Origin of the sequence: Vitreoscilla massiliensis (assembly GCF_001457815.1) — a bacterium.
GTDB classification, from domain to species: domain Bacteria; phylum Pseudomonadota; class Gammaproteobacteria; order Burkholderiales; family Neisseriaceae; genus Vitreoscilla; species Vitreoscilla massiliensis.
The window spans coordinates 112,875-168,186 of record NZ_LN898221.1; the positions used below are offsets into that span (position 1 = coordinate 112,875).

The following is a 55,312-nucleotide window of genomic DNA, read 5'->3' on the forward strand; positions in this document are numbered from 1 at the left end:
CGATGTGCTGCTGAACGACCCTCGTATCTTGAGCGCTTATTTGGGTGGTTAAACCACATTAACGCAGCAAGTGAATTAAAGCGGCCTGTAATGATTTACAGGCCGCTTTTTGATATTTGGCTGCTACAGATTAAAAGATTCTCTTCATTGTTAGGCATAGCATCGCGGAGCAAAAGAATGAGTGTATCTCTAACATGATTAGCTATGATTACTGTTGACAGAACAATTGCTTAGATTATGATGAAACCAGTACTCTAAGAACGATGGATGAAAATAACGCTGAAATGCTGAGGTAAGCAATGGAAAAAGTGCATTTTGAATTGGAAGTGGATGAAGAGGGTTATCCGCCAGTCAATTGTGAGCAAATAGACTGCGAGCGTGTTGAGGGCGATGTGTTTGTGGTCAAATACATGCCGTTTTACAGCAAGGAGGTTGCACTTGGTGACCTTATTTTCACTGAGTTAATTCAACATGAAAGGCTGTTTAAAAAAGTAAAAAGTCACAGCGATAACAGCACCATCAGAATTGTATTTTATGAAAATAAGCCTCATCAAATCAGTGCAATTCTAAATGAATTATCAGAAAAAGGCCTTGTGCATGAAAAATTTTCTGAACAGTTTTACGCACTCAATCTTCCCAAAGGCATAGACATTGTCAAAATATTACGCTATCTGGAATCATTAGAAAACGAAGACATATTAAGCTATGAAGCTATGAAGCTGGTTATTTGGTGCCATCATTTGGTTTGCAGAATTACATTTTACAAAAATTGGGATTGAAACAAGAGAATTAGTTTGCTCAGCTTACAGGCCGCATTTTATGTTGATACTGACTCCAAAAAAACTGTTTAGATAGAATCTCACCATGAAAAACCCCTTACACTGTCTGCTGGTTCTGAGTTTGGCCACAACCATCACAGCGTGTGACAGTGGCAGTGCTGGCAAGGCCAAAAAAGACGCGGAAGAGGTGTATGACTATCGCAACGAGCGTTATCAAGATTTTTATTCACGGTATATGCGCAAAACCAAAATAGACTATCTGATAATTACACCTCAAGTCATACGTAAAAAATTAGGTTTAGACCCAACGCCCGATGATGTGTTTGCGAGGGTGGATATTGAACGCGTTAAGCCATCCGAGCAAAAAACATTAATAATCAATAATTTGAATAATCAAGAGGAGATTTTGGCGTATTACAATCGCAACGGGACGACGTTTGCACCATGTAATGTAATAGACCAAGTGGAACACTTTTTTGTATCGAAAATACACAATCGCCCAAATGGAGTCAAAGATACTTTTATGTTCCCACTGAATCCATCCAATTTAAGCACATGAATCAGGTCATTTCCATGTCTTGCAGTGAAGTTCACCATGAAAAGAATTGCAATGTCTACAACCACCTCAATGCGCCTTACAATGTCAGTCTTTCGATACATTTCACCGACCCACAAAACTTTTTCTATATCATGCCGTATGTGGAGCAGCATTTTTATGAAGTCACTGGCGAGCACATTTGGCAAACTTTGCCCAAACCGGATTAAGCATCCGCAATAAAGCATGCTCTGTTTGGCTGAGCTTAGGTCTAGATTCATCGCTTTAATTAAATCTTTAAATTGACGCAAATTGTGTGATAGCAATGCTTACAGGCCGCATCGCTGTGTTTATAATGCTGCAATATTGATGTGATGCACACCTGCAATACTCTCCTGATCTAGCTGCGCTTCTGGCAGCAAGATTTTTCAACAGCGAAACAATGAATGGCGGTTTTACGATGTTAGGGCAAGCGCATGAGCAATACGCGGCCGGATTGATTGGGCCTGGCGATAATGAAATCAACACTTACGAAGCAATCATTGCGGCCTTGGCGGCGCAAGATTATTGCATCTCGGATGCGTTTTTTTCGCACAGCGAGGTGGCGCAATTGCGCCAGAATATGTTGCTGCAATACCAGCAGCAAGATTTTCACCAAGCCGCGATAGGCAATTTAGACCATGAGCAAGTGGTGCGTTCGATACGCGGTGATCAGATACACTGGTTGGATGAACGCACACACAATGCCGTGGAAGCGATTTTTTTTAATAAGGTCGGTCAATTCATCCAATACCTGAACCAAACCTGTTACATGGGCATAGAAGAAAGCGAATTTCATTATGCGGTGTATACCGAGGGCACGTTTTACCAAAAACACGTCGATGCCTTCCAAAATGATGACAGACGCACGCTGTCCATGGTGTTGTACTTGAATGAAGAGGATTGGCAAGACGATTTTGGCGGGCAGTTGACACTGTATTTGCCAGATGGCAATGGGGCCGAACAAGAGTTGAATGTGTTGCCCTTGGTCGGGCGCTTGGCGATTTTCAACAGCAAGACCATTCCACACGAGGTCAAACCGGTGAAGCACACCCGTTACAGCATTACCGGTTGGCTGAAAACTCGGCCTATGTCGCTACACATTTGAAACCACGCTGAGCGTGGTTTTTTTTGGACTGTATTTTAAGCGAGGATAAATCATAGGTGTGGATGACTGGCGTTTTTAATTTGTCGTTTGAAACAGATAAATGCGGCCTGTAAAGGTTTACAGGCCGCATCTGCGGTTTAAAATCACATATCAGCACTTCATATTTGTTCGCAAGTTTCTAAACTTGCACCAGCGGGCAATAGCACAGCGGCCATATTCAAGTAGGTGCCACTAGGTTAAACTGCCTAAACACTTTTTTGGAGGAGTCACACATGATGCGCACCTTGTTCACCGCCATATTGGCCTTGAGTTTGAGTCTGTTTTCTTGGAGTACACTGGCGCAAGAAAAACCTTCTTGCGCCAGCAAAATTCAAAAAATGCGACTGAAGTTGGAACAAGCCAAAAAAGACAACAATCACTACCGCATTACTGGCTTGGAAAAAGCCATTGCCAAAACCACCGAGTATTGCCGCAAAAACGGCAAATTGTGATGCCGCATTCCTGCGGCAATGTTTCACAGTCATGATGCAGAGGCAATAAAAAACGCTTAATCCTAAGATTAAGCGTTTGCTTGCTGTTTATGCGGCCTGTAATTAATTCAAGCCATCCAAATAGCGTTCTGCATCCAAAGCCGCTTGGCAACCGCTGGCGGCGCTGGTAATGGCTTGACGGTAAGTGTGGTCTTTCACATCGCCTGCAGCCCACACGCCGGCGATATTGGTCAAACCCACGTTGTCGGCAGTGCCGCCTTGGGTTTTCAAATAACCGGTTTCGTCCATGTCCAATTGGCCTTTGAAGATGTCGGTATTCGGTTTGTGACCGATGGCGATGAACACGCCAGCCACAGCCAAATCTTCGGTGCTGCCATCATTGAATTTCAAACGCGCGCCGTTCACGCCTTTGGCATCGCCCAAAATTTCATCCAAATTGGCATTCAATTTCAAGGTGATTTTGCCTTCTTCCACACGTTTCATCAATTTGTCTATCATGATTTTTTCAGCACGGAAGGTTTCGCGGCGGTGTATCAAAGTCACGTGCTCAGCGATGTTGGCCAAGTACAAGGCTTCTTCGACTGCGGTATTGCCGCCGCCGACGATGGCAACGTGTTGGTTTTTGTAGAAGAAACCATCGCAAGTGGCGCAAGCAGACACGCCTTTGCCGGCAAAGGTTTCTTCGCTAGGTATGCCCAAATACTTGGCAGAAGCGCCGGTACAAATGATCAAGGCATCACAAGTGTAAGTACCCATGTCACCGGTCAAGGTGAACGGACGGTTTTGCAAATCCACTTGGTTGATTTGGTCGAAAATCATTTCGGTACCAAAGCGTTCTGCATGGGCTTGGAAGCGCACCATCAAGTCTGGGCCTTGCACACCCTCAGCATCTGCGGGCCAGTTGTCCACATCGGTCGTGGTCATCAATTGACCGCCTTGGGCAATACCGGTAATCAAAGTGGGCGCCAAATTGGCACGCGCCGCGTACACGGCAGCGGTGTAACCGGCTGGACCTGAACCCAAAATAATCAAACGGCTGTGTTTGCTATCAGACATTCCAAACTCCTTGGTAATAAAGTAATGAATTGATTTTGGCTATTGTCGAAAAAAAAGCCCGTGCTGTCTAATTTATTAAAATTATCTGGCAATAGTTACCGATGTCAGCAAAGTTTGTGCTGCATCATAGACACGGTCTGGCCACAGCTGGGTCAGACAATGTGTGTGGCCCAAAGGGCAGATGCGTTCAAAACAAGGACTGCAATCCAAATTCAGGCTTAAAATCTTGGCCTTGTCGCTCAAAGGCGGGGTGTGGTCGGGGCTGGAAGAACCAAACACACTGACCAAAGGCGTGCCCACGGCTGCGGCCACATGCATCAAACCAGAATCATTGCACACCACCAAACCTGCAGTGGCAATCAAATCGATGGCTTGGTCAATTTGGGTTTTGCCACACAAATTGATGCACTGACCACCGCTTAATTGCTTGATTTCCTCGGCCACTTCGTGGTCTTTATTCGAGCCTATCAGCCAAATTTGTTTGCCATCTTGAATAAAACGCTTGGCCAAGGCGGCATAGTGTTGGCTGGGCCAGCGCTTGGCAGGGCCGTATTCGGCACCAGGGCAAAACACCACTGCCGCTTGCTGGGTCAAGCCCAAAGCGGCCAAAGTCGCGTGTTGCTGCGCCACATCGATGTCCAAATGTGGATGGCTTACAGGCCGCTTTAAAGTTTCTGCCGGCGCTTGTGCCAGTTTGGCATAGCGCTCCACCATCAAAGGCAAGGCGACTTCATCCAATTCATGGATGTTGTTAAGCAAACCGCGGCGCGATTCGCCCAAAAAGCCGGTGCGGATTTTGATGCGGGCAAAAAACGGCACCAATGCCGATTTGAGCGAGCCGGGCAACACCACCACCTCATCGTAATGGCGTTTGGCCAAAGCCCGACCTTCACGATAACGCAAACCCAGTTTCAGCACGCCGTGTCCGAAGGGGTTGGTCAACACCTCATGCACTTCAGGCATGCGGCTGAACACCGCTTTGGACCAATTGGCCGCGTACACATCGATGGTGGTATCGGCCTGACGGTGTTTGAGGCGGTTGAGCAAAGGCTGTGTCATCACGCAATCGCCTATCCACGAAGGCGCGATGATGAGGATACGGTAAGCCATGCGATCAGTGGTGACCGCCAGCTTCGCCTTCTAAACGGTAAACCGTGCCGCAATAAGGGCAACGGATGGTGCTGTTAGATTGAATTGGCAAAAACACTTTAGGATGGTTGTTCCACAAAGCCACATCAGCAGTCGGGCAGTGCAAAGGCAAATCATGAGGGGTAATGGTGATGACTTTTTCGTTATTGCTCATAAAAGGTGTTTCCTGTTTTTAGGTTTTCATTACATACACCCACTTGGGGTGGTAGTTCACACAGTCGGATGCTAATCACACACGCCCGACTGTGTTGGGGATACTGAGGGTAAAACGGCATCGTTGGCGATGCTTACAGGCCGCTATTTTACTGCGATACGGCCATTTTGGCATCAAGCCTGATTGATGTATGTTAACCAATGTTGGTATTGCGGGTTTTTGCCCTGTACCACATCAAAATATGCCTGTTGCAATACGGTGGTGATGTCACCGCGTTTGCCACTGCCTATGCTGCGACCATCAACTTCGCGTATCGGCGTGACTTCGGCAGCCGTGCCAGTGAAAAACAATTCATCGGCGGTGTACAACTCATCGCGGGTAATGCGTTTTTCAATCACCTTATAGCCCAAGTCTTGTGCCAAGGTGATGATGGTGGCGCGGGTAATGCCGGCCAAGGCCACGCTCAAGTCGGGAGTATAAAGCACGCCGTCGCGCACCACGAAAATGTTTTCACCCGAGCCTTCGGCCACATAGCCGTCGGTGTCCAATAAGATTGCTTCATCGTAGCCATCGTTCAAGGCTTCTTGGTTGGCCATGATGGAATTCATGTAATTGCCATTGGCCTTGGCTTTGACCATGATCACATTGACATGGTGGCGCGCAAACGAGGAGATTTTCACGCGTATGCCTTGCGCCATGCCTTCTTCACCCAAATACGCACCCCAAGGCCAAGCAGCGACGATGACATTCACATCGTCTTTGGCAGGCGACACACCCAATTTTTTCGAGCCATAAAACGCCATCGGGCGGAAATAACACGATTGCAATTGGTTTTGCTTGACCACCTCAATATGCGCTTGGTTGATTTGTTCGGCCGTATACGGCAAAGCAATGCCAACGATTTTGGCCGAGTTGAACAAGCGCTTGGTGTGGTCGTGCAAACGGAAAATGGCAGGGCCTTGTGCAGTTTCATACGCCCGCACGCCTTCAAACACGCCCATGCCGTAATGCAAAGTATGGGTCAAAACATGGGTGGTGGCAGCGCGCCATTCCACCATTTCATTGTTGTACCAAATACTGCCATCGCGTTCGGCCATGCTCATACTCGTTACTCCTCAATTCTCATAATATTGTGTTTTTATTGCGGGCAAAGACCATACCCAGCGCGCCATTATACATGCAGGCAGCGCGCAAGACAGGGCAGAGCGCATGCGCGTGTATTTTAGGGCATAATCCGGCGCACTCAAAGCGTTTGGTGATACCTTAAACCATGAAAATCGTATAAACTGCAGGGCAAATTGCATACAAAAAAGGATTAGACGCATGATGAAGTGGCTATCTATCGTCATTATGTTCATCGTATTCATTGCCTTATTGGCAGTGACTTTGGGCAATACCCACAGCGTGGACTTTAATTTGATTGGCTTTCCTACCACCAAATGGCCTTTGGTTGCGTATTTGTGGATCGCCTTTGTGCTGGGCGCTGTTGTCGGGGTGTTGTCCATGTTTGGTCGCTTATTGCGTTTGCGCAATGAGGCCGCCCGCTTGCAAAAAGAAGTCAAAAAATTGCGTTTGCACAACGACGATTTGAGCAAACAACTGTCGGCTTACCCACAACCTGCTGCTAACACCCTCAGCACCGCTGATGTGATTGTTCCAGTTCAACCGTAACGAACGGAAGCCGTAGATGGATACAGTAGTGTGGTGGTGGATCATACCGGTGTGTTTCTTGCCGGTATTTTTTGCCATGGGTTGGTTCGCTGCCCGCGTGGACATGCGTGCCGTGTTGAAACAGGCCAAAACCGTGCCCACAGATTTTTACGCCGGCGTCGATGCCTTGGTGGACAAAAATACCGATGTGGCGGTGCGCGCGTTTGGTGATGTGCTGGCCAAACAAGAAGACACACCCGATGCGTATGAATTGGCCGTGAGCATGGGCAAGTTGTACCGCAACCGCGGTGAAAACGACAAAGCGATTGCTTTACACCAAAAATTGCTCGATTCGCCTGACATCATCGGCGAAAAGCGCCAACGGGTGTTGTACGAATTGGGGCAAGATTTTCAAAATGCCGGCTTGGTTGACCGCGCTGAGCAAATTTTCCAAGGTTTAAAAGAAGGCAATGCCGGCAAGTTGGCGCGCGAAGTCTTGCTCAATATTTACCAACAAGACCGCGACTGGGAAAAAGCAATTGAAATTGCGCAAGAGCTGAGCCACGATGCGCAGACTTACCAATTTGAGATTGCGCAGTTTTATTGCGAATTGGCACAAACCTCCTTGTTCCGTAGCCAATTTGCCGCCGCCCAAGATTACATTGCGCTGGCCTTGGGCTATAACCGCAAATGCACGCGCGCAAATATGTTGCGTGGCGATGTGGCGATGGCCGAACAGCGCTACCAAGATGCGATAGACGCTTATGCAGCCATAGAGCAGCAAAACCATGTGTATTTGAGCATGGTCGGTGAAAAACTGTTTGATGCTTACCAAGCCTTAGACCAAGCCGAGCAAGGCCTGAATGTGTTGATTGGCTACATCCGCACCTTCCCGCAATTGGACTTAATCGACGTTATCTACGAAAAAGCCTTGGTCTTGCGCGGCGAAGAGGCGGCAGCCGCATTGACGGCCGAATTGGTGCGCATCCAACCCGATTTGCGCGGTGCTTACCGTTTGTTGGGCATGCAATTGTCGAATTTAGACCCCACTTGGCGCGCCGATGCCGACATGATGCGCGGTATTGTTGGCCGTTATGCCCGCAAAGCCTTGATGTACCGTTGCCGCCATTGCCATTTTAAATCGCAAGTGTTTTTCTGGCATTGCCCCGCTTGTAATAAGTGGGAAACCTTTACCCCGAATAAAATTGAAGTTTGAACATGAATCCATTGATTTTACCTGAACACAGCTCTGCCCACCCAACACCTGTCATCGTCGCTTTGGATTTTGACAATGCCGAAGCCACGCTGCAATTTGTGCGCCAATTGAACCCTGAACAATGCCAAGTGAAAATTGGCAAGGAATTGTTCACCGCTACAGGCCGCTCTTTGGCCGAAAGCCTGATACACCAAGGCTTTAAATTGTTTTTGGATTTGAAATACCACGACATTCCCAATACTGTGGCATCGGCCTGTAAAGTGGCTGCCGACATGGGCGTGTGGATGGTGGACATGCATGCCTCAGGTGGCCGTCGCATGATGGAAGCGGCAGTAGAAGCCGTGGCTGGCTATGCGCACAAACCTTTGCTCATCGGTGTGACCGTGCTCACCAGCATGGATGAAGCCGATGCGCGCGAAGTGGGCATAGTCAAACCCATCGCCGAGCAAGTGGTCGATTTGGCGACTTTGGCCAAAAGCTCAGGCTTGGACGGCGTGGTGTGTTCGGCGATGGAAGCCGCGCCTTTGCGCGCCGCTTTGGGACAAGAATTTTTGTTGGTGACCCCAGGCATCCGTTTGCCTAACGCACAAAACAACGACGACCAACGCCGCATCATGACGCCGCAAGACGCGTTAACAGCTGGCTCGAGCTATTTGGTGATGGGTCGCCCTGTGACCCAAGCCGCCGACCCAGTGGCGGTGATACGCGATGTCAATGCAGTGGCAGCGCAATTGCAAGGCACAAGCGGCCTGTAAGCCATTGATAAGAAGGACGACGATGAAATTACTGCAACAATTGTCCATGCCGGCTGCAGACTTGAGTCAGCGTTTTGCGGCGGCCAAAGTGTTGGTGGTTGGTGATGTGATGCTAGACCGCTATTGGTTTGGCGATACCCACCGCATTTCGCCTGAAGCGCCGGTGCCGGTGGCGAAAATTGAAAAAATAGACCAACGTGCCGGTGGCGCTGCCAATGTGGCGCGCAACATTGCCTGTTTGGGCGGCCAAGCCAGTTTGTTGTCGATTACCGGCGACGATGAGGCGGCCGATGCGCTGCAAGGCTTGATGAATGATTGCGGCGTGGTGTCACATTTAATCCGCGATGCCAACATTGCCACCACCATTAAATTGCGTGTGGTGGCGCGCAATCAGCAATTGATCCGCTTGGATTTTGAAGACGAGCCAACCGACAGCGTTCTGCACGACAAATTGCAACAGTATCGCCGCTTATTGAACGATTTTGATGTGGTGGTTTTGAGCGATTACGGTAAAGGCGGTTTGGCGCATGTGCGCGACATGATTTTGGCGGCGCGCGAATTGAACAAGCCAGTGCTCGTTGACCCTAAGGGTTCGGACTACATGAAATACGAATCGGCCAGCTTGATTACGCCTAACCGTGCCGAACTCAAACAAGTGATTGGCGAGTGGAAAAACGAGGCCGAATTGGAAGAAAAAGCGCAGCGCTTGCGTGAAAAACTCGAGCTCGATGGCTTGCTGCTTACCCGTTCGGAAGAAGGCATGACGCTGTTTCGCCATGACAACATCGAAACCCAAGGCACGCGTGCACAAGAGGTGTTTGATGTGTCAGGCGCGGGCGATACCGTCATTGCCAGCATGGCGCTGAGCTTGGCCGCCGGACTCAATCACAGCCAAGCCATGCACATTGCCAATGCCGCCGCCGGTGTGGTGGTGGCAAAACTGGGCACCGCCGTGTGTACCCAACAAGAATTGTTTAACGCTTGAAACCGACGTTTTCAAGCGGTGTGAAAGGATAAACCATGACCATCATCGTCACTGGCGCTGCCGGCTTTATCGGCAGCAATTTGGTATTGGCACTGAATAAATTGGGCCGTACCGACATCGTTGCCGTCGACAACTTAAGCCGCGGCGACAAATTCCGCAATATGGTCGATGCCGAATTGGTTCATTACATGGACAAATTGGAATTCATCGACTTGGTGCGCAGCCACAAGCTGCCATTCAATGACATCAATGCGGTATTCCACCAAGGCGCGTGTTCCGACACCATGAACCACGACGGCCTCTACATGATGGACAACAATTACCAATACACTTTGGATTTGTTTGACTGGTGCCAAGACAAAGGCATTCCGTTTATTTATGCCTCCAGCGCCGCCGTGTACGGCAAGGGCGAGGTCTTCCGTGAAGAACGCGAATTGGAAGGGCCATTGAATGTGTATGGCTATTCCAAATTCTTGTTCGACCAAGTGTTGCGCCAGCGCATGCAAAGCGGTTTGCGCGCACAAGTGGCCGGTTTCCGCTACTTCAATGTGTATGGCATCCACGAACAACACAAAGGCCGCATGGCGTCGGTGCCGTTCCACCATTTCAACCAATACCATGAACGTGGCTTTGTGGAATTGTTTGGTGCATACAATGGCTATGGCAATGGCGAACAACGCCGCGACTTTGTCAGCGTGGAAAACGTGGTGGAAGTGTTGTTGCACTTCTTTGAGCATCCTGAAAAATCAGGCATCTTTAATTTGGGCACTGGCCGCAGCCAAACCTACAATGAATTGGCCGCCGCTACCGTCAACGCCTGTCGCGTCAGCGAAGGCAAAGAAGCCTTGTCTTTGGCCGAATTGGTAAAACAAGAATTGATACGCTATATCCCATTCCCAGACAGCTTAAAAGGCAAATACCAAAGCTTTACCGAGGCCGACATCAGCCGCTTGCGCGAAGCCGGTTACCAAGGTGAGTTTTACAATGTCGAACAAGGCGTGGCGCGCTATGTGCACGGCTTAATCCAACAAGCACAAGCATGATTTAGCTTAAAAAAGCGGCCTGTAACCCTTTACAGGCCGCTTTTCTATGGTTTAATAGCCTGAATCACATATTTTTATATAACTCGGTAATGTTTGTCACATTGACAAAGCCATTGCCGCTATCGGAAACCAGACTCAACAGAAAGGCCGCAACATGTCGCACACTCGCTTACAGCCAGTGACAGACCGTCCAGGTGAAAATGCATTGTTTATCGTATTGGGTTTGAATCAAGGCGCTGAGGTCGCCGCCGCGGTGGTGGATTTTGCCGCTGGCTTCTCCGCTTTAACCCGCAGCTTGGTCAACCGTTTTCCCAACAGCCATTTCAACGCCACCATCGGTTTTGGCGCCGACGCTTGGGACAGACTGTTTCCCGATGCGGCCAAACCGCGCGAATTAAGCCCATTTCAAGCGATTAAAGGCCCGAAATACACCGCAGTTTCCACGCCTGGTGATGTGTTTTTCCACATCCGTGCCGACAAACCGGCGCTGTGCTACGAATTGGCCGACATCATCAACAGCCAATTGAAAGACGCCACCCACACCATAGACGCGGTGCAAGGCTTTCGCTATTTTGATGGCCGCGCCATCATCGGCTTTGTCGATGGCACCGAAAATCCTGAGCCAGAAATCGCCGCCGAATACGCATTGGTCGGCGACGAAGACCCAGCATTCACTGGCGGCAGCTATGCCTTTATCCAAAAATACACCCACGACATGGACAAATGGCGCGATTTGAGCGATGCCGAACAAGAAAAAGTCATCGGCCGCAAAAAATTCAACGATGTCGAATTGTCTGACGAAGAAAAACCGGCCACCGCGCACACCACCGTCAGCAAAGCCCGTGATGCCGACGGCAATGAAGTCAAAATCATGCGCGCCAATATGCCGTTTGCCAATCCGGCCAAAAACGAATACGGTACCTTCTTCATCGGCTATGCGCGCAGCTTCAGCATCACCCAACAAATGCTCACGCACATGTTCCAAGGCGATGCCGACGGCAACCTCGACAGCTTGCTCGACTATTGCACCGCCCAAACCGGCTGTTTGTTCTTTGTGCCTACCGTCGACTTTTTAGATGATTTGGGTGATGAATAACACGGTTTAAGCCTTGAACTGTAATTGAAGCGGCCTGTAAATGGTTTACAGGCCGCTTTTTTGTCTTTCTTGAGACACACTACTGACAAGCTGACCCCATTCATGGCAACATAAAATACATCTGGCTAACATTCAATTGACGAGGTTTTTATGAGCAATACCATCCAAGACATCAGTGTGAACGACATCAGCGGCCAGCCCGTTACTTTGAGCGATTTTGCCGGCAAGGTTTTGCTGATTGTCAACGTAGCCTCTAAGTGCGGTTTAACGCCACAATACGAGGGTTTGGAAGCCTTGTATGAGCAATACCGCGAACAAGGTTTTGCCGTATTGGGGTTTCCAGCCAATGAGTTTTTGGCACAAGAGCCGGGCAGCAATGATGAGATTGCCGCGTTTTGTCGTGGCACCTTTGGGGTGCAATTTCCGATGTTTGCCAAAATCGTGGTCAAAGGCGAGGGCCAACATCCACTGTACCAACGCTTAACCGCCGCGATTCCTACGGCGCAAGCCTTGCCAGACGGCAAACTCAAAGCACGTTTGAGCGAAAAAGGCTTGATAGATGGCAAAGACAGCGACATCACCTGGAATTTTGAAAAATTCTTGGTAAACAAAACCGGCGAAGTGGTGGCACGCTTTATGCCCGATGTGCCACCGCAAGACGCGCTGATTGTGCGTGCGATAGAGGCAGAATTGGCCAAGTAAGCCTTGCTGCTGTGCATAGCTATACAAGCGGCCTGTAACATCGTTTACAGGCCGCTTGTACCTGTCTAAGTGTGCCAAAATGCTTATCACTATCGTGTTAAGGCACAGATTTGATGGATGATGGCTGCTCGCCGAAGTTATTTTTTAGCATAGGCAGAAACACACGCTGTTCTTGTATGCGTCTTGCTAATGCGCTGTGCCGGCCATTCTGTAGCGATAAGCATTAAGCATGGAGCAAAGGATGGCGCAAAGGTTTGAAAGCGCTTACTACTGCATGAACTGGCAAGCTGCACCAACCAATCTGCATCCGCTTTCGATGTGGGGTGAACAATTTGCGTTTACAGCGGTCAAGCACACATCAAAAAAATTTAATTTTCATATCCAATCAGCATTGGTACAGAAAAAGCTAGTTTCAAAAACACGGCCACGCCAACGAGCTGGCTTTCAAAAAACAGGATTGCAGCGAGTTTAAAGGAGACGACATGACTGCATATGCTTACGCTTTGGCTGAGATGTTGATACGCCGACCCACCGCAGAAGTGTTTGAAGCCTTTATCGATCCTGCCATTACCAGCAAATTTTGGTTTACCCATTCTACCGGCCGCTTAGACCAGCACAAAGACGTGGTGTGGACTTGGGAAATGTACAATCACAGCACCGAGGTCAAGGTGATGTCGATTACCACCAATCAGCGCATCGAGATTTTATGGGGCGAGGCACACGAGCACAGCCATGTGGTGTGGACGTTTACCGACCATCCGTTGGGCACGTTTGTGTCGATTACCAACGATGGTTTAAAAGGCGAGGGTGAGGATTTGATGGCTTTGGTGCGCGATGCGACTGAGGGTTTCACGCTGGTGCTCGCCGGCGTCAAAGCCTTGTTGGAACACGGCATACATTTGAATTTGGTGGCCGATCGCTATCCCAAATAAGATGTGTATAAACAAGATACTGTATTGATAAAGTCAACATTATTATTAAAATTCGTTGGTTTTTGTAGTCAATATTGCAGAAATTGTTAGGTTTCTATGCCTACGGCGTGTCTCACTTGCGACGCCGCAAGGGCAGGCAGTTGAAAAGCCAACTACCTACCCTTGGGCTGAGTGTTTTTTGGTTGGTAAAGTGTCAAGGGTGAAATGCACGGCTTTGCCGCCCTTGACACTTAATTTCACGATTGTTGGTTTAGGATGGTTTTTGGGTCAAACTGATTACCTGTTTTCAGAACGGTGAAGCAGTAAACCAAGAGCTTGCGCATCATTGCACAAATAATCTGCTTGTTGGTCTTTCCCTTGTCTTTTAGACGTCTGATGAATGGCTGATATACCGCCATTCTGAACGCTACAACGGCTGGCATGTACAGTGCTGACCTGATGTACTTGTCGCCCATCTTTGAGATTGCTAAATGCCTTGTGGACTTGTTGCCTGACTGCTTGATGATGGGATTAAGACCAACGTACTTTGTGGCTTGTTTGGCGGTTTTGAATTGCTTATCTGCAAACAAAGTGAGGATGTGCGGTATGGTGCCATCGCTGATTGCTGTGATTGATTTTAGAAGCTTTGCCTGTTTATCCAAATCATCATCGGATTTGATGCGCGACTGGATAACTTTCTCAATGACTTTGATTTCTGCTTTTGTGTTTTTAATACTGGTCTCTATATAAGGTTTTACAGAATGATGTGCGACCAGGAAACGATTGTTGTGTGATGTGAGCAAGTCTTTCAAACCGTCTAAATATCGTGTGAGGGCTTTTAATTCTCTTTCAGATGGTGAAGCAGGTTTATACAACTCTGGTTGATTTCGTTGGCAGTAGATCGCAATGCTTTTTGCGTCTTGTTTGTCTGTTTTGACATTTTGTAATTCACTGGTAACGAATGCTTTAATGCGTAATGGATTGACTACTGAAATCTTGTGGCCTGTATCGTGTAGATAGTCGGCTATGGCTTCACTGTATGACCCAGTAGCTTCACAACAGGCGTAAACCTTGTTTGCGGTGTGTTTTTCTAACCAGTTTGTCAGCTTGATGAAACCCTCTTGATTGTTTTCGAATGTACGGTGCAGGTATTTTGTATCGTGCATTAAACAACAATCAATCTTTGCCTTGGCAATGTCTAAACCTAAATACATGCAACTCCCCTTATATGCAAGCTGGCTTATTCCCTTTGCCGCTTTTGATACTGTTCAGATTTTTAGACAATAGAAAGCCCCAGTTACCAATCTTGTTTCCAAGCTCGAGGCTTAGCGGCTAGTGCGGTATATCTGGGGCTGGTACAACTTAATTTTTCTTTTGGCCAAATAGCATCCAACCAAAAAAAACAGATGTATAAAAAACAAGTTCTTCAATTGTGAATGTTAGCTCACCAACACGAAAAACATTAATAACTTTAAGAATGACTATTACAACAAATAAAATTACTAAAAAACGTTTCATCACTGAGCATCAAGTTTTACAGATGGCCTCATTGTGTCTTTTGTAGTGCTATCAGTCAATGACAGTACATTGGCATTGTTTTGTTGCTGGGCTTGTTGCTGGCCTTGCTGTACTGGCGGTATTGGGTCACGGTACGGGTCAAACGGTAAACCTTCCTTTGCCCACTTTTTACAGAACACATCGGAGACATTAACGACCGTGCCTTGTTGGCTGTAAGCAGTGCATTTGCCTTTGCTAATCATCACCCCTTTAACCTGTTCAAATGTCTTGGGCTGGCGTATACCGTCGTAGAGTGGTTTTGATTCAGGTTTCTCAGGAATCGTGGGTACAAAGTCGGTAGGCTTTAAAGACTGTCCAGCTTGCGGAGTATCGTTATTTGATACTGCTCGATTATCCTGGACACCTTGTTTAGTAGCATTTGGTAATACGTCGCTTGCCATTTGCGCATCTAACTCTGTTTTTGGGCTTGTATCAATGCCACCAATATCTTGTTTGGCTCGATTACTTAAATGATAGAAACTGTATGCAATAAATAAAATGCCTACCATAAGAACGTAAATAACTGGGCTTACACGTCTTTTATGTTTAATGTGTATTGAGCTGGATTTGTAATATTTGAATGCGTTTTTAGGGGGCTTATAAAGCCTCTGTGTGGCATCAGCAAGCGATTGCTTGCTGAGGTTGACCATGCATTCATTCCATTCATACAGCCGCGTTGTGGCTTGTTTACGGGCAACATGGATGTGTCTTGAGACGAGATTGCGAACATAGATGTCTATGTTCGCCGGGTGTTGCGTCATGATAATGAGTGTGTGGCCTTGATGGCGTAATTCTGTCAGTTTTGATACGTACTCTGGAACAGCTCTGGCACTGGAACGAACGGGGTAAACATAGTGACATTCATCAACGACTATCAAAGAACCATCGGGAAACAATTCAGCCAGTGGTGCAGATGACATGGTTTCATGGGAGACACGGGATGCGCCAAGCTTTGTAACTTTCAGACCGTCGATGTGTGAGATGTAATAAGGGCGTTTTATCCACTCGTAATCGGATGCTTTAGCTGCGGTTTCATCATCTTCATCGGATTCATTTTCATAATTGTAGTCAGGGTATTTCCACTCTTCTTTGCCATCAATTCGGGCAGGCATCTGGCCCAATTTGTCTTTGTTGTTGGCAATGGCATCGATGACGTAAGAAGTCTTGCCTGTACCCATATTACCTGTAATCAGGATAATCATATACCGACACCTGTCACACCCATCATGATGCGTTTGCCGACGTTTAGGGCGATTTTAAAGGCAATGGCACCGAAGATAATCGACAAGGCATAACCTAAACCTGCAATCATCATAATGTTATAAGCCTCGGGCTGTGTTCTACTGAACTGAGTCAATATGATGTCTTTAAACTGCGTAAGAAGGTATGCAGAAACACCGCCAGTAACGAACGCTATACCAAAGGCAGCAATCAGCTTAATGACTAAATAACGTGCAATATACGCAAGAACAGCTGCTAAAACGGCTGGCATCAGTCTTTACTCCTTATGATGAGATACAAACCTACGAGTGATGAAATAATGATGATGAATGGGCGCAACATTTCAGCCGCTTCACAGTGTTTTTCATAACTTTGAACGATGGTTCCCATGCTAAGCGTGATGGTTTTAGGAGCAGGGCAAGTACCTGTCGATGGTAAAAAGCTATCTAATTTAAATTCTGCAGGATTGGCAATTTCAGGGATTTTGATTTTGTCAAAGATTGATTCGGCTTCCTCACCTGTTCCAGATTGCAAACATGCACCCGCAGTGGGATTTTGTTGACAGAACTCGGCAATATCAGTGAACTCAGGAAATTCGATGTTGATGTCAGGTACGGATGGATTAACAACCTGTGGTTTTGTGCCAGTTTGCTCGTTTGGCTTAGCCACTGGAGCAGTATCTGTGTTGGTTAAGTCAGGACGAGCAACTGGAGTCACTTGCGTGGGATTTAATGTGCCACTTTGACCGAGAGACGGATTGTATGTCCAAGCGTCATTTGTGCCTGAATTCACGCCTATGCCTGAGCTACCACCACCAATAATGACCTGGTCTTGTTGAGCGGTTCCTGTGATTGGATTCGTGTAAGGAGGGCCGATAACGCTAACTGGAGAGCCAACAACGCCCCCAGTAAGCTGAACGTCTTTGATATTTTTGCCTTGAGTGGGTTCGTTAACGCACTCGCTTGGAAATTTTGCACACACTTCATCGAAATACTTTAATAAATCACGGTCTTGCATCAATCTTTCTTCAGTGAGAGTTGGTGATAAAGTAGACCACGAAAAAGAATAACCATCATAACCTGTCTGCGGAGCCGGTCTTTTGTAATAACAATTGACATGAACATTGACATTGCAATATTCAAGCGTTGAGCCATTAGGATTAACAGGCTTTAATTTTGACTGAACAACGGCAATAAGCTTGTCATGACTGACATATTCATCACGTGTTGCATAAATCGTATTTGTAGTCACAACTTGTTGCGTAGCAGGATTGACAACTTTTGAGACGTACATGTATTCGACTTTTTGTTTGCAATCCACTTCATCACAATTAATACCATCTGTTCTAGCAGCCTCCAAAAAATACGCTAAAGCACCACCCATAACAGCATTTTTAGCAGCATTTTTAAGAGCGAAGTTTTTAAAAGTATTCCAAGCCACAGTTCGCCCAATAAAGCCACCCACACTTGGTGCCAAACGAGCCAACCAAAACCATGTGTGTTGGTATTGACCTTTGTTTTGGTAATTGAATGGTTGCTTGATGTAATTCGCGTACATGATGCCATCAGATTTTTTGTTTGCTACAACTTGCTCTAACCAATCATCAGATGTGTACTTGGTTTTCAAATCCATGTTGACTTTGATTTCTGCGCTGAATCCTGTGGTTTTGTCATACGTCCAAGCCCTATTATCAAAAACGTAAGGGTCAAGATTGAAGTACAAATTACCCTGTTCAGCATAGACATAGTTGCCGCCACCAAAGCCAAGGTAATTGATTGCGTGTGAGAATGTCGGAAGCATCAAAATGATGGCAATGAGGATACGGTACATATCAACGCCCCATCGTCAGTATGCCCATCGCAACGATGACGCAAGCAGCTAATCCGAGAAGTGTGTAGATAGACATAACGAACCTCACAAACCACGTCTAAGAATGGCAACACCAACCATTGATACTGCTACTACAATCAAAGCCCAACCCATTTCGATACCGTCTAGAACCTGCTGTAATGGGCTGCATTGGGGGAATGAATCAACGATTTGTATGCCGTTTAATTGCCATTGTTGGCCAACTTGCTCGGGCTGAACCAGTTGGCCGTTTTGATTGATAACAGGGGCAACAGAGCTGTATTTATAGTTCTGCGCTTCTTGAAGCGTTTCAAAGCACTGGAAACCTACTTGATAACCCATGTTGCCCCCTGTTAATTACAATGCGCGACGCAAGTATTTAACAACCATGATGGCAACCAATCCTGCAAAGATTGCCCATGCTACCAAGGCACCATCGGTACCAATATTGGTAATCACATTGGTTACGTCCGCTGGAACCTCAGCGTGTGCTGCTACTGCCAATGCTGCCAATGATGCGCCAGCGCCATACTTCACTACCTGGTTAATGCGTTTCATAATGAAACTCCTTGATTAAATGTGTGGCCATGAAAGCGTGACCCCTTCGCTTAAAAACTCTTCAAAATCATCTAAATTCAGACTGAACTCTTCTTGCGGCTCTAATTCCCAACCATCGTCGCCAAGGTGTTCGATGTCGCCATCGGGATTCATGCGGTAATCTGAATTTCGGTACTCGTTGCCTTCATCGTCGATTTCACCGCTCATATCGTCGATGTCCCAATAGCCTGTCATTTGTTAGGCTTCATCGGCTGAGCGATGGATTTCATATGGGTTAAGCTGACTTGTGCGTTACCTGATTTGTCGATGTAGGCTGATACAAAGATGGGTAAGCGCAACAAGTCACCTGATTGGAAGTTTTCATCTACAAACTGACAGGTTTCTGCACTGACACGGATGGATGTGCGACCGTCATTGTTGCGGGGTAAACCTGAACACTCTTCCAAATCCATGAAGTACATGGATTCTTTCTTTTCACCGTATTCATGACGGCGAAAGCCTGCGAATACACCAGTGGCCACCAACGGATGGCCGCCAGTACCTGCTGATTTTTGTTTGGGTTCATAAACTTGGCTCATTTCGATACCTCTCATATTTCTTGTGATAAAACGATGTCGCGGCACTTGTAACCCCAAGAGCTGCCGACCATGAAACACATCATTTCGCTGTAATTGTCAGCGTTTAATGTGATTGTGTTGACCATGCCAAATGCTTGTTGCACGCGGTTCCATTGGTCTTGGTTCGTTTCGATGTAAGCTTGGAGCTTCTTGCGCCACAGTGTTGAGCCGTAGCTGAAGAAGGAGAAATTGCTGTTAGCCACTTTCCAGCTATGGCCTGAATCTTGGGAGCATTGGACGAGGCGAACGCCTTTGTCTTTTGCTATGCGTGATTGAACGTGTTTGCTGATGTATTTGCCGACGTACTTGGCAAGACGTGCAGAGCAGGTGCGAATCGGCAGTAATTCGTGACGGCCAAAGCCATATTTTTCCATCGAATCACGGAGCAATTTCCAAATCGCTTTTAAAGCCTTGTTTGCTGACTTGTAACGGCCGTAACGTGGCAATTTTTTGTTGTAAAACTGTTTGAAATCAAAGCCTGTCAGGATGTCTACTTTGCAATCTAAAATCAGGTGGTAATGAATACGGCCATTTTCTTGGCGTTCGTAACAGCGGATGTAATCACCGAAATATTTGTGTAAGCAGTATTTGTAGAATGATTTGAAGCGTTTTTGGGCTTCTTTTGGGCATTGGATGTCATCGGCAAAAGTCAGGGTCAGGAAGCCAATGTTATTAATCGGGTAATAATTGCAAAACGCTTCTACATTCATCTCAAGTGCTGCGGTGGATTTCTTGCCTTGAGAGGACAATTCAAACTTCTCAGATTCAACAATTGCACCTTCGGCGCAGTTGTTACTATTTTGACAAGGAACGTCCAAAACCTTGCGGTTTTGAACGTCTCCAGCAGCAGAATTGCGTGAATTTTGAACGCATGCAGAACACAAAGCACCTTCGGTCAACATGAATTTGAACGTGAAAACGCCACAGCCTTTGCACTGATGCTGTAACTTGAGCGGAACACCATGCATGAACTTAGCCATGATGTACCTCACTGGATGCAGAAGCAGGGGCGGACTCGTCAGCTCGTCCATCCCCTTGCTTCTGTTCTGTTTTGTTTGATTGTTTTATGCGGCGTTTACGCTTTGGACGTGAATCAAAATCAATAAGAAATTTTGAGATTAGGAGGAACAAATAGCAGGCAAGCATGAGCATAACGCCCAAACTTAGACCCTCAGTAACACCTTTAACATAAGCAGAACTTACATCAGGGGATGCATTGGCAATAATTTCTTGGCAAAGTTGTAAAACTTCAGGCTGTGCAGTGATATTGGAATTCATACCGCACTCCCCACACGAATCAGGGGCAAATTGTTCCAATGAGCAAAGAGGATGCAGCGGAATAGGAAATTGTATTGACGAACTGGGGAGCGTTTACCACCATCGACAAGCGTCACAATGTATTTGCGGCTTGGAGTACGTGAAACCTCAAAATATGCGGTTTCAATATCAAACTCTGGTAATGGTCTTTGCATGTAAAACGCCCCTATGAATGAAATCACAGGGGCGTTTTCGCTTATGGATGCAGGTTTTTTAGCAAAATTTCAGCTAACACCTAAGATACTGTTCAAACTAATGATTTTGTCATGCCCGAGTGATGGGCAAAATATAAGCGGCCTGTAAACCGATTATATGGGTTTACAGGCCGCTTAATGATTGAAACACAGCTTATTTGGCGATGGAGTCTGCCGTATCGGTCTTGCTGATGGTCAAACCGCTGAAACCAAACAGCAGCGTCAACAGCAAAGACAAATAACAGAAAAACGCAAACGGCAAATACGCCCACACCGACACATGCATGGTGTGGCTGATGAACACGCCGCATACGCTCCACGGCACCAAGGGATTGATGACCGTGCCCGCGTCTTCCAAGGTACGTGACAAATTGCGCGGATGCAGGTGCAAGCGTTGGTACACCGGTTTGAAGGTATTACCGGCCAGCAACAAACTCAAATACTGCTCACCAATCAACACATTCACGCCGACGGCGGTGGCGGCCACGGAGAAAGTCGCGCGCGCGGCATTGCGCAAAAAGTGTTGCATGCCAGCGAGCAAGGCCGGTATCACGCCCAAGGCAAACAGCAAACCACCCAAACTCAGCGCCAAAATCACCACGGTTTGCACGAAAAACATCGATTCCAAGCCACCGCGCGCCACCAAAGCATTGATGCTGCCCAAGTCTTGTTCCAATTTAAAGCCGCTGAAAAAATACTGCCCCAATTGCGCCATGCTGGGGCTGCTGTGCACATAGGTCACGGCGATGGCCACGACGATGGTGCAGAACATGGTCGGTATCGCGTCCATTTTCTTCAGCGCCAGCAACACCAATACCACAAACGGCAACAAGCTGTAGCCATGTACCAAACCTGTCGCCTGCAATTGCTGTTGGTACATGTCTATGGCCGACACATCGGTGGCAACGCTGTGGCCAGACAAATACGCGTACAAACCCATGCTGATGATAAAGGCGGGGATGGTGGTAAAGGCCATATTGCGGATGTGTTCAAACAAGTCTATGCCAACGATGGAAGCGGCAATGCCAGTGGTATCGGAAATGGGCGACATTTTGTCACCAAAAAACGCACCTGAAACAATCGCGCCGGCGGTAATGGCAGGATTGGCGCCAAACACATCGGTCATGCCCATAAAGGCCACGCCCAAAGTGGCGCAAGTGGTGAGGCTGGAGCCGATGGCAATGCCGATGATGGCAGTAATCACAAAAGCAACCAAGTAAAAATAATCCGGCGCAATCAGATTCAAACTGTACGACATCAAAGTCGGAATGGCGCCGCACATCATCAAGGCGCTGACCAACAAACCAATGAAGAAAAACAGGTAGATGGCGCCCATGCCACTGAAAACCGCATCGACCATGTGCGCTTGCATGTCGCGTATGCTGGCTTTGCGCACGCGGCCATAGCAGACCAAGGCCATGATGGCGACCAAAATCACCATTTGCGGCGTCCATTGCCACGCAATGATGCTGACGCTCATCAAGGCCACCACGGCAATGGCCACGGTGGCAGCTTCTTGTAAACTCGGTTGTATCAACGAGGGTTTAAACACTGGCGCCTCGACTTTCTGGCGCAGCTAAGGCAGTCTTTGCCCACAAAAATGCTTCCATTACTGCTTTCTCAAACAAAAATATCATTAATTAAGACACGTTAGCATTATTTTATCATTTAAACCGCTTAGCCACGCTGAATAATGGTTTTGACTCGATGTGAATTAAATTTGAAAATTGAAAAAAGTGTTGTTGGTGCTGGCGACAAGATGACAATAAAGTCTGTGAACACAATAAGATGCGATATTTTCACTTGCTAGAAACACCATATTTTAAATAATAAATTAACTATGATTGTCTATTGTATTTTTATCAGGTAAATTGGTTTTTAATGGCGATACGGCCTAAAAACAATAAACCACAGACAACAGACAAAGGACTCACAAATGGGATTTGAAACTTGGGACAACCCCATGGGCACCAACGGCTTTGAATTCATTGAATACGCCGCTCCCGATCCGGTGGCCATGGGCAAGATTTTTGAGCAAATGGGTTTTAAAGCCATTGCCCGCCACCGCCACAAAAACATCACCTTATACCGCCAAGGCGAAATCAATTTCATCGTCAATGCCGAGCCGAACTCGTTTGCGCAGCGCTTTGCGCGTTTGCATGGGCCGTCGGTGTGTGCGATTGCGTTTCGCGTTGACAATGCGCAACAAGCGTATGAACGCGCCATCGAATTGGGTGCGTGGGGCGTGCCTTCTGGCAGCGGCCCGATGGAATTGAACATCCCTGCCATCAAAGGCATAGGAGATTCGCTGATTTACTTGGTCGACCGCTGGCGCGGCAAAGAAGTTGGCGGCATCGGTGACATCGACATTTACGACGTTGATTTTGTTTCCATCAATCCGGAAACCGCCGCACAAGACATCCACCACCAAGGGGCAGGGCTCGCTTACATCGACCATTTGACCCACAATGTGCACAAAGGGCGCATGGTGGAATGGGCAGAATTTTACGAGCGCTTGTTCAATTTCCGCGAAATCCGCTATTTCGACATCGAAGGCAAGGTCACCGGTGTGAAATCCAAGGCCATGACCTCGCCTTGCGGCAAGATCCGCATACCCATCAATGAAGAAGGCACGGCCGAAAAAGGCCAAATCCAAGAGTATTTGGACATGTACCACGGCGAGGGCATCCAACACATCGCCTTGGGCACGGCGGTGATTTACGATGCGGTCGAAGTCTTGCGCGAACAAGGGGTGAAATTCCTGAGCACGCCCGATACTTATTATGAATTGCTGGACAAGCGTTTGCCGGGGCACGGCGAAGATGTGCCGCGCTTGCAGCACAATAAAATTTTGCTCGATGGCGGCCCCGACAACGATTTGCTGTTGCAAATTTTCACCGTCAACCAATTGGGGCCGATTTTTTACGAAATCATCCAGCGCAAAGGCAATGATGGCTTTGGCGAGGGCAATTTCAAGGCCTTGTTTGAATCGATAGAGTTAGACCAAATGCGCCGTGGCGTGGTCAAGCAAGTGGATGAATAAGCGTTAGAATAGCATCGCCAGTTTAAGCTGTATAACTGAGCGATTTAATATGAAAAAGCGGCCTGTAAATATTTACAGGCCGCTTTCTTATCACTTAGCGCATGCATCAAGGCAATACAATCCATCCCATGATTTACGGTTGTGCACCAAAGTCCAATTTCAAATTGCGCATGTTTTTGCCAAAATACGCTTGCGGCTTGGACGCGGGATAGCCCATGGCGCTTTCTTTGTTGCTGATGCACTGATTGACGTTTTGGTACAAGTCTTCCCACGTGCTGCTGTGCTCAAATTGGCTGATGATGCAGCCGTCCCAAAACGTGTATTCTTGGTCTTCTGAGCAGCCAAACGATGGCCTATCGGCGGCAGCGGCGGTGAGGATGATGCGGTTGTCGGCGTGCAGTGGTTGCACAAATTGCCCAGAGTAACAGGCGGATACCAACACCACCGTCGGCGCGCTGCCACAACTCCAGTTTAAGGCAGTGTTCAATTGCGATGGCGTCAGCTCGCCATCAATGGCGCGCTTCATGTACACACCATTGCCGTGTTTGCCGTGCGACGACACATAAAACAAACACGCGTCTTGCTTGGGGTTGATATTGAGCTGGCTAAAGCTGCGGCTTAAGCCCAGCAAAGACGCTTGGTCATCGCGTTGGTTTAAGGGATCGGGGAATTGCGAATTCAGATGGTGTTGGTTGTGTAAAGACAGGCCTTTATTGGCCAATAAGCCGCCCAATACCACACGGCTGTTGTCAAAATTGTCTATGCTGTCGTCGCCACTGAGCATGATGGCGTGCCAAGCGGCTTGGCTGGTGGCGGGCACGAACGCACACACAGTGAGCAGGGCGGCAATGGCTGATTTCATCTGGTTTTCCTCATGTTTTGTTCTGCATTTGGACTTAATGCTAACACAGCTTGCTCATATCCATAAAAATGCGGCCTGTAAATGCTTACAGGCCGCTTATTTGATCACAACAGGGGATTACGCGCGTTCTTTGGCAGCGATGTCGGCCGCAGCAGTAAACAACACGTCGGTAGACGAGTTCAATGCGGTTTCGGCTGAGTCTTGAATCACGCCGATGATGAAACCGATGGCCACCACTTGCATGGCGGTATTGGTGTCGATGTTAAACAGGCTGCACGCCAATGGAATCAGCAATAAAGAGCCACCGGCCACGCCAGAGGCGCCACAAGCACACACGGCCGATACCACGCACAACAACAAGGCCGAACCAAAATCAACAGGAATATTCAGCGTGTGCGCAGCAGCAAGAGTCAACACGCTGATGGTACAGGCCGCACCGGCCATATTGATGGTGGCACCCAAAGGAATCGATACCGAATAGGTTGCGTAATCCAAACCCAAGCGCTCAGCCAAATTCATGTTCACGGGGATATTGGCGGCAGATGAGCGGGTAAAGAACGCAGTGACGCCGCTTTCACGCAAACATTGCCACACCAAAGGAAACGGATTGCGGCGGATTTTCCACCACACGATGATGGGATTGACCACAAACGCCACCACCAACATCGAGCCCAACAACACCGCCAACAAGCGCACATAGCCCATCAAGGCATCGACACCGGCGCTGGCCACAGTCGAAGCCACCAAGCCGAAGATGCCCAAAGGCGCAAACCGAATCACACATTTGATAATCCACGACACGCCATCAGACAAGTCGTTGACCACTTGGCGCGTGGTATTGCTGGCATGGCGCAAGGCAATGCCCAAACCAATGGCCCAAGCCAAAATACCGATAAAATTGGCATTGGCAATGGCTTTCACTGGATTGTCGACCACGCTCAACACCAAGGCTTTTAACACTTCGGCAACATTAGACGGCGGTGCGGTAGCGGCCTCGGCCGCTTGCACCAATGCCAACGGTGTAGGAAACAACAGACTGGCAATAACGGCGACAATGGCCGCGCCCAAAGTGCCGACCATGTACAACACCAAAATCGGTTTGATGTGGGTAGGCTGATTGCTGTCGTAATTGGAAATGGCGGCGGTGACCAAAATAAACACCAACACCGGTGCCACCGATTTCAAGGCGGTAATGAAGATTTGCCCCAAAATCTCAATATGGCCTGCCATGCTTGGCCACAATAAGGCCACCAAAATACCGGCGATCAAGCCGATGAAGATTTGTACCACCAGACTGGTGCGGTTCAGTACGTTAAAAAAGTCATGCAGTTTCATGTGTGTTCGATTATTGTGTAAATGTTAATTAACACAGATATTGTAACCGATTTACACCATGGTGTTGAGCAAGACAGTCTATTTTGCCATTAGCCATGGCATAAAATAGACCAAAATATTTTATTGCTGCAATTTAAATTCATGGGTGTAGGAGTGCTGCCCTTGGGTATTGTGTGCGTTTGATAAATGTAGCGGCTTTGCGTACTAACGAGGTTTTGAAGGTGTTTTGCTTAGCGCTGTGTTGCATCTGCTTAAGCTTACAGGCCGCATTTAAGCGGCCTGTAAAAGATATCTGCACAGAATTTCGTTTGATAGATGGTTAATACTCATACCATATTCATTGTCTCAATATATGCAGCGTCGCTTGGGGCAAGGGCAATTGCAGTCATCCCTTGTATGGCGTTGTGATGCTGAGTTTTTTATGGCTTTCCTTGGTCTGCATAACATAATCAGTTTACAGGCCGCACCTCAGCAGCCTGTAAAGGATTGCTAAGCCGATATAATCCGCTTAATGCTTGTCTAGAGTCAAAGGCACGCTCACTTCCAAGCGCGTGCAGCCTGCTTCGGAGTGCAGCGTCAATTGGCCATTTAAACGGCTCACGCGTGTGCGCATGCTGTTCATGCCTATGCTGATGCCCGATTGTTGGCTGGCAGCAACATCAAAACCAACGCCATCGTCTTCTATCAGCAGGTATAAGCACTGAACATCGCAGTAAAAACGCACGTTCACCTGCCGCGCTGCGCTGTGTTTGATGACATTGGTCAGCGCTTCTTCTATGACACGGTACAAAGTCAGGCAATGGGCCGCTTGCGGCGGTGTGTGCCAAGCCTTTGCCACCTCCCAGCTCACGCTCATGTCCATGCTCTCGCACAATTGCACATAGCGGTGGCGCAGCGGCGCCAACCACACCACTGGCGTAGCCGGAATATTGGCCGCTTCCGCCGAGAATTGGTCGATGATTTGGCGCAAATCGCTGCGTAGCAGCTTGAGTATGGACAGGTTTTTGGCATTATCGACCGGTTCATCCGCTTGTTCCAACACCATAATCGAGCGGATGAGGGCGCCGCCCAAACCATCGTGTAAATCATGGGCGAGGTGGGTGCGCTCTTGTGTTTGCATTTGTTTCACCGCCGCCGTGTGTTGCTCGGCCAAGCTGGCGGTGAGGTTTAACTCGGTTTCGCGAATTTTATTGCCCAGTTCATGGTGAAATGCCTCGATGCGCTGCAGGCTTTGGGTCAGCCGCATTGCCAAAATCAGCGCCATAAACACGGTTAACAATAATGAAGTGTAGGCAACCAAATTCGATGGCAAGGTGAAGACGCGCAGATAGGCCAGCAAAGACAGCAAACCCAAAGCAATGCACGCCAACATGGTCAGCGCCAACAAACGCGAAGCCAGTTCGCGGCTGCGCCAACCCCAAACTGTAACCAACACGCTGTTAACACTCAAAATCAACACACAGCCAAAGAAGAAGCAGGCCAAGACAGCGGCCTGTAAATGCGCAGGTGAGGCCCAAATGCCCAGTAAAGCCAATACGCAGTAGCCACACAAACCCAGTTGCAAACGCGGCGCCTCATGTTGGATAAACCGCCATGTAAAGGTGCAAAAACACAGCGTGTACAGCACAAACGCCGAGATGTGCACTTGCATAAACACCTTGGCATTGGGAAACGGCGCAGTTTCGGTGGCAAGCAAATTGTACAAAAACGCCAACCATGCCAGCGATGCCAACACATACCAGCCCAGTGCCGTCTCTTGGCGGCGCAACAGCCAAATGCAGGCGCAAAACAGCCCCAGACTGGCCGACAAGATCGCGTTAATCAAAAACAAGGTGCGGTGTTGCCATTGTTTGTTTTGCTGTAAAGCGGAGATGGTGTCGACATCGGCAATGCGCAGCGCGCCCATACCTGGTGAATTCAAGGCATCGCCGCTGACACGCACATACAGGTGTTGTATGGCTTGGTTTGGTGTGGATGGTGGCAAGGTCAACATGCGCGGGCGGTTCCAACTGCGCGACAGCGGCTCTTGCAAATGGGCATCGCGCCACAGCAATTGCTGCTCGGCATAAATGGCGCCGGCCATGCTGATGGCGTCGACATACAGCGCCATACTGATATTGGGAGCAGCACAGGGCGCTTGCCAGCTGATGCGGTACCAGGCCACGCCTGAGTGTTGTGGCCAGCGCTGGCTCCAATTGTCGGGCAAATTGATGTTTTGCCATTGTGTTACTTCAGTGGGCAGTTCGGCCGCGGACAAGGCCGCCGATACTTGTACGATGTTGGCCTCACAGGTATTGGCCTGTGCCAACGGCAGCCAGCACAGACAGCATAAGCAAACCCATATCTGCCAACAATACCTCATAACAAACCCAAATCGCGGGCTTTGTGCACCGCCTTGATGCGGCTGTTGACCGCCAGCTTGCGGTAGACTTTGCGGATGTGAGTTTCTACGGTAAAACGCGACAAATAGATTTCATCGGCGATTTCTTGGTTGCTCAAACCGGTAGAAACCAAGTCCAATATCAAGTGTTCGCGCGCGGTCAAGGCCACGGTGTCATCGTCTTCGTTGTCTTCCTCGCGGCTGTGCTCATTGGCATTAGCGACGTGAGAGTGATGGGTAGCCGCGCTGGGCAATTGTGCCAACACAAAGCGGGCGATGGCTGGATCTATGGGCGAGCCACCACGCATCACGCTGCGCAGCGCCACCAACAATTCCAAATCGTCGCGTTCTTTTAACAAATAGCCATTGGCACCGGCCTGTAAGGCTTGCAACACCATATCGGCGCTGCTGAAAGCGGAAATCACCATAATCGGGATTTCAGGCCGCGCCTCGCTTAAAGCAGCAACCACGCTCAAGCCGCTGCCGTCAGGCAAACCCAAATCAATCAAAGCCATATTGATGTCGACAAAATCAATGTCCGAATGCACTTGGGCGAGAGTGGACGCCAACTTAATCTCCGACGCTTGCAGGCCCAACTCCAATAACAAACGTTTGATTCTCATCTGCATGAATACATCGTCTTCAAGCAGCAATACCGGTGCAAACTTGTTCATTTACTTCCTGTGTGTGGTGTTTTAACTTATTTTAACCGATGTGCAGATTGGTGTTGCGTCATCCGCATGGGTATTGGCATATTTGTGCAGGTTAGCTTGGCACTTTATGCACAATATAGGTATGAATTTAACATAAATACACATTGCATGTATGCATCGAAATGACTGATTTGTAGAGGTTTTACTGCAATGCACTTGGATTTCAGTTTACCTCGAAGCCCATGTATGGCTTGCCAGACCGATGTTTTTTAATATTCGCCATATTAGGAAGGCGATAAGATGAGGAATATGCTGATTGGAGCAGACGCAATCACCATAGTATCGATTTCATTGTTTATCGTTATAGGCTTTGTAATGGCACCAGATTGATTTAGGTGTGGGTAAAGCAATATCAACTGCTCAGTTATTTCAAACGCATGAAAGCTTTTATGGTAAGTATCTATTAGCATGGCGACTACACAGAAAAAGGTGAAAAATTAAGCCTAATTGCAGGATTTTGGGTATGTGACTGCATTTGTAACAGTATTTGATGTATATAATTTAACATAATATATATTATGCGAACTAATGAGGTTCGTGAAATAATATGCTAATCTCCACTAAACCGACGTTTCTTGTAAAACCCAACTGGCACTCGTACATTGTAAGTCTTAATCACTGACTTAAAATACTCAGTCTTCAAAAACTCTTTTTCATCTTCACGCGCTTTGTAGAACTCACAAGAAACAAATATCTGCACTGGGTCTAGGTCTAAAGCCTTAGCTATCATCAATTTACGCGCTACCGATAATTTACGCTTCCCAGTTTTAAGCTGTCGAATTTCAGCAGTCGTCGTATTCCAGTGAAACGATAATTTTCTGTCTGATGTGATATTCAATTCCTGTTTGTACAGGTTCATCCATTGTTCTTGCGTTTGCATGTCATCCCCAATTATTAGCATTAACTGCTTATTGTCACAGCATTTTTGGCACTGTCAAGCCTGTATTTTTACAGAACTTATAAATATTATTTGCACAAGTTCACATTGTACTCTGTAAACGTCTAGCGAAAGGACGCCAAGCCATGCACAAGCCACTTCCTGCTCATGACAAGCACACTGCTTACATCGAAATATCGAAATCGGGTTTTAAGTTCATTTGCGTCTTAGTAGCTGAAAAACGCACGCCAGTACGCATGTTCACCAGCTTGGTTAAATGCAAGCAATTCGCTGCTGACAATGGTTTGGATTTTCAACTGGTGGGAGCTTTGGCATGAAACAGCGTGAATTTCCTTGTATCACTCTTTGCTCAGTACAAGATTCTTATTTTTTATTCTTCCATCGTGAATTTGGTTTTTTCTTTGAAATTGAAGAATCTACAGATTACAAGCAAATCGCTCTTCGTGGCCTTCAATGTTCGCATGCTATTAGAGTGCCTTTTTACAATGAGGTGAAATCATGATTCGTTACACAGTTTATTGCTTCTTGTGGTGGGTAAATTTTATAGCCTGTGTTTTCAATAGCATCTTCACTTTTGTAACAGATAAATTTACAAAAAATGAGGTGAAATTATGATTCTTTCTCCAAAACAGCTTTACATGCTTGACCCCAAAGCACGCAAATCTAAACCACTAAATACAGACAAAAAAGCCCCTGTGCTGGAGTTCGTCGACCCATTAAACCAATCGGATAAATTTGCCGCGTTCGGCGGTATAGGTCGCGCAAGCGACCAGAGCGCCGTCGCTGCGGGCGATAGCCCCCCGTTATGTAACACGGGGGGAACATCAGAAGCTGTTTTTTATGCCATTGGTTTGCAAAACCACGGCGAAAAACAAAAGCAAAAACTCTTTAAACGCGGCTTGGATGGCATCGCCTTTATAGACACCCTCACCTTTACCCTGTCTGAGGACGTTTTTATCCCCGATACCGAAATGCCCGAACCCGAAGTGATTGCCAACAACATCAGCGCATTTTTATACAGCATCTTCGGTTTCGGTTTGGTCGCCAAGTGCAACGGCTTGCACGGCTATCAAATCAGTTTCTTGATGGGTCAAGCCAACGCCGAATATGGCCGTGCCGCCTTTTGGGGCAACAAAAACACGGTTTACATCAACCTTACTGGCTTGGGGCTAACAATGGCTGCAGATGGTTGGGAAGAACGCCTGTATGATTTTTTTCAGACCCATGCCCCTGAAGCCAAGATTACCCGCATTGACCTGTCTCACGACTTCTTAAATGGTGAGTACAGCATCGACCAGTGTTTTCAAGACTGGAAAGACGGCAAATTCAAAAACATTAAATCAGCCCGAAACCCAGTGGCCGAACAGTTCGGCACCGATTGGCTTAACGACACCAAAACAGGTCGCACCCTGTACATCGGTTCTGCGAAGTCCGACAAGCGTTTGATGGCATACGAAAAAGGCAAACAACTCGGCGACCCCAATAGCCCTTGGGTACGTCTTGAACTGCGCATGCGCAACCACAAGCTCACCTTACCGCATGAAATGCTTATAAACCCTAGCCCGTTCTTTGTCGGTGCTTACGATGCCATAAACGACATTTTCAGCAATTACAACTTGAAAACCGACAAACCAGCGGTCAAGCAAAAAAAAAAGGATTTGGGCATTTTGCATGTAACCAAGTACGCCAAGATGCAAGTTTCCCCTGCTCTGAAGCTGCTTACTGAAGAACTCGGACTGACCAAAGAACAAGCCTTTGACAGCCTGTTCAATGATAAATGCAAGATGCCCAAACGCTTGCTTAAAGATGGTTTAACAGACAGCACTGAAATGACGTATTTCCATGAATTTGGCCGTTTACCGCAGTCGATTGAGGACATGACCCGAATTTACAAAATTGATTTAGTACGCAGCAACGACAAACCGTATTGGATGACAGACGAAGAATACCAACGCTTACACCCTGAAAACATACTGACCGTACAAGACACACACGACACTTACTTTGACTTTACAAAACCACTTTCTAATCCGATTGGAGCTAAAAATGTTAATTCTGCAATGCACTTTACTCAACATCATCGATAAACCTGAAACCGTCAACCGTCAAACAGGCGAAGTCATTCCAGCTAAAAAAGTGTTACAGGTTCAAGACCAAACACGCCAAAAAGACGGCCAAATCAAGTTCATGCAACACGATTTGTCGTTCACAGGCAATGCCGACATTTTTAAGGGCTTGGTAGGCAAAGAAGTTCATATCAATGTTTCTGCATACTCAAAAGACCAGTTTAACGTTGGTTACACCATGCTAGGTCTACACGGTAAACAAACAGATTAAGCCATTTGGGGGCGTGGCTTTGGCACTTTCGCAGCCCCCACAAACCAAGCTTTAAAACTTGGGGCGGTTTTAAACCTTGCCGAATCTGCCCCAAGTATTGAGGTTTGCTATGTCAGATTATTGGGATATTGATGATTCAACAGGTGAAATTGACATTGATGGCAATGTTTATCGCAATGAATCGTTCAGAGAAACACAAGACGGTGAAATTGAAGAGTTAACAGACAAAGGCTGGGAATACTCAGCCATGAATGACTTTGCTCTTGAATTTGAACATGATGAGGATGGAAATATTGTGGGTTCTCATCAGGTTGATGCTGATGGTAATGAGCTTGAAAGCTTTGATTTGAATTTTGGTGATGAAGAAAGTTTTGATTTGGATTTTGGTGATGAAGGGGATTTGAATTGGTAGTTTTACGGGAAGCAAACACCCTATTTTGTTTGCAAATTTTGGAGAACGTCTTATGAAAAACGTAACTAAAAAAGCTGGCATCTCAACTGCCGTTGCAACTGCTTTGACTGTTTCTGCGCCTGCTGCTATGGCTGCTGATGCTTTTACTTTGGATACCACTGCTGTTGTAGCCGCTGCTGCTGTTATTTTGGGTGCTGTTGGTGTGATTGGTTCTGCTTTTATGATGATTCCTGCAGCTATCAAAGGCTGGGGTGTTGTTAAAGCAATCATCTTCCGCAGTTAAGGTGTGATATGGGCTACTTTGTTGATGGTGTGTGTGTATCTACCAAGGAGCAGGCAGAAGCCATGCTGTATAGCAAGGTAGCCCCTGTAATCACAGAAAACGGCGTTAAGCAGTTGGACTATATAAACGGGCAGTATGTTTTTGAAAGCCAAGTCTTAACGTCTGTTTTTCCTGAATGTTCACAGGCTGCAAACTTCATACAAGGTGCACAATTCGGCCTGTATATCGGTTTGTTCTTTGCAGCAGCTTACGGTTTTATTGCAATGAAAAGGGCCATGTGATGACTTTCCAAGACCCTTATTTCCTAGCTGGTTTTATATCTGTCCTTGGCTTCGCTTGGATATTTTTCTCAAGGCTCTGATGATGAAATATTTGATAAGCATTCTTCTACTGTTTATTTCTTTTCAAGCAAATGCTGTCAATTACCTCGGCTTTGGCGGCGGCAATTATGTGTATGCTGAACAAGGTAATCTGTATTTCAACATTGACGAGTATGCATTTGATAACAGGGCTTGGACATATGATGGTCAAAAGTTCACAAGTCAAATTAGTATCAAAATGGATTTAAAAACAAAGTACACGTCAGATTGGTATGAACAAGTATTAGTAAACAAAAAATCAGATGGTTTTATGTATGCAAATTATATTAAGCATCCATTTCATTATCAAAATCGTGGTGACTATCAAAAAGTTTTTTGGCAAAGATATGCGGCTGCGGCAGTTGGTGGGCAAATCGTAAGAACTGCATCATTTGGAGCTTTTAAAGGATTTATAAAAAATAACTTTCCAAAATTTGCTGCTACTGTAATCGGTAGTTATTTTATTTCTCTTGGAGTTGCTGATAGTGTTAATTGTGAATCAGGTGATTGTAAGCAAACAGTTGAATATATGTATGTTTCAAAAGTAGTCAATCCCTCAACACAGCAAGTAGTGACAACTAATACGATTTACGCCACTCGTGATGAATATGTCAGTCACGAAAAACTCATTGCTGTTGTTCAGTCTAAATTAAAACCTGTTAACTCTAATGGTTCAACGCTTGAATATTGTAATGTTAATGTCAATGTGAATTGTTATTACAAACGTCCTTCACCTCAGACCGGCTATGACGGTTATGCGTTTTCATGGTCTACTTTACCTTCAAAATTAACTGAAGAAAGACTGGTTCAAGATAGGGACTTGCTTAAATACTTTGATGAAGTCTGTGCAAAATTTCCAAGCGAATGCATTAACGAACCTAGTGATGGTAAAAAAATTAACGATGTTCAATTGACTGCAGGCAGTATTAGCGGTGGGGTTAGTGTTACCGGTCCACCTTACACAAATCCTATAACTGGTAAAGCAGAGCAAGATCAAGTGGTTATAGGTGGCACAAATTCTGGTATTGGTGTGCCATCTTCAACAAATAATTCTTGGTTCGACAAGGCTACTTTAGGTCAAAGTGCAATTTCAAATACTGTTACGGTTACAACTACGGCACGTCCTGATTTGACTAATACTGGTGAGGCTGAGGTCGCTAAACCTAATGAGCAAACGGGTACTAAACCACAAGTTGTTGTACCTCCTATTACAGTTCCTGAATTCAAGGATTTAAATGACATGATTGACTTCTGTAAAGCCAATCCAAACGCACTATCTTGTGTAGAAGTTGAACAAGTAGATGAATCTAAAATTGAAATTCCACAAGTTACAGAAAACCTTAATTTACAAGTCAAAAATTACATAACAAGTTCTTCAGGTGCTTGCCCTCAAGGCTCGACTTTCAGCGTTTCCATGTTTGGTGTAACTCAAACAGCAGAATTTAGTTTTACTCCTGCTTGCCAGTTTGCCAATTATCTAAAATATGCCGTTTGGGCTGCTGCTTGGCTTCTTGCTGCTCAGATTGTAATGGGGAGAAACCAATCATGACGCGTTTACTTGCTCTTATTGTAGCCGCTTTAAAGCGCTTTGGTGTTGAATTGCTTGCTGCGCTTGGTTTTTCAATCGTGACTTATGCGGGCATGAATACTGTTTTAAGTTCGCTTATTGGTGAATTGCAAACAATGATGAATAATCTTCCTTCAGCTACATTGCAGTTGTTCTTTTTAGCTGGTGGTGGTGATGCAATCAACATCATTCTTTCAGCTTATGCGTTTAAGCTCACCATGCAATCTGCTTCTAAAATCAAAATCAGTGGAAAAGCCTCGACATGATTTACTTGATAACAGGCTCCCCAGGAACGGGTAAAACTGCAATGGTTCTGTCTTGGATACGCAAAAACACAGACGGCTTATTTAAATATCCTATGCTCATGGGTATTGATGATAAAGGCAATGATGTATTTGAAGACATGCCTCGCCCTATCTTCGTTAACGACATCGACGACATTGATCATGACTATTTCGGCACACAAGATATATCAGACGATGAGATAAAAGCTGGCGCTATTGAAACTGTTGTGCCTACCCCTACTCCTGATGACCCTGACATTATGGCGCCTGTTTTGATAGTAGACGAAGCTCACCGCATTTATCCAGTTCGCTCTGCTACAGCAAAAACACCTGAATATGTTGAGTCACTCGCAAAACTTCGACATCACGGCGTTACTTTGATACTACTTACTCAACATCCCAGCACAATAGACAAATTTGTTCGTGATCGTGTTGGTAAGCACATACACATAGTTCGTTCAAAGGTTGGAAGTAAAGCATACACTTTCTATGATGTGCAAAATACGCTTACCCGCTCAGCCCTTCAAAGTGAGGGTATGATGGATTTTTACACCATAGACAAAGAAGTCTGGTCGCATTACAAAAGCGCATCAACACACGTGAAATTCAAGAAGAAAACGCAAAAAATACTCTATGTGTTTCCTGCAATTATCATCATGATGGTTATTGGCTTTAGCTACATTGCAATGAATTTTGGTAGTTTGACCAACTTCGGCGGCGCTAATGTTGCACAAGCTTCTGATGTCTCTACAGTTACAGAGCTTGATAAAGCTATGGCCAGTAATGCCATAGGTGCAAATAATGGTACTCAATCATCATTGTCCAATGCATCGAGGGGTTCAAATAACGATACTTCTCAGAATTTGAAGCCTGAAGATTACGTTCCAAGCATTCCAGAGCAACCATGGTCTAAGCCGCTTTACAACAATGTCAGACAAGTTAAAAGTTTTGAATATCCAGTTGGTTATAAGGTTTCAAGAGGCAAATGCACTGCGTATAGTGAGCAAGGCACTGAATTAAATATTCCTCAAAAGGATTGTTTTAGGTGGCAAAAGAACGGTTTATTCAATCCGTATCGTGAGCCTGTCAAAGTTGAGCAAGCACAGCCAAAGCAGCAAGACAGCAAACAAGGTCAATCAAACAGCATATTATCGTTGTCAGACAGTACAAATCATGATGCAATGAGGCCGTCTATAAAACTTGATGCTCAGTAAATGATTAAATTTATACTAATAATATTTGCACTGTTTGTTCTGGTAGCAATTCTATTTTTAATTTTTGTAGCTACTCTTAAGAATAAAAAGGATTTTTCAACTGATAAAGCACCATGGCCATTTTATTCAAAACGCCCATTATCAAGACCTGAACAAGTTATGTATTTTAGATTGATTGAGGCGTTGCCAGATTTTGTTGTTTTACCACAAGTTGGATTATCAAGATTTTTAGGTGTTAAAAAAGGAAATAATTTCGGCCAGTGGTTTAATAGGATAAACCGAATGAGTGTTGATTTTTTGGTGTGTAGTAAAGATTTTAAAATCATTAGTGCAATTGAATTGGATGATTCGACACATAATGATGAAAATCGCAAAATTGCGGATGCCAAGAAGGATAAGGCTTTAGATTCTGCGGGTGTGCAGATTATTCGCTGGCAAGTTACAAATTTACCTGATGTTGAAAATATCAAAAAATTAATTTCAGACAGTGATTCTATGAACCATAAACTTTGAGAAACTGACAATCCCGTCAAGGGGAAGCTTTGTAAAGGCGCTTGCGTCTTTATGAATACCCCTTGATGGCGTGCCAATAAATAAGCTCGGGTAAGGGGTGCAGATGGTTTTCTATCTGCACCCCTTGCCACATGGCGAATGCCGCCGGAGGCGAAGAAACTGGGGAATTGCAGCAATAAAATGAAGACAGGGGCTATAAAAATGCAGGGTGCATATTATTTATATGACATTGAAATGGGGCTGTATTTTTGTAGTATTTGCGCTACTAGCATGGATAACGTTACATAACAAGATATTATGCGAACTAGATTAGATTGCCAAATGAAACACAAATCCACATAATCATTTCAAGCCATGCCACCCATAACTGCTCTAAGGACTTTGAGATGGATACCAAGATGATTGAAGATTTTGAACAGCAACGTTTTCAAGCTTTGATTATGCAGGATTATGACTTATTTACGAGTATGTGTGATAAAAATCTCATTTATGTGCATAACAGCGGCAATGTCGATACTTTAGAGGGTTATTACCACAAATTGGTCAGTGGTTATTATCGTTATTTGAGCATCGATTATGAGATTTCTCATGTGGAAATCTTTACAGAATGCGTGCTGGTATTTGCCAACTTAAAAGCACATATTTTGGTCAATAATGAAGAAAAACAGTTAAATAACCGTTTATTGTCGGTATTAAAACGCAACCATTCGGGGCTTAAATTATTGGCACAGCAGCCGACACCGATACGCTAGCATCGGTTTTAAGCATGGGTGCTGATGATTAAGGTGTAGAAGCCAAGAAAATTTTCGCATTTTTGTGTTCAATTTCAATGACTTGAAGTTGCTTTCCTTTGCATGGCCCATCGATACACACGCCGGTTTCAATATCAAATAAGGCCGAATGGTGGGCGCACATGATGACTTGGTTTTGATACAGCGAGAATTGCCCCTCTTTGTAATCCAATTGCACTGAAAAATGGGGGCAAACATTTTCATAGGCGTAATAGCGTTGATCTTTTTGAATGATGACCACACTGATTTCTTTGTGTGGATGGGCCACTTTAATCGCTTGTTTTTCATTAAATTCAATGGTTTCACACAGAATGACTGCATCTGCTGCTGTATTTTTCTCCATATCAGCCCTCTTTCGTCAATACAAATGAATATTGAATCAGATGAAATGGCTGTTTGATTTCAAAAAAATCGGTCCAATTTGCATCTGCAAGCTTGGTTTCGTAGGCCACGATTAAACGCTCTTTTACCCCAAACACCGCATCACCATTCAAATGTTCGTCTCCTTGGATAAACAAATGGGTGACCAAACGTTGGTATCCAGGTGCTTGTATCATAAAATGGATGTGAGCTGGGCGCCAAAAATGACGTTTGGCATAATTCAACAGCTCGCCTACTGTCCCATCTGAGGGAATTTGGTAGCTGATGGGCAAAATAGACTTGAATGCATACGCCCCTTGTTCATTGCTAAAAAACTTACCGCGCAAATTTGCTGGTGGTTGGGCGCTGTCTTGGCCAGAATACATGCCATTGTCAGCCGTTTGCCAAACTTCAATTTCCGCGCCAACGATAGGTTTACCATCATGATCCAGTATGTTTCCTTGTACCAATAGAGGCATTAAATCGTCGCCTCCCTCTTCTACAATGTTCTCGCCATACATACGGGTTGGCATGCCTGCCACAAAAAACGGGCCAAATACGGTGCTGGGGGTTTGTTGCTCATTTTGGCTGTGATTGATTTCATCCACCAACATGGAAATGCCCAATACATCAGAAAGCAAAATAAACTCTTGTCTTGGGCCTTGGCACATGTGGCCTGTACGGGTGAGAAAATCAATGGCGGTTTCCCATTCCGTTTGCGTGAGTTGGACTTCATCTATGTATTGGTGCAAGGTTTTAATCAAGGTTTGTAACACATATTTGCTGCGTTCAGAATCAATTTGATCCAAGCTTTTCAGTACACTCTCGGTTACAGGCCGCATGGTTTATTCCTCCAAATCAAGCTGGTGGCAGACCTTGATATGCCAAAGTCAGTAATCGGGTCAACTCTTGCTCATCGTACGGCCTTGGATTGTAATAAGGTTTAGCACAGGTAATGCGTGCCACCTCTGCCGGACCATCTTCGGGTAAGCCAATGTCTTTTAAAGCCATAGGAATGCCCAATTTTTGATTCAATGCATAAATCAATTCACCCACTTGTTCATGACTTTGTCCGCCCAACGTTTGTGCCAGCAAATCCATGGTTGGAATGTCGGTGTTTTGGTTGTAAAAAGCCGAATAAGCCAAGGTAATGGCATGAGCTTGAGCATGCGGAAGATTAAAAGTACCACCCAAGGTATGGCACAACTTGTGGTGTATGGCCATGCCCACTGAGCCCAAACAAATTCCAGCCAGCCATGCCCCATACATCGCTTGTTTGCGGGCAGCCAAATCTTGCGGTTGTGCCACAATTTGCGGTAAAGCCTGATACAGTGATTTAATCGCTTCCAGCGCCATCATGCTGATGATGGGGTTTTTGTCCTCGGCATACAAAGCTTCCACCGCATGTGCCATGGCATTCATGCCTGAACTGGCTGAGATTTCTGCTGGCAAAGTCAGCGTCAACTCAGGATCGTAAATCACCACTTTAGGCAAGACTTTTAAATCTTTCCCGGTGGTTTTGACATGGTTTTCTGTCAAACCGTATACCGTGGTCATTTCACTGCCCGCATAGGTGGTGGGAATGGCGGCAATGGGTAAGCCAGTTTTCAAGGCGATGGCTTTGGCCAAACCAATGGTAGAACCGCCACCCAAGGCCAAACAACAATCAATATCGTGGTCTAAAGCGTATGCCACCGCCTTGTCAGCAACCTCTACAGGAACATGCATGACCGCATGTGGGTACACGCCTGCCGACAACTCTCCCAATTGCTCGACCATTTTCAGGCCGCTTTTCTCTTGCTCGGGCGTGGTTAAAATCAATACCTTACGGTATCCTTCGTCCGCCAAGATGGATTTCACTTGTTTGGATGCCCCTTCGGCGAAATACACATTGATGGGCAAGGCTTTGTAATGAAAATTGCTGATCATGATTCATTCACCTCTGTGAAAATGTGGCGGAATTTGTGCGTCTACATTCACCCAAACCGATTTGACTTCGGTGTAATCATGGATGGCTTCAAAACCCATTTCACGGCCATAACCCGATTTGCCTACACCGCCAAATGGGCTGCCTGGATTGACCCTTTTGTAGCTGTTAATCCAGCACATACCAGCTTTGATTTTTTTGGCAAACGAGTGTGCACGTTGCAAATTATTGGTCCACAAGCCGCTGCCCAAGCCATATTCAGTCCCATTGGCAATTTCTAAAGCCTCGGCATCGTCTTTAAAGCGCAATACAGTCACAAATGGGCCAAAAACTTCTTCTTGGGCCACGCGATCGCTGGGTTTGGCCTCGACGATGGTTGGCAACACATAATAGCCATTTTGTAAGGCCGCATCATCGGGCGCTTTGCCACCCAACAGTATTTTACCACCCTGCTCTTTGGCGATTTGAGCATAAGACAAGACTTTGTCACGGTGTAAATCTGAAGTCAGTGGGCCCATTTCGGTATCTGGATCCAATGGATTGCCCAAGCGGATGCTGGCCGCCAGCTTGATGAATTTTTCTAAAAATTCATCGGCGATTTTTTCATTCAAAATCAAACGTGAACCGGCAATACATGCTTGGCCTTGGTTGTGGAAGATGGCCCAAGCTGCTCCATTCACCGCCGCATCAATATCAGCGTCTTCAAACACGATATTGGCACCCTTACCGCCCAACTCCAATTGCACCCGCTTCAAATTACCGGCCGATGAATTGACGATATTGCGACCTGTTTGGGTAGAGCCTGTGAACGAAATTTTGCCGATGTCAGGATGCTCAGCCAAACGCTGACCTGCCGTTTGACCATAACCAGTCACGATGTTCACCACCCCATCCGGAAAACCGGCTTTTTTAATCAATTCGGCAATTTTCAAGGTGGATAAAGGGGTGATTTCAGAAGGTTTCATCACCACCACATTGCCTGCGGCCAAAGCCGGACCCAACTTCCAACTGGTGAACATCAAGGGGAAATTCCACGGCACGATTTGTCCAACCACACCGATGGGTTCACGCGTCACATAGTTCAAAAAGCCTTTTTCGACCGGAACAATCGTGCCCTCGATTTTATCGGCCATGCCACCAAAATAGCGAAAACAGGCCGCTGTGCGAGGCACATCCAAGCGCCGCGAGTCTTTAATCGGGTGCCCCGTATCCAAAGATTCAATTTGCGCCAACTCTTCAGCATGTTCTTCAATCAAATCCGCCAATTTCAGCAACAAGCGCCCTCTCTCCGCTGCCGGATATTCAGACCACACTTCAAATGCTTTTAAAGCTGCCACCACAGCGCGGTCAACATCTTCGGCTTCTGCGGCCGCAATTTGGGTAATCAACGTGCCATTGGTGGGGTTCAATACATCAATGGTACCGCCTTTGAGCGCAGGTACAAATTCGCCATTGATGAACAATTGTGTGTTTAATTTGGGCAAAATGTCTTGTTCTGAGATGATGGTGTTCTTGGCATTCATGGTGTCAACCTTTATGTATGTTAGGCGTAGCAGTTTGGTGGTGCATCACTATCGCGGAACTAAAAACTCACAGGGTATGGTGGCAACTCGCCCGACTCGTATTTTTCCGGTAAATTCGGGGTCGCATTTTCCCAAACCAACAACATCGAACGTTTGGTCGAATAACCTTGGTGGCGGATATTGGCGGGCATGGCGCAAATGTCACCGGCTTTCATGATGATGCGGGCAAACGGGCTGCCATCATTTTTGTCGGCGATGTCCCATGTGATTTCGTCCGAAATTTGCATAAACCACTCTACACGGTCGTTGCCGTGGCAAATGGGCAAGATGTATTCTTCTGTGGTTGGACAGAACAAGCTGGCCTTGCACACCGACGTTACCGAAGGATTCCAAGTCACATCTGAGCGCGACATGTATTTAAACAAATTGAATGCGCTTAATTGGCCTTCAAATTCAGGTTCGCAGTGCACCAAAGGCTCGTCTTGCGGCACATCCAAGAATTGGCGGTTGACCGGCAAATCTTCACGCAGTGGCGAATCATCTGGCATACCCGGCATGCGTTTGGTCGCGATGCGGTAGCGATCTATCGCTTCGGCATTGAAGCCGTGTTTGCGACCAAAGGCACTGCCGGTTTCTTCGGGAGCGGCAAATGGATCAAACCCTTCATTCACCCAATCGTGCAAAATGGCTTTGAATGTGGCCATGATGACCGGCGTGTCAAAATTTTCCACATAATCCACACCTGCGGCTTTCAAGACACCATTGAACGTGCCTGCATACATATCAACGCTGCCATAGTGGTTTTGGGTGCCGATGACATGGTCAAAATTCACCCAACCGTAGAAAAAGCCCCAAGCCACATCACGCATGACTGCTCGCAAGAAGGCATCAACAGACATCAAATGCGAGTGCTCTTGGCCTTTGGCTTGCCAAGTGATTTTGGCAAAATACTCGTCGCGATCGAATCTGAAACCGCCCAATTTAAACGTGGTGTAACCTGAAATGGCATCTTGACCCAAGACTTCTACCAACTCGCTGGCAAATGATTTTTGTGTTGCGCTCATAACCGTTCTCCAATTTGAATTATTTCAAGCAAATGTCTGCCCACTTCTCAATCGACAGTGGTCCTTTGATGGTGTGCAACAACACAGTGGCTGGTTTGGCGCTGTTGATGCGGTATGCGGTGCCTGCCGGCAAGATGGTTTGGTGGCCTTGTTGTAACACCACATAGCCCATCGGCTTGCCATTCGGTTGCTCACCTGCCAATTGCGTGCCTTCAATACTGGCATCCACGGCTTGCGGCAATTTTAAGAATTCCACTCGCACTTCACCGTCCATGGAAATCAAGAATTCATCGTGTGAGCAGGTATACCAAACCGAAGTGCCTTCGGCGCGAACCGACTCAATCACGTATTTTTGGTTAATGCCGACGACAGTTTTATCGTAAGGTTTGGCGTTTTTGGCGACTTCAAAAATATTTGAAAAAACATAATGAGAAGCCTTACCTTGTATCATTTGGATGCTGCCTTTTTCAAAGTTATCCAAGCTGGCGAAATTGGTGTGATATGCATTCATGTTATTTCCTTGGTTGCCTTAGTGCGATGGCTGCAAATTACTAGCAGCACTTACAAATGACAATGCAACGAACATCGACAATACTGTTCGTGAAAATCGAACAATGTACACCATGAAATGTTTGATATTAATGATATTTTTTGATTATTGATTTTGATAGATGAACAATGACTTGCAAGAGCCATACATCAAGTAAACGCATCAACCGCAAAAATATTCACACACTAACAGTGAAATTTAAAACTAAAGAAATTGCACTAAAAATGGGCACTTACCCATCACGTTAAGGAATGTAAATTCTGATGCAAGTGCGGTATATTGCCATTGTGCTATTGCAGCAACTGCTTTGTGCGTTGCACGATTTACCAGCGCTTTACCGTATCAACTGATGTCTCTACAGGCCGGATGAATAAACCAGGTTTCAGCAGCTTATCCCAAGAGTGTATGCGGCCTGTAAACCTGTTTTGACCGCTGTGAAATGACACAGCACAGCCTTGCTTGGTTTGCTATTGCGAACAATCACGGCTAAGGTAGCAACAAACCGAATTCTGAGGATGGGCTGATGGACAAATTACAGTGTTTGGAAGCGTTTGTGCGCGTGGCCGAAAGTGGCAGCTTCATCAAGGCAGCGGAGCAATTGGGCGTAACCCGCTCGGTCATTACCTTGCGCATCCAGCAATTGGAAAAATTCGTCGATGCACCATTGTTTTTTCGCAGCACACGCTCAGTGCGTTTGTCCGAAACCGGTTTAACGTATTACAAAGAATGTGCCGAATTGATAGGCCAAATTGAAAACCTGACCGACCAAATGGCCAATTCCAAAAATACCTTGCAAGGACGTTTGCGCATCCACATGGCGCCGGGGTTTGCGATTGATTATTTCGGCAAACACCTGACCTCGTTTCTCGCGACCTATCCCGACATCGACATGGACATCGTCGTCAACGACAAAATCATCGACCCAATTTCGGCCGGTTTCGATGTGGTGTTTCAAATGTTTCCGCCGACAGGTGAATCACTGATAGAACGCAAGCTGTTTCACATCAACCGCGTCGTCTGCGCTACACCTGAGTATTTGCAACAACACGGCCGCATTACCCATCCCAGCCAATTAAACCAATACACTTTGGGGTTTTATTCTGGTTATCCCAGTCGCAATAAGCTGCAATTCTTGATCGATGGCGTGTTTCAAGATGTGAACCTCAATGTCAAAGTCTTGTCATCTTCCATCCATTTATTGCGTGATTTCGCCCTCAGCCACGGTGGTGTGGTGTGTTTGCCGACCATCGTCGTGCATGAAGCGATACTGCAACAGCAATTGGTGACGATTTTGAACGATTTTCCCTTGTCCCATTATGGCTTGCGCGCGGTTTTTCCGGCCAACTCCAAAAACATCAACAAAATCAGAAGCCTATTGGACTTCTTAATCAGCCAACATGCGACCTTACCCGAGTGGGATGAGGCCTTAATCGCAGCAGGCCATTTGTCGGAAGTCGTACGCGGCTACCAATAGGCATGCGTCATGCTGGCTGCAGTTTATGGGTGTCTGTTCAGCCCATTTACCAAGGAGTCGCACATGTCATGGTTAAAAAGTATTTACCGCGGCGGCTGTTACATCGTGTATTTCTTGATGATGCTGCCATTTGTCAAAGGTTTGATGGTGTTGTACGCCTTTGGCGTGACATTTATGGCAATCATCGCCTATGCGCTGCACAGCCCCGACATGGGCTATCAAATTGGCAAAGCGATAATCGTCAATGTGCTGATTTGGCTCCTGATGTTGCAGCATTATTATGGTTGGTTAATGCCCAAAGCGCCGGATTAAGCCCTTCAGTCTGGTGTGTCATATGGGTTTGGCGGCCATAATGAATTACAATGTTTACTTTCCTGTTGTGCTTTTTCCTATTGGATACCCTTATGTCACTTATTGAAAGTCCGTTAAGCAGTCAGGCCATTTTTGATGGTCACATCATCAAAGTCAGCGTCGACAGCGTGACCTTACCCAATGGCAAAACCGCGACCCGTGAAGTGGTGCGCCATCCTGGTGCCGTGGCCGTGTTGGCAGTGACCGAAGCCAATGAGGTGATTTTGGTGCGCCAATACCGCTATGCTTGCGGCACCGAATTATTGGAAATTCCCGCCGGCAAATTGGACATCGTCGGCGAAGACCCTGTGCACTGTGCTTACCGCGAATTGGCCGAAGAAACGCCCTACACCGCCCAATCCATGCGCTTAATCCACACCTTCTACACCGCCGCCGGCTTTTGCGATGAGAAAATGTATTTGTATGTCGCCGATGGCATCGTCAAAAACAGCACCGTCGCTGCCGATGAAGACGAATTTGTCGAATTGGTGACCATGAGCCGCGAGCAAGTGCAAGCAGCTTTGGCCAACAATCATATCCACGATGGCAAAACACTGGTGGCCTTATACCATTGGTTGGCACAGGCTTAAATATAAGCCACTGATACATAATAAGCGGCCTGTAAATCGTTTACAGGCCGCTTGTATATGTTTGGAAGGTGCAGCTTAGGTTTTAAAACATGGTTTGCGTTCAGCTTAGTTCGGTAACGATGCCTCCAAGCGATTGAATAAAGTCACTATGAGCATGACTTTAATATTAAAAGCGGCCTGTAACACAGTTTACAGGCCGCTTATTAATCTGCAATCAACAGTGTTTAGGCTTCTAAACGGATTTTGCTGTACGTTTCCGCATTCATCAACACCATGTCGCAAGACAGTTGCACAGGCATATTTTGCTTGGGCAAGGCGCTGTTCAGCGCTGCGGTAATAGCATCGGCCAAGATTTTTTGCGCTTCATTGGTGCGCTCAGGCTTGCGCAGCAAACGCACATCCACGTGCACAAACGCCTCGGCACTGTGTTCGCCCACAATCACATCTTCACACACCAGCGCGCGCGATTTGATGTCTTGGTTGGTGGTCAACACGCTGTCCAACATCGCTTGATGAGCGGCCTGTAATAAGCCATGTTTGTGTTCAGCCAAGTCTTGGCTCACAGACAAAATCAAATGCGGCATAAACCCTCGCTTTCTGAATTAATGGGCTTGCTGATTCAAGGCATCGAGCAACAATTGGTGTATGCCACCAAAACCGCCATTGCTCATCACCAAAATATGGTCGCCCGCTTGTGCGGCAGCAACGATGTCTTGCACCAATACTGCCAAATCGCTTTCCACTTGAACCTTAGCGCCCAATGGTTGCATCGCCTCGGCCACGTCCCAATTGACGCCGCCGCTGTAGCAAAACACCGCATCCGCATCTTGCAAACTCTCAGGCAAGGCGGCTTTCATCGTGCCCAATTTCATGGTATTGGAACGCGGCTCCAACACCGCCAAAATGCGCGCTGTGCCCACTTTGCCGCGCAAACCGGCCACAGTGGTGGTAATTGCGGTTGGGTGGTGGGCAAAGTCGTCGTACACGGTCACACCGGCGGCCACGCCTTTGACTTCCATGCGGCGTTTGACATTGGCAAAGCGCGACAAGGCTGAACACGCCGCTTCAATTGATACACCGACATGGCGCGCCGCAGCGATGGCGGCCAAGGCATTCATGCGGTTGTGTTCGCCCATCAAGGCCCAATCCACATGGCCGACGGTTTCGCCTGCCAACACCACATCAAACACGCCTTCGGCAGTGACATTGGCCACTTGCCAACCTGGCGCCGCGCCAAACACTTCTACCGGCGTCCACACGCCTTGTTCCAACACGCTGTCTAAGGCGGGCTGAGTGGCATTGCTCACCACCAAGCCCTCACCCGGCACGGTGCGCACCAAATGGTGGAATTGGCGCTCAATCGCCGCCAAATCAGGGAAAATGTCGGCATGGTCGTATTCCAAATTGTTCAATACCGCTGTGCGTGGGCGGTAATGCACGAATTTGGAACGTTTATCAAAGAAAGCAGTGTCGTATTCGTCGGCTTCTATCACAAAAAATGGGCTGCGCTCGCTGAAACTGGCTTGCTGTATGCCTTGTGGGGTTTTGAAGCCGTCTTGTTGGGAAATCTGTGGCAAACGCGCCGATACCGAAAAATTCTCAGGCACGCCGCCAATTAAAAAGCCCGGTGCCAAGCCCGCGTCTTCCAATATCCACGCCAACATCGAAGAGGTGGTGGTTTTGCCATGCGTACCGGCCACAGCCAACACCCACAGTTTGTGCAACACATTCTCGGCCAACCACTGCGGGCCAGAAATGTACGGCAAGCCGCGGTTTAAGATGGCTTCGATAACGGGCATGCCGCGTTTGGCCACATTGCCTATCACATACACATCGGCTGGAAATTGGTCCAATTGTTCAGGCTCAAACCCCTCAATCACGTCTATGCCCAATGCTTCCAATTGGGTGCTCATCGGTGGGTAGATTTTGGCATCACAGCCAGTGACTTTGTAACCTGCTTCTTTGGCGATGGCGGCAATCCCGCCCATGAAAGTACCGGCGATGCCGATGATGTGGATGTGTTGCATGTGGTGCGAACCCGTCAGCGAAAAATGGGCTTATGATAGTCCAATTTGCCTAGGCTGTGAATGTGCAGGCGCTTTGTTTGCATCAATTGATGGTATTTGCAAACAAAGCGGCCTATAAATGGTGGATTATCGGCTTAAAGCATTGAAGACGCCTCCGGAGCCGGCGATTTTGAATTGAAACGCCGGGTCAGATGGTTTGCGCTGTTCGCGTGGCGAATAGCCGTAATAGCTGCGGTAAGCCTTGGAAAAATGCGACGAGGTGGAAAAACCGCAAGCCACCGTCACCTGCATGATGCTCATGCTGGTTTGCGCCAACAATTCTTTCGCCCGCTGCAAACGCAAACGCAAATAGTATTGCGCCGGCGACATCTGACAGTAGCGCTTAAACAAGCGCTCCATTTGCCGCAGCGACAGCGGAATCAAATCGGCGATTTCTTGCATCGCCAATACCTCATCCAAATTGGCCTGCATCAATTCGATGGCGGTGTGCACATAATCGTAACCGGGGCCGATGTGTTCGGTGTGTGGCTTGTATTGGGTGGTGGAATCGTCGCGAATGCGCTCCATCACAAATTGTTGCGACACCGCCGTGGCCAAAGCCTTGCCGTGTTGCAAACGAATCAGGTGCAACATCATGTCCATAGACGTCGTGCCGCCCGAGCAGGTATAGCGATTGCGGTCTAGCGCATACAATTGCTCGCCAAACTTCACCTGCGTAAACGCCTCTTTCGCTGCGGGCAAACTCTCCCAATGCACAGCGCTGCGGTAACCATCGAGCAATTTGCTCACCGCCAAAGCCACTGAACCATTGCACATGCCGCCCAAGATGATGTTTTGCTGGTCTAGCTGTTGCAGCAAGGTTTTGATGCTTGGCGTGGTCGCCGATTGCACGTCTATGCCACCGCAGACAAACACCATGTCGCACTCAAACAAACCAGCGGCATCGCAAGTGTGTTCCAAACGCAGGCCATTGCTGGCGCAAATGTCGTCGTTTTCTTGGTAGATGTGCCAAGAATACAGCTCTTTTTGGCTGAGGTAATTGCTCATGCGCAGCACATCGACGGCGCTGGCAAAGGTAATCATGGTAAAACCACGCAATAAAATAAAGCCGATTTTTTGGGGTTTGTGTCGTTGTGGATGCAATTTGCTCATACGTCCTCTATTTCTCAGTATTTTTATGTATTTTCATTATTTTAGTATTTTTATTAGGCGTAAAATGACCGACATTGGCGTTTCATTACCGTCTATTATCGACGCATTCATATCAAAAAACGACATCGCCGTGAAAAAAATGCCTCTCAAAGTCCATGGGTTGAGAGGCAAAGAAGAGACTGCAAGGATAAAGAGAAGGTTAATCGGATATTAAGCGCTGTAGCGTTGCCAATCTGGCTGCGCAAACTGCCAGTGTTTGCTCAAACCATAGCCATATGGCTTGCTGGTTTTATCGAAAATGCGCCACAGATAATCGGCAAAACTGCGCCGGAACAACAACACATAATCGTCATCGGCGAGTTTGTGCAAAACCACTGTGGTTTTCTTCAATACCGTCGACACCACTTGGCCGGCCTGTAAGCTGCCTATATTGTAGGGGCTCAGATGGCGCAAGAACGTGCTTGCCGCTGTGCCTTGTATCTGTAGCAGCATCAAACCACCACTGTTGTCTACGATTTGCGCAAACACGCCTAGACAAGCGGCCTGTAAACGCTGCAACAGCTCGTTTTTACGCGCATGTGAGCACACCAACATCCATTCATCCGGTGACAACCAGAAAATGGCGGCTTCGGCGGCGTACACGCTTTGCTTGGGCGCATTCGGCAAGGCCACGCCCAACACGCTGTCTATCGCCGCCACAAACGCAGCATCTGAAAGCAAACCGCGCACATTGATGATGCCGACCGCACCGCCGCTGCTCAATTGCAAGGCAGTGTGGTTGCTTTGTTCAGGAATGTTCGCCCATTGGAAATGCAAAGGGGTGTGCCAGTAAGCTGGACTCTGGGTATTAAGCATGTTGACGTTCTCCTTTGGCATCGACAAAGACAGAGCTGTCGGCCACTTTAAATGCAATGATGTTGCCACGGGCATAGGCGTACAAGGTTTCACCGATGCGGTTGCGACCGTTTTCGACCACGGCCATCGCTATCGAGCGACCCAAGAAAGCGCTGTAATAGCTGGAAGTGATGTGGCCGAGCAAAGGCACGGGCGCATCGTAGCCGCCGGCTTTGGGCACTTGCACTTGACCATTGGCGATGATTTGCGCGCCTTCAGGGATGACCGCATGTGGGTCTACTGGCAACAAACCGACCAAGTGTTTGCGGTCGTCGCGAGCGGTGTCGCTGCGTGAGAGCGAGCGTTTGCCCAAGAAGGAATACGGTTTTTTCATGCCCACGGCCCAAGCCATGCCCAAGTCTATTGGCGTGTTCGAGCCGTCGGTGTCTTGGCCGACGATGATAAAGCCTTTTTCCGCACGCAACACGTGCATGGTTTCGGTGCCATACGGGGTGATGTCAAACTCTGCCCCTGCTGCCATCACCTGTTCCCACACATAATGGCCATAACCCGATTCCACATTGATTTCATACGCCAATTCACCTGAGAACGACACGCGGAACACACGCGCAGGCAAACCGGCTACCGTACCGGCTTTCCAATCCATGAATGGGAAGGCTTCGGCAGAAAAATCGATGTCGTCGCACAGTTTTTGCAAGACCTGACGGGCTTTCGGGCCGACCACGGCGATGGTGCCCCAATGGTCGGTGACCGAGGTCATCCACACCTTCAATTCTGGCCACTCGGTTTGGTGCCAACGCTCCAACCAGCTCAGCACATTGGCCGCGCCGCCAGTAGTGGTGGTCATGTAGAACTGCTCGTCATTGATGCAAGCAGTCACGCCGTCGTCCATCACCATGCCGTTTTCGTTCAGCATCAAGCCATAGCGGCATTTGCCCGGTTCCAATTTGCTCCACGCATTGCTGTAAATGCGGTTCAAAAATTCGCGTGCATCCGGGCCATCGATTTGAATTTTTCCCAAGGTCGACGCGTCCATCACACCGACGCCATTGCGTGCGGCCAAACATTCGCGGTTGACCGCCGCGTGCATGTCTTCGCCATTTTTGGCGAAATACCACGGCCGCAACCATTGACCCACTGGCTCAAACGCCGCACCACGGCTTTGGTGACACTGATGCATGCCGGTCACGCGTTCAGGGTCAAACGTGTTGTCGGCATCCAAACCTGCCAATACGCCAAGGCTCACCGGCGTGTAAGCCGGCCTGTAAGTGGTGGTCGACACTTGTTCTATCGGCGCGCCCATCGCTTCGGCGGTTAAGATAAAGCTGTTCACGCTCGAGAGCTTGCCTTGGTCGGTACCGAAACCAAACGCGGTATAGCGCTTCACATGTTCCACGTGGCGGTAGTTTTCTTGGATGGTGATTTTGATGTCTTCCGCGGTCACGTCGTTTTGGTAATCGACAAACGCTTTCGCGCCTTTGCCCGCCGGCAAACCATCAGGAATGCGCACCGCCAATTCCATCGCTTGTTGGCTTTCTTCGCGCACTTGTGGCATGGCCAATGCGGCCTGTAAACCTTTGCTGCCCAAAAAGTCTATCAATACCGCTTGCGTTTGCTCAATTGCCTGTTGCCAAGTTTTGCTGCCGGTGACGGCGCCGACATTGCACACCGTCGCTTTACAGGCCGCATATGTCTTGGGCACGATGAAAGCCATCGCGGCCGCGTCCCAAATCGGACGGCTGGTGTCGTGGCAATACAGGTGTACCGTCGGCGACAAGCCGCCGCTGGACAACACCGTTTCGCATTGCCATGTGTGTTTGGCTTTGTTTGCCAAATCTATGAATTCGACCGCGCTGACTTCGCCCTTGCCCATCACTTGGGCAATGCCACTGTGCAACAACACCTTCACTTGGCGCGGCAAAAAGCTCGGTACTTTGCTGTGCTTGCGCACATCGGCCACCACCACTTCGGCGCCAGCCAAGGCCAAGTCCCGCGCAGCCAAGTAAATTTCGTCGTTATTGCCGCAAATGGCGATTTTTTCGCCCAATAACACGCCGTAGCGGTTCAAATACGTTTGCGCGGCCGACACAGTAAACACTCCTGGCAAGTCGTTATTGCCAAACACCAATGGGCGTTCGATGGCACCCGCGGCCAAGATGACTTTGTCGGCGCGAATGCGGTGCAAGCGTTGGCGTGCTTGTTGCGCATTGCGTTCGCGTATCGGAATGTGGTCTTGCAACAATTCCACCGCCTGCACCAAATTGTGGTCGTGCAAGGCAAACGCGGTGGTGCGGGTCAACACCGTTACTTTGGCATGCTCAGCCAATTGCTGCGCCAATTCGGCCGCATATTCAGCGCCGCTTTTGCCATTGAATTGGCTCGCAGCATCGGACAATAACCAACCGCCCAATTGCGCTTGCTCATCCACCAACAACACTTGTAAACCATTGTTGGCGCAGTTCAATGCGGCCTGTAAACCTGCCAAACCGCCACCAACCACTAACACATCCACATGATGGTGCAAATGGTCGTACCACTCGGCATCGGCTTGCGTGGGCGTGCTGCCGAAACCGGCGAATTGGCGAATGACATTTTCGTATTTCGGCCACATTTTCGCCGGCCATTTAAACGTTTTGCTGTAAAAACCCGGTGCCATCAAGTCTTTGCCGACGCTGCCAATGACGCCTTTAACGTCAAACTGCAAGCTCGGCCAACCTGAGGTGCGGTTGGCGTTCAAGCCCGCGTACAATTCCGCTTGCGTGGCCTTGATATTGGGGGTGCAATAGGCGCCGCTTTCCATTTGCACCAAGGCATTCGGCTCTTCCGCGCCCGCGCTCATGATGCCGCGCAAGCGACCGTATTTGTAGCTGCGTGCCAAGGCTTTGACGCCATTGGCAAGCAAGGCCGAAGCCAAGGTATCGCCTTGTAAACCGCTGTAAGTCTTGCCATCGAATTCAAACGTCAGCGACTGCTGACCATCGACTTGTACCGAGGGTTTTAAAATCCGTTTCGCGCTCATGCCGACTCCTCTGCTGCGTATTGTTCTAAGAAATGCTGTTTGCCCTCTGCCAAGGTATACGTGGCTGCTATGTCATTGCTGACGTTGTGGCGCTTGACCACAAACACTTTGCGACAGCCAGACACATGTTCCCACTGCTCCCAAATCCAGCCTTTGTGGTTGCTGCGCATAAACACATAATCGCCCCACTCCTCATCGCTGCACTCTTCTGGGTTTACAGGCCGGGCAATAAAGGCTTCACCAGCATAATGAAACTCTTGCTCATCGCGCTTTTCCGCGCAAAACGGACAATGGATGTATAACATATTGTTCTCCTAGTGGGCCACGCCGGCAGCACCGTGCTCATCAATCAAGCGGCCTGAATAAAAGCGGTCTAAGGTAAAGCCACGGTTTAACGGATGTGGATTGTCGTTGGCGATGGTGTGGGCAAACACATGGCCCGAACCGGGTGTGGCCTTAAAGCCGCCGGTGCCCCAACCGCAATTGAAATACAAACCTTTGACCGGTGTTTTGCTGATGATAGGACAGGCATCTGGGGTGGTGTCGACGATGCCGCCCCATTGGCGGTTCATACGCACCCGCGACAAGGTTGGGAACAATTCAATGATGGCGGCAGCGGTGTGTTCGATGACATGTGGGCTACCGCGTTGGCCATAGCCCAAATAGCCATCAATGCCTGCACCAATGACAAATTCACCTTTATCGGATTGGCTCATATAGCCGTGTACCGCATTCGACATCACCACGGTATCAAACACTTTTTGCATCGATTCAGACACAAAAGCCTGCAATGGATGGCTTTCTATCGGAAAACGCAAACCGGCCATGCCGGCCAATACCGAGGTGTGACCCGCAGCGACCACGCCTACTTGGTTGGCGCGCACAAAGCCTTGTGTGGTTTGCAAGCCTTGGATGCGGCCTTCAGAAATGTCCATGCCGATGACTTCGCAGCCTTCAATCAAGTCCACACCCAAATGGCTGGCGGCGCGGGCAAAACCGCGGGCGACTGCATCGTGGTGGGCGATGCCACCGCGCGGTTGCCAGCTCGCACCCAATACTGGATAGCGTGAGCGACGCGAACAATCGAGCAAAGGAATCTTGTCTTGCACTTCTTGCGCCGTCAAAACATGCGCGTCGATTCCAAGCAAATTATTGGCATTGACGCGACGCTCGATGTCGCGCATGTCTTGTAAATTGTGACCCAAGTTGAACACGCCACGTTGGCTGAAAAAAGTGTTGAAATTCAAGTCTTCTGACAAGCCTTCCCACAATTTCATCGAGTGTTCATACAAATTGGCCGCGTCTTCCCACAAGTAGTTGGAGCGCACCAAAGTGGTGTTGCGCGCGGTATTGCCGCCGCCCAAATAGCCTTTTTCCAATACGGCAATTTTGCCGACATTGTGGTTTTTGGCCAGATAATACGCGGTTGCCAAGCCATGTCCGCCACCGCCAACAATGATGACATCGTATTGCGATTGCAAAGTCGCCATGCGCCGCGCTTGTGGCCATTGTTGGTTTTGCTTCAAGCCATTTTTGATCAATGACTTCCAAGAATACTCACTGCTTTTATCGAATATGCCGTTGCTCACTGTGTTTCTCCCGTTTCTCAGCACGCTGTTATGTTCGCCATTATTGGCTTTTTTTGGGCTTAAAACCGTCATGTCAAGACAGAATCTGGTCAAAAAGCGACACGACATTGTTTGTCGCAAAAAACGCCTTAGATGTCGCAATTGGATGATTGCCTTTGGCCGGATTTTGCCATGATGGCACGGCAGCGCCTGAATGCGTTTGCATCTGATCAACCGACCCGAAAGACCACCATGAGCCCACAACGCTATGTTTTGAATTTCGCCGCCCCCAGTCAACGTGGCCAAGTTGGCCGTTTAACCCAAATCCTCGAACAACATGGGGCGTACATCGAGCAATTCTCGGTGTTTGACGACAACCGTTGCCAGTATTTCTATTTGCGCAGCGTGTTTTACATCGAAAATCCCGCTTTTGATTTGTCTGCCTTACAAAACGAATACCATGAATTTGTCGCGGCGCAAGGCGGCGAAGGCCATATTTGGGATGCCAATGAGGCAGTGAAGGTATTGATCATGGTTTCCAAAACCGACCATTGTTTGAACACCTTGATAGCGGCCTGTAAATTGGGTGCTTTGAACATGGACATCGTCGGCATCGCTTCCAACCATTTGGATTTAAAGCCGATTGCCGATTTGCACCAGATTCCGTATTACCATTTGCCAGTCAATGCCGACACCCGCGCGCGCCAAGAGCAGCAAATCATTGATTTGAAAACCCAACTCGATGCCGAATTTGTGGTGTTGGCGCGCTATATGCAGGTGTTGAGCAACGCCACTTGCCAAGTGTTGCACAAGCAAGCGATTAACATTCATCACTCGTTCTTACCCGGTTTTCGCGGTGCCAAGCCGTATGAGCAAGCGT

General features: G+C 47.5%; 66 protein-coding genes (2 of these 66 only partly in view). 32 read left to right on the forward strand and 34 right to left on the reverse strand.

Annotated features, from left to right (window positions below):
• From BN3003_RS12045 to BN3003_RS12070, 6 genes are all read left to right on the forward strand, one after another.
• A protein-coding gene (locus BN3003_RS12045) for an ABC transporter ATP-binding protein (protein WP_058356920.1) crosses the window boundary here: on the forward strand, nt 1-52 show its 3' end. Its footprint begins 659 nt before the window's first position; 52 of the gene's 711 nt are visible here — the last part of the coding sequence; the start codon falls outside the window, past its left edge; its stop codon occupies nt 50-52.
• Nucleotides 53-299: 247 nt separating this feature from the next.
• The gene (locus BN3003_RS12050; RefSeq protein WP_058356921.1) at nt 300-779 is read left to right on the forward strand and encodes a DUF4265 domain-containing protein; all 480 of its coding nucleotides are present in this window, start codon (nt 300-302) and stop codon (nt 777-779) included.
• An 85-nt stretch (nt 780-864) separates the two neighbouring features.
• Nucleotides 865-1,338, forward strand: a complete 474-nt coding sequence (locus tag BN3003_RS12055; RefSeq protein ID WP_058356922.1) for a hypothetical protein — start codon at nt 865-867, stop codon at nt 1,336-1,338.
• Nucleotides 1,339-1,352: 14 nt separating this feature from the next.
• Entirely contained in the window at nt 1,353-1,544 is a 192-nt protein-coding gene (locus BN3003_RS12060) for a hypothetical protein (RefSeq protein ID WP_147645428.1), read from the forward strand.
• 230 nt (nt 1,545-1,774) lie between these two features.
• Complete coding sequence (locus BN3003_RS12065) at nt 1,775-2,461, forward strand: 2OG-Fe(II) oxygenase (protein WP_058358041.1); 687 nt, start codon at nt 1,775-1,777, stop codon at nt 2,459-2,461.
• Nucleotides 2,462-2,733: 272 nt separating this feature from the next.
• Entirely contained in the window at nt 2,734-2,952 is a 219-nt protein-coding gene (locus tag BN3003_RS12070) for a DUF1090 family protein (RefSeq protein WP_058356924.1), read from the forward strand.
• A gap of 102 nt (nt 2,953-3,054) precedes the next feature.
• Here BN3003_RS12070 and trxB read toward each other — a convergent pair whose 3' ends face one another.
• The 4 genes from trxB to BN3003_RS12090 all read right to left on the reverse strand — a co-directional run bounded on the left by trxB (nt 3,055) and on the right by BN3003_RS12090 (nt 6,414).
• The gene (gene trxB, locus BN3003_RS12075; protein WP_058356925.1) at nt 3,055-4,008 is read right to left on the reverse strand and encodes a thioredoxin-disulfide reductase; all 954 of its coding nucleotides are present in this window, start codon (nt 4,006-4,008) and stop codon (nt 3,055-3,057) included.
• A gap of 81 nt (nt 4,009-4,089) precedes the next feature.
• Nucleotides 4,090-5,118: a lipopolysaccharide heptosyltransferase II gene (waaF, locus tag BN3003_RS12080; protein ID WP_058356926.1), complete on the reverse strand. Its 1,029-nt coding sequence runs from the start codon at nt 5,116-5,118 to the stop codon at nt 4,090-4,092.
• Nucleotides 5,119-5,122: 4 nt separating this feature from the next.
• Nucleotides 5,123-5,311: a zinc-finger domain-containing protein gene (locus tag BN3003_RS12085; RefSeq protein WP_058356927.1), complete on the reverse strand. Its 189-nt coding sequence runs from the start codon at nt 5,309-5,311 to the stop codon at nt 5,123-5,125.
• Between the two features lie 173 nt (nt 5,312-5,484).
• Nucleotides 5,485-6,414 (reverse strand): branched-chain amino acid transaminase, encoded by a 930-nt coding sequence (locus BN3003_RS12090; RefSeq protein WP_058356928.1) that lies wholly within the window; start codon nt 6,412-6,414, stop codon nt 5,485-5,487.
• 220 nt (nt 6,415-6,634) lie between these two features.
• Here BN3003_RS12090 and BN3003_RS12095 point away from each other — a divergent pair, with 220 nt between their 5' ends.
• From BN3003_RS12095 to BN3003_RS12135, 9 genes are all read left to right on the forward strand, one after another.
• Nucleotides 6,635-6,982 carry a LapA family protein gene (locus tag BN3003_RS12095; RefSeq protein WP_082625656.1) on the forward strand — a complete coding sequence of 116 codons (348 nt, stop codon included), beginning with the start codon at nt 6,635-6,637 and terminating at the stop codon, nt 6,980-6,982.
• Nucleotides 6,983-6,998: 16 nt separating this feature from the next.
• Nucleotides 6,999-8,177 carry a lipopolysaccharide assembly protein LapB gene (gene lapB / locus BN3003_RS12100; RefSeq protein ID WP_058356930.1) on the forward strand — a complete coding sequence of 393 codons (1,179 nt, stop codon included), beginning with the start codon at nt 6,999-7,001 and terminating at the stop codon, nt 8,175-8,177.
• A gap of 2 nt (nt 8,178-8,179) precedes the next feature.
• Nucleotides 8,180-8,932 (forward strand): orotidine-5'-phosphate decarboxylase, encoded by a 753-nt coding sequence (pyrF, locus tag BN3003_RS12105; RefSeq protein WP_058356931.1) that lies wholly within the window; start codon nt 8,180-8,182, stop codon nt 8,930-8,932.
• A gap of 22 nt (nt 8,933-8,954) precedes the next feature.
• A complete protein-coding gene (rfaE1, locus tag BN3003_RS12110) occupies nt 8,955-9,917 on the forward strand; it encodes a D-glycero-beta-D-manno-heptose-7-phosphate kinase (protein ID WP_058356932.1) in 963 nt (320 codons plus the stop codon).
• Nucleotides 9,918-9,952: 35 nt separating this feature from the next.
• Nucleotides 9,953-10,960 carry an ADP-glyceromanno-heptose 6-epimerase gene (rfaD, locus tag BN3003_RS12115; RefSeq protein ID WP_058356933.1) on the forward strand — a complete coding sequence of 336 codons (1,008 nt, stop codon included), beginning with the start codon at nt 9,953-9,955 and terminating at the stop codon, nt 10,958-10,960.
• A gap of 154 nt (nt 10,961-11,114) precedes the next feature.
• Nucleotides 11,115-12,056, forward strand: a complete 942-nt coding sequence (locus BN3003_RS12120) for a Dyp-type peroxidase (RefSeq protein ID WP_058356934.1) — start codon at nt 11,115-11,117, stop codon at nt 12,054-12,056.
• 150 nt (nt 12,057-12,206) lie between these two features.
• Nucleotides 12,207-12,758, forward strand: coding sequence for a glutathione peroxidase (locus tag BN3003_RS12125; protein WP_058356935.1), 552 nt, complete (start codon nt 12,207-12,209; stop codon nt 12,756-12,758).
• 229 nt (nt 12,759-12,987) lie between these two features.
• Nucleotides 12,988-13,230: a hypothetical protein gene (locus BN3003_RS12130; protein WP_058356936.1), complete on the forward strand. Its 243-nt coding sequence runs from the start codon at nt 12,988-12,990 to the stop codon at nt 13,228-13,230.
• 10 nt (nt 13,231-13,240) lie between these two features.
• The gene (locus tag BN3003_RS12135; protein WP_058356937.1) at nt 13,241-13,690 is read left to right on the forward strand and encodes an SRPBCC family protein; all 450 of its coding nucleotides are present in this window, start codon (nt 13,241-13,243) and stop codon (nt 13,688-13,690) included.
• Nucleotides 13,691-13,926: 236 nt separating this feature from the next.
• On the opposite strand, the gene BN3003_RS12140 is transcribed toward BN3003_RS12135, so the two are convergent.
• The 12 genes from BN3003_RS12140 to nhaC form a co-directional block, all read right to left on the reverse strand.
• A complete protein-coding gene (locus BN3003_RS12140) occupies nt 13,927-14,883 on the reverse strand; it encodes an IS110 family transposase (protein ID WP_058356938.1) in 957 nt (318 codons plus the stop codon).
• Nucleotides 14,884-15,186: 303 nt separating this feature from the next.
• Nucleotides 15,187-16,428 (reverse strand): zonular occludens toxin domain-containing protein, encoded by a 1,242-nt coding sequence (locus BN3003_RS12145; protein WP_058356939.1) that lies wholly within the window; start codon nt 16,426-16,428, stop codon nt 15,187-15,189.
• Entirely contained in the window at nt 16,425-16,718 is a 294-nt protein-coding gene (locus BN3003_RS12150; RefSeq protein ID WP_058356940.1) for a DUF2523 family protein, read from the reverse strand. Before BN3003_RS12150 ends, BN3003_RS12145 begins: the two co-directional genes overlap by 4 nt.
• On the reverse strand, nt 16,718-18,277 hold the full coding sequence (locus tag BN3003_RS12155) for a virulence factor TspB C-terminal domain-related protein (protein ID WP_058356941.1): 1,560 nt from the start codon (nt 18,275-18,277) through the stop codon (nt 16,718-16,720). The genes BN3003_RS12150 and BN3003_RS12155 overlap by 1 nt, the downstream gene beginning before the upstream one ends.
• Nucleotides 18,278-18,361: 84 nt before the next feature.
• A complete protein-coding gene (locus tag BN3003_RS12160; RefSeq protein ID WP_058305557.1) occupies nt 18,362-18,637 on the reverse strand; it encodes a hypothetical protein in 276 nt (91 codons plus the stop codon).
• A gap of 15 nt (nt 18,638-18,652) precedes the next feature.
• Nucleotides 18,653-18,853, reverse strand: a complete 201-nt coding sequence (locus tag BN3003_RS12165; RefSeq protein WP_058305556.1) for a major capsid protein — start codon at nt 18,851-18,853, stop codon at nt 18,653-18,655.
• Between the two features lie 15 nt (nt 18,854-18,868).
• The gene (locus BN3003_RS12170) at nt 18,869-19,087 is read right to left on the reverse strand and encodes a hypothetical protein (protein ID WP_058356942.1); all 219 of its coding nucleotides are present in this window, start codon (nt 19,085-19,087) and stop codon (nt 18,869-18,871) included.
• On the reverse strand, nt 19,084-19,431 hold the full coding sequence (locus BN3003_RS12175; RefSeq protein ID WP_058305554.1) for a hypothetical protein: 348 nt from the start codon (nt 19,429-19,431) through the stop codon (nt 19,084-19,086). Before BN3003_RS12175 ends, BN3003_RS12170 begins: the two co-directional genes overlap by 4 nt.
• Nucleotides 19,432-19,442: 11 nt before the next feature.
• Nucleotides 19,443-20,501 (reverse strand): rolling circle replication-associated protein, encoded by a 1,059-nt coding sequence (locus BN3003_RS12180; protein WP_147645429.1) that lies wholly within the window; start codon nt 20,499-20,501, stop codon nt 19,443-19,445.
• Nucleotides 20,443-20,748, reverse strand: coding sequence for a hypothetical protein (locus BN3003_RS12185; RefSeq protein ID WP_058356944.1), 306 nt, complete (start codon nt 20,746-20,748; stop codon nt 20,443-20,445). The genes BN3003_RS12180 and BN3003_RS12185 overlap by 59 nt, the downstream gene beginning before the upstream one ends.
• Nucleotides 20,745-20,942 (reverse strand): hypothetical protein, encoded by a 198-nt coding sequence (locus BN3003_RS18870; protein WP_147645430.1) that lies wholly within the window; start codon nt 20,940-20,942, stop codon nt 20,745-20,747. The genes BN3003_RS12185 and BN3003_RS18870 overlap by 4 nt, the downstream gene beginning before the upstream one ends.
• 193 nt (nt 20,943-21,135) lie before the next feature.
• Complete coding sequence (nhaC, locus tag BN3003_RS12190) at nt 21,136-22,533, reverse strand: Na+/H+ antiporter NhaC (RefSeq protein ID WP_108721539.1); 1,398 nt, start codon at nt 22,531-22,533, stop codon at nt 21,136-21,138.
• 384 nt (nt 22,534-22,917) lie between these two features.
• On the opposite strand from nhaC, the gene hppD reads away from it, so the two are divergent.
• Complete coding sequence (gene hppD, locus BN3003_RS12195; RefSeq protein WP_058356946.1) at nt 22,918-24,024, forward strand: 4-hydroxyphenylpyruvate dioxygenase; 1,107 nt, start codon at nt 22,918-22,920, stop codon at nt 24,022-24,024.
• A 133-nt stretch (nt 24,025-24,157) separates the two neighbouring features.
• Here hppD and BN3003_RS12200 read toward each other — a convergent pair whose 3' ends face one another.
• From BN3003_RS12200 to BN3003_RS12220, 5 genes are all read right to left on the reverse strand, one after another.
• Nucleotides 24,158-24,886 (reverse strand): C13 family peptidase, encoded by a 729-nt coding sequence (locus BN3003_RS12200; RefSeq protein ID WP_058356947.1) that lies wholly within the window; start codon nt 24,884-24,886, stop codon nt 24,158-24,160.
• Nucleotides 24,887-25,003: 117 nt separating this feature from the next.
• Nucleotides 25,004-26,221 (reverse strand): serine/threonine transporter SstT, encoded by a 1,218-nt coding sequence (sstT, locus tag BN3003_RS12205; protein ID WP_058356948.1) that lies wholly within the window; start codon nt 26,219-26,221, stop codon nt 25,004-25,006.
• A 508-nt stretch (nt 26,222-26,729) separates the two neighbouring features.
• Nucleotides 26,730-28,529: a sensor histidine kinase gene (locus BN3003_RS12210; protein ID WP_058356949.1), complete on the reverse strand. Its 1,800-nt coding sequence runs from the start codon at nt 28,527-28,529 to the stop codon at nt 26,730-26,732.
• 50 nt (nt 28,530-28,579) lie between these two features.
• Nucleotides 28,580-29,275, reverse strand: coding sequence for a response regulator transcription factor (locus BN3003_RS12215; RefSeq protein ID WP_058356950.1), 696 nt, complete (start codon nt 29,273-29,275; stop codon nt 28,580-28,582).
• 589 nt (nt 29,276-29,864) lie between these two features.
• Nucleotides 29,865-30,194, reverse strand: coding sequence for a hypothetical protein (locus BN3003_RS12220; RefSeq protein ID WP_147645431.1), 330 nt, complete (start codon nt 30,192-30,194; stop codon nt 29,865-29,867).
• Between the two features lie 143 nt (nt 30,195-30,337).
• Between BN3003_RS12220 and BN3003_RS12225 the strand changes: the two genes are divergently transcribed.
• The 12 genes from BN3003_RS12225 to BN3003_RS12275 all read left to right on the forward strand — a co-directional run bounded on the left by BN3003_RS12225 (nt 30,338) and on the right by BN3003_RS12275 (nt 37,933).
• Complete coding sequence (locus BN3003_RS12225; RefSeq protein WP_058356952.1) at nt 30,338-30,529, forward strand: hypothetical protein; 192 nt, start codon at nt 30,338-30,340, stop codon at nt 30,527-30,529.
• Complete coding sequence (locus tag BN3003_RS18875; RefSeq protein WP_147645432.1) at nt 30,526-30,714, forward strand: hypothetical protein; 189 nt, start codon at nt 30,526-30,528, stop codon at nt 30,712-30,714. Before BN3003_RS12225 ends, BN3003_RS18875 begins: the two co-directional genes overlap by 4 nt.
• A 109-nt stretch (nt 30,715-30,823) precedes the next feature.
• Complete coding sequence (locus tag BN3003_RS12230) at nt 30,824-32,299, forward strand: replication initiation factor domain-containing protein (protein ID WP_082625657.1); 1,476 nt, start codon at nt 30,824-30,826, stop codon at nt 32,297-32,299.
• Entirely contained in the window at nt 32,259-32,549 is a 291-nt protein-coding gene (locus BN3003_RS12235) for a hypothetical protein (RefSeq protein WP_058356954.1), read from the forward strand. The genes BN3003_RS12230 and BN3003_RS12235 overlap by 41 nt, the downstream gene beginning before the upstream one ends.
• A gap of 109 nt (nt 32,550-32,658) precedes the next feature.
• On the forward strand, nt 32,659-32,961 hold the full coding sequence (locus tag BN3003_RS12240) for a hypothetical protein (RefSeq protein ID WP_058356955.1): 303 nt from the start codon (nt 32,659-32,661) through the stop codon (nt 32,959-32,961).
• A gap of 52 nt (nt 32,962-33,013) precedes the next feature.
• The gene (locus tag BN3003_RS12245) at nt 33,014-33,244 is read left to right on the forward strand and encodes a hypothetical protein (RefSeq protein WP_058356956.1); all 231 of its coding nucleotides are present in this window, start codon (nt 33,014-33,016) and stop codon (nt 33,242-33,244) included.
• Between the two features lie 8 nt (nt 33,245-33,252).
• Entirely contained in the window at nt 33,253-33,525 is a 273-nt protein-coding gene (locus BN3003_RS12250; RefSeq protein WP_058356957.1) for a hypothetical protein, read from the forward strand.
• A 79-nt stretch (nt 33,526-33,604) separates the two neighbouring features.
• Nucleotides 33,605-35,152, forward strand: a complete 1,548-nt coding sequence (locus tag BN3003_RS12255) for an IgG-binding virulence factor TspB family protein (RefSeq protein WP_082625658.1) — start codon at nt 33,605-33,607, stop codon at nt 35,150-35,152.
• Nucleotides 35,149-35,436, forward strand: a complete 288-nt coding sequence (locus BN3003_RS12260; RefSeq protein ID WP_058356959.1) for a DUF2523 domain-containing protein — start codon at nt 35,149-35,151, stop codon at nt 35,434-35,436. Before BN3003_RS12255 ends, BN3003_RS12260 begins: the two co-directional genes overlap by 4 nt.
• Nucleotides 35,433-36,668, forward strand: a complete 1,236-nt coding sequence (locus BN3003_RS12265; RefSeq protein ID WP_058356960.1) for a zonular occludens toxin domain-containing protein — start codon at nt 35,433-35,435, stop codon at nt 36,666-36,668. Before BN3003_RS12260 ends, BN3003_RS12265 begins: the two co-directional genes overlap by 4 nt.
• On the forward strand, nt 36,669-37,181 hold the full coding sequence (locus BN3003_RS12270; protein WP_058356961.1) for a DUF2726 domain-containing protein: 513 nt from the start codon (nt 36,669-36,671) through the stop codon (nt 37,179-37,181).
• Nucleotides 37,182-37,567: 386 nt separating this feature from the next.
• Complete coding sequence (locus tag BN3003_RS12275) at nt 37,568-37,933, forward strand: nuclear transport factor 2 family protein (RefSeq protein ID WP_058356962.1); 366 nt, start codon at nt 37,568-37,570, stop codon at nt 37,931-37,933.
• A gap of 28 nt (nt 37,934-37,961) precedes the next feature.
• Here the strand turns inward: BN3003_RS12275 and BN3003_RS12280 are convergent, their stop codons facing one another.
• Genes BN3003_RS12280 through BN3003_RS12305 form a run of 6 tightly spaced genes read right to left on the reverse strand, consistent with a single transcriptional unit; the run spans nt 37,962 to nt 43,357 of the window.
• The gene (locus tag BN3003_RS12280; RefSeq protein WP_058356963.1) at nt 37,962-38,315 is read right to left on the reverse strand and encodes a Rieske (2Fe-2S) protein; all 354 of its coding nucleotides are present in this window, start codon (nt 38,313-38,315) and stop codon (nt 37,962-37,964) included.
• A gap of 1 nt (nt 38,316) precedes the next feature.
• Entirely contained in the window at nt 38,317-39,174 is an 858-nt protein-coding gene (locus BN3003_RS12285) for a dioxygenase family protein (RefSeq protein WP_058356964.1), read from the reverse strand.
• Nucleotides 39,175-39,190: 16 nt separating this feature from the next.
• Nucleotides 39,191-40,261, reverse strand: coding sequence for a maleylacetate reductase (locus tag BN3003_RS12290; RefSeq protein ID WP_058356965.1), 1,071 nt, complete (start codon nt 40,259-40,261; stop codon nt 39,191-39,193).
• 3 nt (nt 40,262-40,264) lie between these two features.
• Nucleotides 40,265-41,782 (reverse strand): aldehyde dehydrogenase family protein, encoded by a 1,518-nt coding sequence (locus BN3003_RS12295; RefSeq protein ID WP_058356966.1) that lies wholly within the window; start codon nt 41,780-41,782, stop codon nt 40,265-40,267.
• 59 nt (nt 41,783-41,841) lie between these two features.
• Nucleotides 41,842-42,846 carry a hypothetical protein gene (locus BN3003_RS12300; protein WP_058356967.1) on the reverse strand — a complete coding sequence of 335 codons (1,005 nt, stop codon included), beginning with the start codon at nt 42,844-42,846 and terminating at the stop codon, nt 41,842-41,844.
• A gap of 19 nt (nt 42,847-42,865) precedes the next feature.
• A complete protein-coding gene (locus BN3003_RS12305; protein ID WP_058356968.1) occupies nt 42,866-43,357 on the reverse strand; it encodes a cupin domain-containing protein in 492 nt (163 codons plus the stop codon).
• A 562-nt stretch (nt 43,358-43,919) separates the two neighbouring features.
• Between BN3003_RS12305 and BN3003_RS12310 the strand changes: the two genes are divergently transcribed.
• The 3 genes from BN3003_RS12310 to BN3003_RS12320 all read left to right on the forward strand — a co-directional run bounded on the left by BN3003_RS12310 (nt 43,920) and on the right by BN3003_RS12320 (nt 45,811).
• The gene (locus BN3003_RS12310; RefSeq protein WP_058356969.1) at nt 43,920-44,870 is read left to right on the forward strand and encodes a LysR family transcriptional regulator; all 951 of its coding nucleotides are present in this window, start codon (nt 43,920-43,922) and stop codon (nt 44,868-44,870) included.
• A gap of 63 nt (nt 44,871-44,933) precedes the next feature.
• Complete coding sequence (locus BN3003_RS12315) at nt 44,934-45,182, forward strand: hypothetical protein (protein WP_058356970.1); 249 nt, start codon at nt 44,934-44,936, stop codon at nt 45,180-45,182.
• 92 nt (nt 45,183-45,274) lie between these two features.
• Nucleotides 45,275-45,811, forward strand: a complete 537-nt coding sequence (locus BN3003_RS12320; protein WP_058356971.1) for an NUDIX hydrolase — start codon at nt 45,275-45,277, stop codon at nt 45,809-45,811.
• Between the two features lie 224 nt (nt 45,812-46,035).
• On the opposite strand, the gene BN3003_RS12325 is transcribed toward BN3003_RS12320, so the two are convergent.
• The 7 genes from BN3003_RS12325 to BN3003_RS12355 all read right to left on the reverse strand — a co-directional run bounded on the left by BN3003_RS12325 (nt 46,036) and on the right by BN3003_RS12355 (nt 54,453).
• Nucleotides 46,036-46,395 carry a 5-carboxymethyl-2-hydroxymuconate Delta-isomerase gene (locus tag BN3003_RS12325; protein ID WP_058356972.1) on the reverse strand — a complete coding sequence of 120 codons (360 nt, stop codon included), beginning with the start codon at nt 46,393-46,395 and terminating at the stop codon, nt 46,036-46,038.
• An 18-nt stretch (nt 46,396-46,413) separates the two neighbouring features.
• On the reverse strand, nt 46,414-47,838 hold the full coding sequence (gene mpl, locus BN3003_RS12330) for a UDP-N-acetylmuramate:L-alanyl-gamma-D-glutamyl-meso-diaminopimelate ligase (protein ID WP_058356973.1): 1,425 nt from the start codon (nt 47,836-47,838) through the stop codon (nt 46,414-46,416).
• Between the two features lie 126 nt (nt 47,839-47,964).
• A complete protein-coding gene (locus tag BN3003_RS12335) occupies nt 47,965-48,990 on the reverse strand; it encodes a GlxA family transcriptional regulator (RefSeq protein WP_058356974.1) in 1,026 nt (341 codons plus the stop codon).
• Nucleotides 48,991-49,200: 210 nt separating this feature from the next.
• Entirely contained in the window at nt 49,201-49,845 is a 645-nt protein-coding gene (locus tag BN3003_RS12340) for a sarcosine oxidase subunit gamma (protein ID WP_058356975.1), read from the reverse strand.
• Nucleotides 49,838-52,864 (reverse strand): sarcosine oxidase subunit alpha family protein, encoded by a 3,027-nt coding sequence (locus BN3003_RS12345; protein ID WP_058356976.1) that lies wholly within the window; start codon nt 52,862-52,864, stop codon nt 49,838-49,840. Before BN3003_RS12345 ends, BN3003_RS12340 begins: the two co-directional genes overlap by 8 nt.
• Entirely contained in the window at nt 52,861-53,169 is a 309-nt protein-coding gene (locus BN3003_RS12350; protein WP_058356977.1) for a sarcosine oxidase subunit delta, read from the reverse strand. Before BN3003_RS12350 ends, BN3003_RS12345 begins: the two co-directional genes overlap by 4 nt.
• A gap of 9 nt (nt 53,170-53,178) precedes the next feature.
• Nucleotides 53,179-54,453, reverse strand: a complete 1,275-nt coding sequence (locus BN3003_RS12355) for a sarcosine oxidase subunit beta family protein (protein ID WP_187119862.1) — start codon at nt 54,451-54,453, stop codon at nt 53,179-53,181.
• Nucleotides 54,454-54,624: 171 nt separating this feature from the next.
• Between BN3003_RS12355 and BN3003_RS12360 the strand changes: the two genes are divergently transcribed.
• Nucleotides 54,625-55,312 carry the 5' portion of a formyltetrahydrofolate deformylase gene (locus BN3003_RS12360; protein WP_234333065.1) on the forward strand. 230 nt of this gene lie beyond the right edge of the window, so the window shows 688 of its 918 coding nt (coding positions 1-688); its start codon is at nt 54,625-54,627; its stop codon lies beyond the right edge, outside the window.

Excerpts from the sequence above, each read along its gene's own strand:
- BN3003_RS12305 (WP_058356968.1), bottom strand. The coding sequence starts at position 43,357 with ATGAATGCATATCACACCAATTTCGCCAGCTTGGATAACTTTGAAAAA.
- BN3003_RS18875 (WP_147645432.1), top strand. The coding sequence starts at position 30,526 with ATGAAACAGCGTGAATTTCCTTGTATCACTCTTTGCTCAGTACAAGAT.
- sstT (WP_058356948.1), bottom strand. The coding sequence starts at position 26,221 with ATGAAACTGCATGACTTTTTTAACGTACTGAACCGCACCAGTCTGGTG.
- trxB (WP_058356925.1), bottom strand. The coding sequence starts at position 4,008 with ATGTCTGATAGCAAACACAGCCGTTTGATTATTTTGGGTTCAGGTCCA.
- BN3003_RS12160 (WP_058305557.1), bottom strand. The coding sequence starts at position 18,637 with ATGGGTTATCAAGTAGGTTTCCAGTGCTTTGAAACGCTTCAAGAAGCG.
- BN3003_RS12310 (WP_058356969.1), top strand. The coding sequence starts at position 43,920 with ATGGACAAATTACAGTGTTTGGAAGCGTTTGTGCGCGTGGCCGAAAGT.
- mpl (WP_058356973.1), bottom strand. The coding sequence starts at position 47,838 with ATGCAACACATCCACATCATCGGCATCGCCGGTACTTTCATGGGCGGG.
- pyrF (WP_058356931.1), top strand. The coding sequence starts at position 8,180 with ATGAATCCATTGATTTTACCTGAACACAGCTCTGCCCACCCAACACCT.
- BN3003_RS18870 (WP_147645430.1), bottom strand. The coding sequence starts at position 20,942 with ATGCAAAGACCATTACCAGAGTTTGATATTGAAACCGCATATTTTGAG.
- BN3003_RS12220 (WP_147645431.1), bottom strand. The coding sequence starts at position 30,194 with ATGCAAACGCAAGAACAATGGATGAACCTGTACAAACAGGAATTGAAT.
- BN3003_RS12185 (WP_058356944.1), bottom strand. The coding sequence starts at position 20,748 with ATGAATTCCAATATCACTGCACAGCCTGAAGTTTTACAACTTTGCCAA.
- BN3003_RS12180 (WP_147645429.1), bottom strand. The coding sequence starts at position 20,501 with ATGGACGAGCTGACGAGTCCGCCCCTGCTTCTGCATCCAGTGAGGTAC.
- BN3003_RS12145 (WP_058356939.1), bottom strand. The coding sequence starts at position 16,428 with ATGATTATCCTGATTACAGGTAATATGGGTACAGGCAAGACTTCTTAC.
- BN3003_RS12260 (WP_058356959.1), top strand. The coding sequence starts at position 35,149 with ATGACGCGTTTACTTGCTCTTATTGTAGCCGCTTTAAAGCGCTTTGGT.
- BN3003_RS12230 (WP_082625657.1), top strand. The coding sequence starts at position 30,824 with ATGATTCTTTCTCCAAAACAGCTTTACATGCTTGACCCCAAAGCACGC.
- BN3003_RS12235 (WP_058356954.1), top strand. The coding sequence starts at position 32,259 with ATGTTAATTCTGCAATGCACTTTACTCAACATCATCGATAAACCTGAA.
- BN3003_RS12285 (WP_058356964.1), bottom strand. The coding sequence starts at position 39,174 with ATGCGGCCTGTAACCGAGAGTGTACTGAAAAGCTTGGATCAAATTGAT.
- BN3003_RS12275 (WP_058356962.1), top strand. The coding sequence starts at position 37,568 with ATGGATACCAAGATGATTGAAGATTTTGAACAGCAACGTTTTCAAGCT.
- BN3003_RS12175 (WP_058305554.1), bottom strand. The coding sequence starts at position 19,431 with ATGAGCCAAGTTTATGAACCCAAACAAAAATCAGCAGGTACTGGCGGC.
- BN3003_RS12295 (WP_058356966.1), bottom strand. The coding sequence starts at position 41,782 with ATGAATGCCAAGAACACCATCATCTCAGAACAAGACATTTTGCCCAAA.
- BN3003_RS12200 (WP_058356947.1), bottom strand. The coding sequence starts at position 24,886 with ATGAAATCAGCCATTGCCGCCCTGCTCACTGTGTGTGCGTTCGTGCCC.
- hppD (WP_058356946.1), top strand. The coding sequence starts at position 22,918 with ATGGGATTTGAAACTTGGGACAACCCCATGGGCACCAACGGCTTTGAA.
- BN3003_RS12315 (WP_058356970.1), top strand. The coding sequence starts at position 44,934 with ATGTCATGGTTAAAAAGTATTTACCGCGGCGGCTGTTACATCGTGTAT.
- BN3003_RS12050 (WP_058356921.1), top strand. The coding sequence starts at position 300 with ATGGAAAAAGTGCATTTTGAATTGGAAGTGGATGAAGAGGGTTATCCG.
- BN3003_RS12060 (WP_147645428.1), top strand. The coding sequence starts at position 1,353 with ATGTCTTGCAGTGAAGTTCACCATGAAAAGAATTGCAATGTCTACAAC.
- BN3003_RS12055 (WP_058356922.1), top strand. The coding sequence starts at position 865 with ATGAAAAACCCCTTACACTGTCTGCTGGTTCTGAGTTTGGCCACAACC.
- BN3003_RS12325 (WP_058356972.1), bottom strand. The coding sequence starts at position 46,395 with ATGCCGCATTTGATTTTGTCTGTGAGCCAAGACTTGGCTGAACACAAA.
- BN3003_RS12085 (WP_058356927.1), bottom strand. The coding sequence starts at position 5,311 with ATGAGCAATAACGAAAAAGTCATCACCATTACCCCTCATGATTTGCCT.
- BN3003_RS12135 (WP_058356937.1), top strand. The coding sequence starts at position 13,241 with ATGACTGCATATGCTTACGCTTTGGCTGAGATGTTGATACGCCGACCC.
- BN3003_RS12155 (WP_058356941.1), bottom strand. The coding sequence starts at position 18,277 with ATGTACCGTATCCTCATTGCCATCATTTTGATGCTTCCGACATTCTCA.
- BN3003_RS12070 (WP_058356924.1), top strand. The coding sequence starts at position 2,734 with ATGATGCGCACCTTGTTCACCGCCATATTGGCCTTGAGTTTGAGTCTG.
- BN3003_RS12335 (WP_058356974.1), bottom strand. The coding sequence starts at position 48,990 with ATGAGCAAATTGCATCCACAACGACACAAACCCCAAAAAATCGGCTTT.
- BN3003_RS12280 (WP_058356963.1), bottom strand. The coding sequence starts at position 38,315 with ATGGAGAAAAATACAGCAGCAGATGCAGTCATTCTGTGTGAAACCATT.
- BN3003_RS12170 (WP_058356942.1), bottom strand. The coding sequence starts at position 19,087 with ATGACAGGCTATTGGGACATCGACGATATGAGCGGTGAAATCGACGAT.
- BN3003_RS12340 (WP_058356975.1), bottom strand. The coding sequence starts at position 49,845 with ATGCTTAATACCCAGAGTCCAGCTTACTGGCACACCCCTTTGCATTTC.
- BN3003_RS12095 (WP_082625656.1), top strand. The coding sequence starts at position 6,635 with ATGATGAAGTGGCTATCTATCGTCATTATGTTCATCGTATTCATTGCC.
- BN3003_RS12125 (WP_058356935.1), top strand. The coding sequence starts at position 12,207 with ATGAGCAATACCATCCAAGACATCAGTGTGAACGACATCAGCGGCCAG.
- BN3003_RS12270 (WP_058356961.1), top strand. The coding sequence starts at position 36,669 with ATGATTAAATTTATACTAATAATATTTGCACTGTTTGTTCTGGTAGCA.
- BN3003_RS12245 (WP_058356956.1), top strand. The coding sequence starts at position 33,014 with ATGAAAAACGTAACTAAAAAAGCTGGCATCTCAACTGCCGTTGCAACT.
- BN3003_RS12255 (WP_082625658.1), top strand. The coding sequence starts at position 33,605 with ATGATGAAATATTTGATAAGCATTCTTCTACTGTTTATTTCTTTTCAA.
- BN3003_RS12215 (WP_058356950.1), bottom strand. The coding sequence starts at position 29,275 with ATGAACAAGTTTGCACCGGTATTGCTGCTTGAAGACGATGTATTCATG.
- BN3003_RS12345 (WP_058356976.1), bottom strand. The coding sequence starts at position 52,864 with ATGAGCGCGAAACGGATTTTAAAACCCTCGGTACAAGTCGATGGTCAG.
- rfaE1 (WP_058356932.1), top strand. The coding sequence starts at position 8,955 with ATGAAATTACTGCAACAATTGTCCATGCCGGCTGCAGACTTGAGTCAG.
- BN3003_RS12350 (WP_058356977.1), bottom strand. The coding sequence starts at position 53,169 with ATGTTATACATCCATTGTCCGTTTTGCGCGGAAAAGCGCGATGAGCAA.
- BN3003_RS12320 (WP_058356971.1), top strand. The coding sequence starts at position 45,275 with ATGTCACTTATTGAAAGTCCGTTAAGCAGTCAGGCCATTTTTGATGGT.
- lapB (WP_058356930.1), top strand. The coding sequence starts at position 6,999 with ATGGATACAGTAGTGTGGTGGTGGATCATACCGGTGTGTTTCTTGCCG.
- BN3003_RS12165 (WP_058305556.1), bottom strand. The coding sequence starts at position 18,853 with ATGAAACGCATTAACCAGGTAGTGAAGTATGGCGCTGGCGCATCATTG.
- waaF (WP_058356926.1), bottom strand. The coding sequence starts at position 5,118 with ATGGCTTACCGTATCCTCATCATCGCGCCTTCGTGGATAGGCGATTGC.
- BN3003_RS12065 (WP_058358041.1), top strand. The coding sequence starts at position 1,775 with ATGTTAGGGCAAGCGCATGAGCAATACGCGGCCGGATTGATTGGGCCT.
- BN3003_RS12150 (WP_058356940.1), bottom strand. The coding sequence starts at position 16,718 with ATGCCAGCCGTTTTAGCAGCTGTTCTTGCGTATATTGCACGTTATTTA.
- BN3003_RS12300 (WP_058356967.1), bottom strand. The coding sequence starts at position 42,846 with ATGAGCGCAACACAAAAATCATTTGCCAGCGAGTTGGTAGAAGTCTTG.
- BN3003_RS12120 (WP_058356934.1), top strand. The coding sequence starts at position 11,115 with ATGTCGCACACTCGCTTACAGCCAGTGACAGACCGTCCAGGTGAAAAT.
- BN3003_RS12240 (WP_058356955.1), top strand. The coding sequence starts at position 32,659 with ATGTCAGATTATTGGGATATTGATGATTCAACAGGTGAAATTGACATT.
- BN3003_RS12250 (WP_058356957.1), top strand. The coding sequence starts at position 33,253 with ATGGGCTACTTTGTTGATGGTGTGTGTGTATCTACCAAGGAGCAGGCA.
- BN3003_RS12265 (WP_058356960.1), top strand. The coding sequence starts at position 35,433 with ATGATTTACTTGATAACAGGCTCCCCAGGAACGGGTAAAACTGCAATG.
- BN3003_RS12090 (WP_058356928.1), bottom strand. The coding sequence starts at position 6,414 with ATGAGCATGGCCGAACGCGATGGCAGTATTTGGTACAACAATGAAATG.
- BN3003_RS12130 (WP_058356936.1), top strand. The coding sequence starts at position 12,988 with ATGGAGCAAAGGATGGCGCAAAGGTTTGAAAGCGCTTACTACTGCATG.
- rfaD (WP_058356933.1), top strand. The coding sequence starts at position 9,953 with ATGACCATCATCGTCACTGGCGCTGCCGGCTTTATCGGCAGCAATTTG.
- BN3003_RS12140 (WP_058356938.1), bottom strand. The coding sequence starts at position 14,883 with ATGTATTTAGGTTTAGACATTGCCAAGGCAAAGATTGATTGTTGTTTA.
- BN3003_RS12225 (WP_058356952.1), top strand. The coding sequence starts at position 30,338 with ATGCACAAGCCACTTCCTGCTCATGACAAGCACACTGCTTACATCGAA.
- BN3003_RS12290 (WP_058356965.1), bottom strand. The coding sequence starts at position 40,261 with ATGATCAGCAATTTTCATTACAAAGCCTTGCCCATCAATGTGTATTTC.